Below are 55,714 nucleotides of genomic sequence, written 5' to 3' on the forward strand. Positions count from 1 at the left end.
GTGCAGCCTACGCCGCCGCGGCCCGGCGTTTCGGGACGATCGAGGCGGCGAGCTCCTTCGGCATCGTCTTCATCGTGATCGGCTTCGTCGCGGTAGGAATCCACAGCCTCTCCGGTCGCACGCGCAAGCGCGAAGCGGCCGGGCGCCGCGGCGCGGATCTAGCGACGATCGCCAGCGTGGCTGCGGTGTCGCTGTTGCCGGCCTTGCTGCGCGCTCCGTCTCTTCTGAAGGGAAAAGCGGGGCTGGCCGGCATCATTGGACCGGCGCTGGCGATACTGGCCTACGGAATCTACCGGGAGAACGTGAAGCCGGAGGACGAAAAGCCGATCGACTAAACACTTGTAGCCCAGTGAAATCGCTCCGGCAGCTTGCGGTCCGCCTTGAGCGAGCTTCCGGTATTGGACGATGTCTACGACGTGCGCGCACGATCGGCATCCATATGGTTTCAGTGCAATATTTTTGCACTCATACAGCATTTATTTCCGTTTGCCTTGTAGCGTCAGGAGGCGCAGTTTCGACCTCAAAAAGCTCGGACCTCGACTATGCAAGACGAAGCGGAAACGGAAACTGCTCAATACGCGTCGCCGCCGTGCTTCATGCACGAGCTGGCGCCTGAATTCCGGTTGGAGCCCGCTCGCTCTGACGCTTGGAGCGATGTCTCGAGGTGGAGAAAGGCGGAGCGCAAGCGACTGATCGACGAGCGCCTGGCGTTGGCGCCCGATGATCGAGAGGCCCGTTCCGCCCGCATCGCCAGTTCGCTCGACCAGACGATCGGCAGGTTCAGCGGCCGCATCGTTGGCACCTACTGGCCTTTTCGCGGCGAGCCCGACTTGCGCAACTGGGGGATCAGGGTCATAGAGCGCGGTGGGCGCATCGCGCTGCCTGTCGTCATTCAGAAAGGGTGGCCGCTCGAATACCGGATCTGGACGCCGGGTGATCCCCTCGAGCGCGGTATCTGGAACATCCTTGTCCCACGCCGCGGCCCCGCCGTTCAGCCGGATATCGTGATCGCGCCCGTCGTAGGCTTCGACGAGGCGCGGTATCGCCTGGGTCATGGCGGGGGCTTCTTCGACCGCACGCTGGCGATCATGCCGCGCAAGCCGCTGGTCATCGGAATCGGCTACGCGCAGAGCAGAATAAGGACCATTTATCCCCAGCCCCACGACATTCCAATGGATGTGATCGTTACGGACTGAGCGAGCGGCCCGCCAGGGATCGGGGCTGTCGGTGCCCTTCGCACTCTTTTCTGTCGTTGGCCCCTGAGGAAGCGACCCAAAACATATTGCAATGGAACCCATGATCATCTTCAATGGGATTGTGGGGTTTTTTAGTTTGGGCTTGGGTTAATCAATGACAGAATCGAAGAATCGTTTTGTCGGCATCACTGCCGACATCGTTGCTGCTTATGTTTCGTCCAATGCCGTGCCTGCGAGTGGTCTCACCGGCCTTATCGCAGCCGTGCATTCTTCGCTGAGATCGCTTGCGGAAGGTGGCGCTCCTGCCGCCGCGCCGCTCAAGCCGGCGGTTCCTATCAAAGCTTCCGTCACGCCCGATTTCATCGTGTGCCTCGAAGACGGCAAGAAGCTGAAGTCGCTGCGGCGCCATCTCAGGATGCGCTATGGACTTTCGCCGGAGCAATACCGTGCCAAATGGGGTTTGCCTGCCACCTATCCGATGGTGGCGCCCAATTACGGAGCCTATCGTTCTCAGCTTGCCAAGTCGACGGGGCTGGGTCGGAAGCCTACGACCGCGGGCCGGAAGGTTCGGGAACTGGCCCAGCCTGCGCCTTCGAAGGCGGCGCAGCCGAAGAGACGCGCCGCGGCGGCAGGATAAAAGGGCCGGACCGCCTTGGGGCAAGCGGCCCGGCCAAAGGCACTGTCCTTCGGCTTGCCGAAAGGGGGCCAGTGCAAGCTGACGTCGCAGGGCCGAGGCCCTGCATTCATTCTCATCGGCTCGGACCCGAAAGCCTTGGCGCTTTCGGGTCCGACGCCTGTCGGAAACACCCCCCGATGGTTTCCGACTTCATTCGAGCAGCGGAGCTGCCGTCGAAGCAGCGCGGCCGCTCCACCCTTATTTTCGCATCGGCCGCAGGCTCGTAGCCACTGACATCTCCGACGCGTGGGCTAGTTCACCCGGCAGGTGAAGGCGATCAGCCGGACGAGTTGCGAGGCCCGGATGCAGCCCGTCTTGGCCATGATCGTTCTCAGCGTCCGTCGCGCGTGGAGGGGCAGCATGCCGCGGTGCTCGCCGCGGGCCGAAACGCCCCATCCGATCAGTTCAACCAATCTTGTCTCGGTCATGTCGAGCCCGAAGGCTTCGGCGAACGCGGTCACTCGCGTAGGATCGGGAGCCGTGCCCGTCACCGAAATCTCGGCGACGACGATCCGCCCCGCCGGCCGCCAGCGGCGCAGGCCGCGTACCATCACCTCGCGGAACAACCCGATGGGGTTGTAGAGGGCGATAGTGATGACGTCGCCATGCTCCTCGATGGGCAGCATCAGGATATCGCGCTCCGTGTCGCCGGCCAGGAATTTGCGCAGCACCGTGTAGAATTGCGCGTTGTGCCGCTCGCTTTCGAACACGAGATGCCCTGCATTCACGCGAACATAGGGCAGGGAACGGAACAGCCGCAACGCACGCCAATTGGCGTAAGCGAGCTCGCCTGTTTCGCAGTCGATCGCAAAGGACGGTGCTCGCCAGTCAGGACAGATAAGTGCAAGGATCTGGCTTGCGTTCTCGGGGGAGGCGTCGGAATCGTATGTGGCCACCGCTCGTTTAAGCTCGCTGATTTCGAAATGGCAGGTCTTGTCCGCGCTGTTGCCGGCCAGCCGAGCGTTCACATCATATGTCCCGGTCGAGAGCGGCATTTCTTCGTTTCCCATGCCGACTTGCGGCCCCAGATAGCGAAGCGGACAGGTGTGGCGGAGTACGGGCACCCTCCCGCGGGAGGGTGAATGCCGGCAGGCAAGATTGCGCGAAGGTTCCATTTCGCCCCTTACCTCCACCCCTCCCGTCAAGACGAAAGGGCTGCCGGCTGCCCCGCCCATACTTCCGACGGTCCCCCCTAAGCAGGCATTCGTGGGCTTTCCCGCGAATGCCTGCTTAGGTTCCTTTGTGTGTCGCAGGTTCTTATCGCAAAAACCGTGGAACACTTTTACGGAACCTGCTCAGGAAACCGTGGGGACAAGCAGCCATGTCGGGCGTTACAGCGCCGTTACAGAAATTGTTTGTCCAAATGGACAACATTGCGATTTGCGCTCATAAGGAAGCCTGCCCCAAGGGGAAGGGGTAAGCAGCGCATCGCGTCGGGACTTTCGTATGATGGGTATGGGAAACGACGAAAGCGGTCGCTGCGGCGGCCGCCTGCCAGAGATCCTATAGATGCAGGCCGGGGCCGAGCCGCGGCTGGAGCTGTTCGGAATCGCCACGGCGCGGGCCGGAGGCGCGACCATCTATTTCCCCCAGAAGGGTTTCCAACTCATCGCGCTGGTTCTGCTCTCGCAACGCCCGGCGCTCTCGCGTCAGGCCGCGGCCTCGCTCTTGTGGGAGAACACCAGCGACCAGGATGCGCTGCGCAACCTGCGTCAGCTTCTGCTCAGGATAAGGCGTTCCTGGCCGCTGCCGGAAGCACTGGTGGAATCCGATGGGACCCTGCTCGAAGCCGGGCCGGGGTGCAGCCGCTCCGATCTTGCCGACCTGCTGGAATGCCTCGAAGGCGGGCGCCCGGCGGATGTCATGAAGGCCGCCGAGATCGCGAGGCGACCGCTGCTCCACGACTGCGGCAGCGTCAGCGAGGAATTCGCCGCCTGGCTCAATGCCGAACGCCAGACGCTGCAGGACAGGCTGTTCTCCGCACTGTCGGCGCTGCTGCTTGAACAGACGCGCTTCGGCGTGGCCGACGCCGTCGCATTGCGTGCCATCGAGGACTGCTTGCTGGCGCTCGACCCCGCCCGGGAACAGAGCTACCGGGCGCTGCTGGAAGCCTATGGACGCGCGGGCCATTTCGACGAGGCGAGAAGGATCTACGGCCGGCTGACGCAGACGCTGGAGGCGGAATACGGCTCCAAGCCGTCGAACGAGACGGCCCTGGTCGCGCGACGCATCTTCGCCGCGGCCTCAACGGAAAAGGAAGGGCCTCCTCCGGCAATCGAGGACCATGGCTATCCACGGATCGCCTTCCTGCTGCCGACCTTGACGTCGGATCCGGGCGGCGACAGGTTGGTCGAGACCCTGATCCAGGAGATCGCCAACGATATTTCGCGCTTCCGCACGTTCCGTGTGGTGGCTCCGCACTCCAGTTTCCAGGTCCATGCCGGCCAAGACATCGATTTCGGCCGGATCAAGGCGCAATACGCCGTATCCAGCACGCAGATTCCCGGCGCGCCGCTGCTCTCGTGCCGTCTCTTCCACGTGGCGAGCCGGGAGATCCTCTGGGCGGCCGAGATACCGGTGGCGGGAGAAAAGCTGGCGCTCGCCTTTCGCATGATCTCCTATCAAACCGCATCGTCGATGGTTGCCGCGATCGAGCGGAGCCGGTTGAACGAGAAACGTCGGCAACAGGATCCGCATGGCTATCTACGCTACCTGGAGGGACAGGTGGCCCTCAAGAATTGCGATCTGCCCAAGCTCAGGCGCGCGCGCGCCGTGTTCCGGGACGCAGCGAACATGGATCCGCGCTTCTGCGCCATACGGGCGCGTATCGCCCAGACCTACTGCCTGGAATGGCTGATGCTGGGCGGCAACGACCCGGATCTCCTGCGACGGGCCAAGGCGGAAGCAGCCCAGGCGATCGAGCTCGATACGGGCGCCGTTTCCGGCCACTGGATCAACGGGGTCGTGTCGCTTTACCAGCGCGATTTCGACCAGTGCGAAGAGAGTTTCATGCTGGCCGAGGCGCTCAGCCCATATAATGCGGATTTCCTGCTCCAGCATGCGGACGCGCTGACCCTGATGGGCGAGATCGACGCCGGTTGGGAGCGCTTCGAGCAGGCGATCCTTCTCAATCCGTTGCCCCCGGATCATTACTGGTGGGCCGGCGCCAGCATATTGCTGAGCAGGCGGGATTATCAGGGGGCTATCGACATGTGCGGACGCATGGAAAACGACGAGCCGGTCATTCGGCTCCTCACTGCCTGTCATGCCCTGGCCGGAAATGTGGAGGCTGCCCGATCCTACGGGCGCCGCGTCAAGGAGACTTATCCCGACGCGACGGCCGCCAGCTTGGCCGACATCCCGCCCTATAAGCGCGTCGTCGACAGGGAGCAGCTCTATGCAGGCTTCAGGTTGGCCGGAATAAGTTAATTAGTTCATTTTTAATGGGGAAAGGAGAGGAAAAATGGCAGATGCAAGGATGTACGTCATCGGTGACCGGGAGGAGGGGCTCATTCTGGTCAAGACCAATCCGTTGAAGTTGGTCACCATACCGAAGGCGCAGATCGAAACCTACGCGAAGGCCAATGGCAAGAGCTATGACGAGGTACTCGGGCTTCTGGCCGCCCGCACCCGCAAGGCGGTCAATCTCGGACAGTCCAACCCACCGCCTCTCCCGGACGACGACGCCTTCTTCGAATCGATCGGCTTCACAGTGCGGAACGGCGGTTCCGTCACCGAGGCCGAGTTCTGCTTCATCGCCGAGATCGACAATGCTCTCTACAGCTCGATCAGAGTGAGGATCGATCCGATCAAGACTGCCCTTCACAAGTTGAACACGGCTCAGCCGCCGGTCGAGGAAGTCGGGCTCGATCCTACGTCCACGACATCCGCACCTTGACGCAAGCAGCAGACCGGCAGGTTCCAGCCGACGCCACCGTTCGATCTCTCGGCATCACCCGCCTCGGCGATCTCACGGGACTGGACGTGATCGGCCTTCCTGTTTGGATGGCGACGCGGCCGAACTCGCGTTCGCTCTGCGTAAGCCTCGGCAAAGGACTCACGCACGAGGGCGCGCGCCTCGGAGCCGTCATGGAGGCGGCGGAAACGGCCATTGCCGAGGCGGCCGAGGCCGTCATCTCGTCCTATGGTTCCTATGCTGGATTGGCGGATCGCACCGGCGATTGCTTGCCCTTGGGGAGCATATTTGCGTGTCGATACGAGGCTTTCGATCCTGAACGCGAGCGCGGCTGGATCGAGGGGCGCTCCTGGGCAACGGGTAAGGCGGTCCTGGCGCCCTATGAACTTGTCGGGCTCGATATGCGTTCCGATGCGCCTTGGGACAGGAACGCCTTCCGGATCTCTTCCATCGGCCTCGCGGCGGCATTCGATCTCGAGACGGCGCGGCTCAACGCCTTGCTCGAGGTGATCGAGAACGACGCCGTCGCGCCCTTCGAGGAGTTCGGACTGTGCCGGGGTATCTATGCGCCGGCCTCGGCGGACCGGGAGGGAGACGACGCCCTGGGGCGCGCGTTGCGTCTGCTGGTGAAGGCTGGCGTCGATCCGGTCTTCCTCGATCTCACGCCGGACCATGGCGTGCCGGTGGCCGGCTGCTTCGTTCCGCGTCCCGCGAGCGCTGAGGAGGGGCCGGGTCTTGCCTATTCCGCCGGTTTCGCCTGCCGGCCGGACCCGGACCAGGCGCTGCTCGCCGCGCTTCTCGAAGCCGTTCAGTCGAGGCTCGGGCATATCGCCGGATCGCGCGACGACATAGAAGGCATCGATTACCGCCCGGTCTCAAAGCCGCCAGTCCGTGGCCCGGCGCACGATCTGGCCGCCTTCCGCAAGCGGCCGTCCGCGCCATCCGGCCCGGACAGCGCCGCCACGTTCCGGGTGCTGGCCGCAGTTCTGGCGCGAGCCGGCATATTGGACGTCTATGTGTTCGACCTGCCCCCCGCCGGTGAAATCCGTGTCGCCAAGGTGATCGCGCCCGGCCTGCGTTTCGCCGCACCCGACGGTGCAACGACGGCGACACCCGGTATGGCTGAGGCCGTTCTGCGGCGACTGCTGGAGGAGACGTGAAGCCAGTCGTGTTCGGCGGCCCGAGCCTTTTCGGGCTGCCCCCTGAATTGCTGATCGCCTTCGACCTGCGCGGCCCCGCGCGAGCCGGCGATCTTCTCCGGGCTGCGAGCGATGGCGCGCGCAACATCGCCTTGATCGACGGCCTTTTCGACCAGACGGCGTCCGTCTGGCACAAGGAGATTCTGTGGGCCCTAGCGCGTGGCGTGACGGTCGCGGGCGCCGCCAGCATGGGGGCGCTCAGGGCCTGCGAATGCGAGGCTTTCGGAATGATCGGGGTTGGCCGTGTCTTCGAGGACTACCGGGCGGGGCGCCGAGTCGCCGACGCCGATGTGGCACTTCTCCACGCGCCAGGCGAGCTCGGCTACCGACCGCTTACGGTCGCGCTGGTCGACGTCTCGGCGACGCTGGAACGGCTCTCCGGCGACGGTCTGGTGGAGAATGCGGAGGCGGCGCAGATTGGCGACTGCGCCGCCGCCCTGCATTTCAGCCGGCGTAGCTGGCGTTCGATCCTGGCCGGCACGGAGATCAAGGCCGACAGGAAGTCGGCCTTGTCGGCGCTGATCGCCGGCAAAGCCGTGTCGCAGAAGATGGCGGACGCGCGCCATCTCTTGGAGCTGATGAATGAGGGGCGGTTGCCCCGGGCGTCAGCGGTCCGGCCCTGGCGGCTCGCCGAAACGCCGTTCCTCGACCGGCTGCGCGCATCCGTCGGAGCCTGAGCGGATGCGCGGCTTCCTGCCCGATTGCGGCGGCGCGATCACTCGGCTTGCCGTCTCGGTGGTTCCCCAATGCTTCGCCGATCATGCCGCGGGCCGTGCCCTCCGTCACGCGCTGGAACGATTCATCCCGACACTGCCGGCCGAGCTGAGCCTGACGATGCTTGCCCGGGGGACGAGCTGCCGGGCGCTGGAGCGTTGGCTCGACGGTATCGTTGTCCGCTGCCGGATCGAGCATGTCGACGCCGACTTTCCGGGCGGCGACGACACTATGGCTCTGTGGACGCAGGATAGTTTCCTCGTCATGGATGCCGGCCAAACCTACCTTCAGCCGGCTTCGGAAAATGCCACGCCCCATGCGCGGTGGCTGAGCGCCGGGTTGGACAAAACAGTTCGCGCCAAGAGCTTTGCGCTCGCAGGCGGCAACATGCTGGTGGGACCCGCCTTCAAGCTGATCGGTTGTGAAAGCTTCCCCGACCAGCCGGCTCGGCGCGCGGCGATGATGGCCGCGCTTCTGCAACTCGACGACAGGCCGGTGTTCGAAGTCGGCTATCGCCTCGGCCAGGGCATGCCCTCGGACCCAGCGGCGTGGCACTACCGCATGCGCCAGTATGGCGGCCACATCGACCGTTCTGTCGCCGTGACGGGCCTGACGCGGGAGGGCAACCCGCTTCTCGTCGTCGCCAACGGCGTGCCCGGCCCCGGGGCGGACCCCGCCGGTTTCGGGCCAATCGGCGATCGCCTCGACCGCACGGCGCATGCGCTCTGGGCCCACGGCTTTGCCGTGCTCCGCAACGATGTTCCCTTCGTGCCGGTGCTCGGCGGACCGCAATTGCGGCCGCGTCTCTACAATAACGTGCTCGTCGAAAACGACGTGCGTCCCGGACGCACGAGGCCGCTGGTCTGGGTGCCGCAATTCGCCGAGGACGAACCGATCCTTGAAGAGTTCGACCGGTCCAACATGGCGCTGTGGGAAGGGCTCGGTTTCGAAGCTGTGGGCGCGTTCGGCTGGTCTGGGCTCGCCGCGCAGATGGGGGCGCTACGCTGCGCGACCAAGGTCCTGGCGCGCGGATCACCCGGCGCGACAGGCAAGGGGCTTCCGCAACCCCTTTCCTGATCAGGCGCCCTCGTCGGCGGGCACCAGGACGCGCAGCGATTTCGGGTGTATCTGGACGACCGTCTCGCGGCTCAGCGGCATCAGCTCGCCGTCGATGACGCATTTCGACTTCCGCGGCAGCGATAGCACCTCGACCGTCACTTCGCGGGCCTCGTGGATCTCCACCTGATCGTTGCTGCGCCACCGCCCGCGCAGCATGTTGAAGAAAAACTTGACGAGATGCAGCGGTTGTCGAGCCACGGTGATGTAGATGCCGAGCACGCCGCCTGCCGGATCGGCGGCGTAGGGCAGGCGATAGCCTTCACCGAACAGGTTGTTGGTGATGCCGAGGCCGGTCGTTTTGGTCAGGATCTCGGTCCCGTCCATCCGCAACGAGACGCGCATCGAGGGCGGGCGCATGATCGTGTGATAGGCGGCAGTGACCGAAGCTCGGATCTTGCCGAGCCGTGAGCCGAATTCCATCCGGTCGCGCAAGCCTACCATCTTGGCGTGCATGCCCAGCGAGAACTGGTGGACGAAAGGCCGTCCATTGGCGCTGGCCATATCGACCTCGCGGATCCTGCCGGTGGCAAAAGCCTGGACCGCGGCATCGAGTCCAAGCGGAATGCCAAGGCTCCGGGCGAACAGGTTCATCGTGCCGGCGGGCAGGATGGCGAGCGCTTTGTCACCGTTCTGGAGGATCGCGGCGGCGGCCGAGACCGAACCGTCGCCTCCGCCGATCATGACGACATCCGCCTTCTTCTCGGCGGCCGCCCTCGTCAGAGCAGTTTCGAGGCCGGAGCCCTCGACAACGTCGATGTGCAGCGTATGGCCAGCTTTTTCCAACACGTCCTGCATGCCGGCGCCGAAGGCGTCGAGATCAGTGGTGCGGAGCGTCCCGCCATCCCGATTTAGCACGGCAATGAAATGCATTGAGTCCCTGGCGACGCTTGTGCGGAAGCCTTGGCAACAGAACGTTGGCGTGCGTGCGGGAGTTCCTTGCGGCTTCCGCGATTCCGAGGCGGATGTCGAAGGCGAAGTTACGTCTTTCCCGCGACCAGAGGGGGAACCAGACACGCATATACGACGTTTGAAACATGTGATGCCGCGCCCGTTCTCCCTTGCGACAGTTCGAGCGGACGCGGCAGTGCAAGAGAACTCGCACAAGGAGAACGTATATGATCCGCAAACTCTTGGCCACAACCGCCGTCGCGACGCTCCTTGCGACGGGTGCCTATGCTCAGGACGCCACGCAACCCGCTCCCGCGCAGTCGCCAGCCGTCGATCCGGCGACGCCGGCAGCGCCGATGACGAAAGCCGATGGTAATCTGGCCACCAACCTGATCGGTGAAACCGTCTATAACGGCACCGGTGACGATGCCCAGAATATCGGCGACGTAAACGACCTCGTGATCGGCACGGACGGCAAGGTCGCGTCGATCGTGATCGGTGTGGGCGGTTTTCTCGGCATTGGAGAGAAGAACGTGGCCCTCGACTTTTCCGGTATCGACTGGGCGGAAAAGGAGGGCGATCGCTGGATCGTGGTGAACGCGACCAAGGAACAGCTGGAATCGATGCCGGCCTTCGACCGCAACGCATTCGGCCCGGCGAACACTGCTTCCGACACGACGGCTCCGGCCACCGACTCGACTGCCATGGCGCCTGCGACGCCACCGGCGGGAGACGACACGGCAACCACACCAACTCAGGACAGGGCAGCGCAGGCTCCGTCTGGCACCGGCACGGCGGCCGGCACCGATACCACCACCACCGGTGCAATCGACAGGTCGCAGCTCAAGGAAATGCCCGCTGGTGATATCAGGGCAGAAGAGTTGGTCGGAACGACGGTCTATGGCGCCGACGAATCCAATGTCGGCGAGATCGGCGATGTCGTTATGACCCAGGACGGCAAGATCGATGCAGTGATCATGGATGTCGGCGGGTTCCTTGGCGTCGGAGAGAAGGAAGTTGCCGTGGGCATGGACAATCTGGCGTTCATGACCGACGATAGCGGCAACAAATATCTCTACACCAACTTCACCAAGGACCAGCTCAATGCCGCACCGGCATACGACAAGAGCACCTGGGCGGAGAAACGCGACGAACAACGCCTGGTCATCACACGCTAGAACCGTCTCGGCAGACCAGGTGAAGCAGGGCCCGCGCGTCAGCGCGGGCCTTCGTTTAGATCAGGTCCGGCTCACCGTTCACTAATTCAGCACAGTTCATTCTGATTCTGGGCGCTTTCATTTACGATGCGACGGCCGACATATTGTTCAGCAAGTGAAGCCGGATTTGCCGGCGGAAGGAGAGCACCATGCTTGAACAGATCAAGGGCCTGCATCATGTCACATCGATGGCCAGGGATGCGCGGCAGAACAACGCGTTCTTCACCGGGAAGCTCGGTCTGCGCCGGGTGAAGAAGACGGTGAATTTCGATGCGCCCGATGTTTATCATCTCTATTACGCGGACGAGGTCGGTACGCCGGGGTCGGTGATGACTTACTTTCCCTTCCCGAATATCGGCAAAGGGCGCCCGGGCACCGGCGAGGTCGGCACGACCGTGTTCTCGATTCCGGAAGGCTCGCTCGCCTATTGGGAAAATCACCTCGCCGAACAGGGCGTGACCGGGCTGAAACGTGAAGAGCGTTTCGGGGAGAAACGGCTCGACTTCGATGGGCCGGACGGCGACAGCTTCGCCTTCGTCGAGGAGAGCGACGACACCCGCGTTCCCTGGGCGAAGGGCGGCGTAGCGGCCGACGAGGCGATCCGAGGCTTCCATTCCGTTTCGATGCGCTTGCGCGATGCGGGCGCCACCGCAGAGCTTCTCAAATTCATGAATTACGAGGAGATCGACAAACAGGGCGACATCAGGCGTTTTCGGGTCAAGAACGGCAACGGCGCGGATATCGTCGATGTCGAGACCTTGCCGGGCATGGCCTTGGCCGATCTGGGCGCGGGCTCGGTCCACCACGTCGCCTTCGCCGTCGAGAATCGCGAAAAGCAGCTCGAAGTGCGCAAGGCGCTTTTGGAGACCGGCTACCAGGTGACGCCGGTGATCGACAGGGACTATTTCTGGGCGATCTATTTTCGTACGCCGGGCGGCGTGCTCTTCGAGGTCGCTACGAACGAACCCGGCTTCGACAGGGACGAGGACACCGCGCATCTCGGCGAGGCGCTCAAGCTGCCGACACAGCATGCGCATCTGAGGCCTTATCTCGAGAAGCATCTGCAGCCCCTCGAGAACTGAGGACAAGACGATGTCGAACGAAGCTTACGTACATGCCGTGCTGCCCGGTTCGCCGGGCGGCCCGCTGCTCTTCCTCTTTCATGGCACTGGCGGCGACGAGCATCAGCTCGTCCCCCTCGCGCGGGATCTTCTGCCTGGCGCCACCATCATCTCGCCGCGCGGCGACGTTTCGGAGATGGGAGCGGCCCGCTTCTTCCGGCGTACGGGCGAGGGCGTCTACGACATGGACGACCTCGCCCGGGCGACGCGGAAGATGGCGGCGTTCCTGCGGGACCGGATCGAGGCGGAGAAGCCCTCGGCCGTGCTTGGTCTCGGCTATTCCAACGGCGCCAATATCCTGGCTTCCGTGCTCTTCGCCGAGCCAGCGCTGTTCGACGCGACCGTGCTCATGCATCCGCTGATCCCGTTCGAACCGAACGTGCGGGGCAGCCTTGCGGACAAGGCTGTGCTGGTGACAGCCGGCCGCCACGATCCGATCTGCCCTCCCAATATGACGGCGCGGCTCGAATCCTATTTGCGTGCCGAAGGTGCCGATGTCACAGTGGAGTGGCATGACGGCGGCCATGAAATCAGGCCCAGTGAAATCGATGCGGCGCGGCGCTTTCTCGACCGCTCCGCGAACAAGTCGAAGGTAGACGAATGACCGAGCCGGACATCCAGGTCGAGGACAGAGGGGCGAAGGGTCGCTATTTCGTGGCCGGGCCCGACGGCGCCGTTGCCGAGATGACCTTCACCAAAGCGGGCGAGCACCAGCTCATCATCGACCACACGGAAGTGCCGGATGCCTTTCGCGGTCAGGGTATCGGCCTTCGGCTGGTGACGCGCGCTGTCGAGGATGCGCGTGCCGCCGGCAAGAAGATCATTCCGCTCTGCCCCTTCGCGAACGCACAGTTCCACCGACACCCGGAATGGGCCGACGTGCTGAAGAAGTGATCGCCATGGAATTCCAGTTCGAAGAGACCGCCAAGGGCGGCCGCTACTTCATGGTGATGCCGAACGGCGATGAAGCGCGGCTGACCTTTGTCAAGGCCGGGCCCGGCCACATCATCGCCGATCATACCTTCGTGCCCGTGCCTTACCGCGGCGACGGTATCGCCGAGGCACTGGTCGAAAGGTTGGTGGCTGACGCGCGGGCCTCTGGGAACAAAATCACCCCGACCTGCTGGTTCGTCGCCGACGAGTTCAAGCGCAATCATCCGGCATGGGACGATGTGCTGACGAGGTAGCGCGAAGACACCTCATCCGACTTCGCGATGACCCCTCATCCGACCTCGCTTCGCGAGGCCGCCTTCTCCCACAAGGGGAGAAGAGGAGCTTTGCATAAGCGTTCCCGCCAATCGCAAACACAGGCGACTGGCATCGGCATTGCAGCCAGCCTTCCTTCTCCCCTTGTGGGAGAAGGTGGCCCGAAGGGCCGGATGAGGGGTCCTGGCGAGGCTGAGAGTGCGCCCACCCCCTCACTTCCCCCCAAACATCCCCTTGTATCTCTCTCGCAGCACGTTCTTCTGCACCTTGCCCATGGTGTTGCGCGGCAGTTCGTCGACGATGACGATACGGCGCGGCTGCTTGAAGCGAGCGAGGCGGTCGTGGATGCCGGCAAGCAGGGTCTCCGCATCGAGGTCAGCACCTTTCCTAGGCGTGACGACGCCCACCACGGCTTCGCCCAGGTCCGGGTGCGGCACGCCGATCACCGCCGATTCCAGCACGCCCGGCTCTCCATCGAGCAGCATCTCCACTTCCTTCGGATAGATATTGTAGCCGCCGGCGATGATGAGGTCCTTGGCGCGGCCGACGATCGTGACATAACCATCGGCGTCGACCTGGCCGAGATCGCCGGTGATGAAGAAGCCGTCCGGCCGGAATTCGGCGGCCGTCTTTTCCGGCATGTTCCAGTAGCCCTTGAAGACGTTGCGCCCCCTGACCTCGATCACGCCGATAGCGCCCGGTGTGACTTGTTCCCCGGTCTCGGGATCACAGACGCGCAGCTCCACACCGGGCAAGGGAAAGCCGACCGTTCCGGCACGGCGCTCGCCGTCGTACGGATTGGTGGTGTTCATGTTGGTCTCGGTCATACCGTAGCGTTCGAGAATGCGGTGGCCGGTGCGCCCTTCGAATTCGACGTGGGTCTCTGCGAGCAACGGCGCACTGCCGGAGACGAAGAGCCTGATGTGCGAAACCAACTCGCGCGTCAGGCGCTCGTCGGCGAGCAGGCGCGTGTAGAAGGTCGGCACCCCCATCATGGTCGTGGCCCGCGGCAATGCGGCCACGAGGTCGTCAATGTCGAGCGCGGGCAGGAAGATCATGGCGCCGCCGGCGAGCAGCGTCACGTTGCCGGCAACGAAGAGCCCGTGCGTATGGAAGATGGGCAAAGCATGGAGCAGCACGTCTTCCCTGGTGAAGCGCCAGGCTTCGACCAGGGCCTGGGCATTGGACAGGAGATTGTCTTGCGTGAGCATGGCGCCTTTGGAGCGGCCGGTGGTGCCGGACGTATAGAGGAAGGCAGCGAGATCGTCGGCTCCGCGTTCGACCGTGGGGAAATCGTCGGGCAGGTCGCGCGCGGCTTCCGCGAAGCTGCCCGAACCGTCGCCGTTCAGCGTGAGCAGCTTCGCTCCCGCCATCGCCGCGACCGGCGCGAGCGTCGCCTCCGAGCTGCCGTCGGCGATCAGCAGCGTGGCGCCGGAATCCGTGACGAAATAATCCACCTCGGCCGGTGTGTAGGCCGTGTTGAGCGGCAGGAAGACCGCGCCGGCCTGGACGCAGGCAGCATAGACGGCCAGCGCCTCCGGCGATTTCTTCGCCTGGAGAGCGACCCGGTCGCCGATGCCGACCCCGTTCGCTCGCAGCGCATGCGCAAAACGCGCCACCGTGGCAAGGAATTCGGCATGGCTGATCTCCCTGCCGTCCCTGAGGATCAGAAAAGTGCCGGCGCTTCCCGCATGCGGGCGGAACAGGGCGTCGTAAAGCGTGTTCGACATGGATAGGCGGTCTCCGGAGTCTGACAGCTCTTTCCACCATCCCGCCGCGACGTCGGCAAGCCTTCGTTTGCGCAAACCACCCGTCTTGCCTAAAACAGGCGAGGCAATCCAACCAGTCGACATCGAGCCCCATGACCGAGCTGATTCCCGTTTTCGACGGCCACAACGACGTGTTGCTTCGGCTTTATCAGTCCGGCGGAGTAAATTTCGAGAAACGATTTATCGAGGGCTGGCCGGGCGGTCACCTCGACCTGCCGCGGGCAAGGCAAGGCGGCTTTGCCGGCGGCATGTTCGCGATCTTTCCACCGCCGGTCGAAAAACCGGGCGCCGACCAGGATGCGCCGCCTTCGCTCGCCCGCGAGGCCGCACTGTCCTCCACGCTTGCCATGGCCTCGATCCTGCTGCGGCTGGAAAGATCGTCGGAAGGCGCTCTGGCGGTTTGCCGCAGTGCTGGAGAAATCCGCGCGGCGATGGAACGTGGCGCGCTGGCAGCCGTCTTCCATGTCGAAGGCGTTGAAGCGATCGATACGGATCTTGCGCTGCTCGACGTGCTCCATGCAGCGGGTCTGCGCTCCCTCGGCATCGTCTGGAGCCGGCCCAACGCCTTCGGTCACGGCGTGCCGTTCCGCTTTCCCTCGACGCCCGATATAGGCCCGGGCCTGACCGATGCCGGCAAGGCTTTGGTCCGTGCCTGCAATCGCCTCGGCATATTGGTCGACCTGTCGCATCTCAACGAAGCCGGTTTTCGCGATGTGGCGGCCATCACCGAAGCGCCGCTGGTCGCAACGCACTCCAACATTCATGCCATCTGCGAGCACTCCCGCAATCTGACAGCCTGGCAACTCGGCGCGATCCGCGAGAGCGGCGGCATGGTCGGTCTCAACTTCGCCGCCGGTTTCCTCCGGCCGGACGGGCGCATGAACGCCGATACCGGTCTCGATGTCATGGTGCGCCATCTCGATGCCATGCTTGAGGCGCTGGGCGAGGACGGCGTCGGCTTGGGTTCCGATTTCGACGGTGCAGTCATTCCTTCCGTCATCGGTGATGTGACCGGCCTGCCCCGGCTGCTCGGGGCGCTCGCCGATCGCGGCTATGGGCGCGAACTGATCGAGAAGATAGCCTGGCGCAACTGGCTGCGCGTGCTCGAGCTGACGATCGGCTGAGGAATGCGGCGGGACGCGATCGTCGTCGGCGCCGGATTTACCGGCCTTGCCGCTGCGCATGAACTGGTGACTGCCGGAATGAACATCTGCGTTCTGGAGGCACGGGACCGCGTCGGCGGCAGGGTAGAGGCATGCATCCTCGGGGACGGGCAGCGGATCGATACGGGCGGCCAATTCCTGTGCGAGGACATGCCTGAAGTCCTGGCGTTGGCCCGGCGCTTCGGCAAGACGCTGATCGAAACCCCGCTCGATGGTGAATTCGTCGTGCAACCGCCAACCACGGAAGCCGACGCCGAGAAAGTCTACGCCGCCTCGGTGGCGATCCGCGAGCGGATGCTTGCGATAGACCCGGCCGATCCGCACATTGCCGGCCTGACGGTCGCCGCCTGGCTCGATCGCCAGGACGACACCGCCGCGGCCAAGTCCGCTTTCCGTTCCGTGGTCGAGGGGCTGTGGTGCCAGGATGCCGACCGTATCCCGCTCTGGCACCTGATCGATAACGACCGCCGCGTCACCAACGAGATCACGGAACTCCAGTATTTCCTCGGCGAGACCATGCATTCGCTTGCTGGGGATATCGCGGCGGAGTTGGGGGAACGGGTCAGGCTCGGCTGCGCCGTCGAGCGAATAATGTATCGCCCGGAGCTTGTCAGCCTGAGGACGAGCGTCGGCCTTTTCGAGGCCCGGCAAGTCATCGTTGCGGTTCCGCCGGTAACCGCTTCTCGTATCGCCTATGATCCACCTTTGCCGGAACGGCTTGCGGCCAGTCTCGCGGTCTGGGAAAGCGGCGCGGTCATCAAGTGCTTTGTCCGCTATGACAGGCCCTTCTGGCGGAAACGGGGCTTGAGCGGGATGGTGATGTGGCGCGACCATCACGGGCTCTTCGCCTGCGAGACAAGCCGGGATGCCGGCCATGCCATGCTCGTTGTCTTCATGGGCGGACCACGTGCAGCCTATTGGGGCGAACTCGAGGAGGCAGGGTTCCGAGCCGAATTGCTGTCGCGGCTCGCGGCGGCACTCGGCCCGGAAGCGGCCATGCCGCTCGAGATTCTGCGCCGGGACTGGACGAAAGATCGCTGGAGCGGTGGCGGTTATGGCGACATGATCATGGACATGCAGGCGCACGATGCCGAAGCCGTACTGCGCGCCGGCCACCCGCCACTCCACTTCGCCTCGTCGGAGACGGCGCTCTCCTTCCCCGGCTATGTCGAAGGCGCGATCGTCGCGGGAAGGGAGGCAGCACGCCGGGTAGTAGAGTTGCTTTCGTCCACCGCGTCGTAGAGCATCACGCCATGCATGTCGGCAGCACGAAAGCTCGCAAAGCGAAGCCCCCTGTCCTCGAAGGCGCGGAACTCGCAGCCAAGGTGCTCGACTTCTGGCACAAGGTGGAGTTCTTCATCCCCTTCGACTTGCAAGGCCAGGTGCTCGACGATGCCGGCCCGGATCGGCCGGTCATCGAATTGACTCGCGCCGATCTTGCCGAGCTGGGTTCGGCGCCGCTGATCGACGCGCGCCCGATCAAGCTGGAGGCGGGGAAAGCTGTCCTCGGCTGCGACCTGTTCCTGAATTGCTTCGACAAGGCCGAAGTTGCGGCCTTGTCGCGCGATCTGGCGGGCGAATTACGCGCGGACAGCATCGCCGCGATCGACCAGCAGGAGCGCGGCGATACCGAAGGCCGCACCTGCTTCGCCAGGCTGTCGATGGATGCCGAAGGGCGCGTGGCCTTCGACGAGATTTCGGTTTCGACGGTGCCGTGGGCGATCGGACGCGTTCGCTCGTCCGGGCTTGCCGCGCTCGGTGTGGATGCCTTCACGGAAGCCAAGGCGCTGCTCCAGCAGGATCTGCGCGCCTACCGACAGCAGGAAACCGGACCAGCAAGCGAAGAGGCTGACCGAGGAGAGCCGATCTCCTGCGCGCGCGTGCTCGCGCTGCTCTCCCTTCTCGAAAAATGGGCCGGATATGTGCCGCGCGAGGCCGGCCTTGCCACGATTGTCCTGCGGTTGCGGATCGGCGCCGAGCGGAGAGACCGCCAGCGCCAAACCGGGGAATTGGTGCAGCCGGCGCCGCCGATGGAGGACGAGGCTGAAACCGAGGAGGAAGAGGAGGACCCGGATGCGGATGCTGACGATGTCCGCATCGACATATTGAACAGCTTCTATCTGACCGATCTCGAGCAGGCGTCGGCGTCGCTTGTGCAGGAGACGGCCGGGTGGGCGTTGCGCGCATACCTTGCTCCTGGACATGACATCGAAAGGATCGATGTGTTTTCCGCTGGAGGTCGAGTGCATCTGCGCGATCGTCTTCAGCCAGCCAATCTGCCACCCGGGCGCTGGCCGTCCGAACCGGATCAGGCCATGAGCCTGATGCAGCAATTCGCAATCAATACGGCTGTCGCCGAACTGGCCGAGCATGGGATCCTCGGCATCAACGGCCCTCCCGGTACGGGCAAGACGACGATGCTGCGCGACATGATCGCCCAGAACGTCGTGGCGCGCGCGGAGGTGCTGGCCGGCTTCTCGCGCGTGCGCGACGCCTTCGCCGGAGACACCAGGCAGGTCGGCTTCGAGGGCTCGTCCGAGAGCCGCGCCGTCCGTTCCCTGGTGCCGGCGCTGACCGGTTTCGAGATGGTCGTCGCTTCAAGCAACAATACCGCCGTCAACAACATCTCCCAGGACCTGCCCAAGTCGGGTGCGCTGGGCGGCAGCTTCCGCAAGACCGAAGCGGGAGAGCGGCCGGTCGCCTATCTCCAGGAGGTGGCCCACAAGATCGCGGCGCAGACGGCCAAGGGCCCCTATAGGGTACTTGACGCCGACCAGGAACCCTGGGGGCTGATCTCGGCCACACTCGGCAAGAGCGCCAACCGCAACGCTTTCGCGGAGCGTTTCAGCTTTTCGCCGCGCTTCGACGAAAAGCCGCCGACGAATTACGATCCGTCGCGCCACCACACAATCTGGGACTGGCGCAAGGCCTATGTAGGACCGAGCTTCGCGGAAGCGAGGAAGTCGTTCCTGGAACTGTCCGACAAGGTGCGAGGAACGATAAAGGGGATCGGCCGCGCCGCCGAGCTGCTGCGTTCCGCGCCGCTGGCCGAACTGGAGCGGGAGATCGGTGGCCTGGAAGGCAAACTGGTTGAAGCGGAACGAGAGGCCGACACGATCGAGACGCGCAGGGCGGCGGCGGTTGCGGCAAGGCAGGTTGTGGCAGATCGCATAGCCATAGCCCGCGAAGCCAACGCCCTCTTGAAGCAGGCTGCGCCGCCCTGGTGGGAACGGCTGGTCAGGCCGGCTGGCGCTCGCGAGCATGGCCGAAGGCTGGCGGAGGCGGCGGACGAGCTGCGCGCCTGCGCCCGCGAGAAGGCTGCCTGCGAGCGGACGCTGAAGAAGTTGACGGAGCAGGGCCGGGGTGTCGAGACGCGCCAAGAGGAGGCCCGTAAAGCGCTCGCCAAGAAGACGGCCGAGCGCGACGAGGTCGAGAAGAAGCTCGCGGATCTCCGAAGGCTGTATCCCGCCGCCGAACCCGACAGTCTCGACGAGCTCGAAGACGCGCGCTGGCAGACTTCCGGGCTATGGCACAGCCCGGACCTCAATCGCCTCCGCTCCGAGCTGTTCGCCGCGGCTTTGAACCTTCACGAGGCCTGGCTTGCCGAGGCCATGAAGAGGGCAGGTTACGCTTCGACAGTGCTCGCCGTCCGCGACCTCGTTCGGGGCAGGCAGCCGACGGATCCGGACGCCGTTCTCGGCCTCTGGCAGAACTTCTTCATGATCGTGCCCGTGGTTTCCAGCACCTTCGCTTCCTTCTCCCGCCAGTTCCGGGGCTTGCCGGCGGAAAGCCTGGGCTGGCTGTTCATCGATGAGGCCGGGCAGGCGGTGCCGCAGGCCGCCGTGGGAGCCCTGTGGCGCGCGAAGCGTGCCGTCGTTGTCGGCGATCCCTTGCAGATCGAGCCCGTCTTCACCGTGCCGGCAGCGCTCATCGAGGCGCTCGCCACGGCGACCACCGACGGCGACCTTTCCGCCTATATGCCGCACCGCGCGTCGGCACAGAACCTGGCCGATGCGGCGACCGCGGCCGGCACCGACGTGGAGATCGACGAATCTGGCACCCGCCAATGGATAGGCAGCCCGCTGCGCGTTCATCGTCGCTGCAACGACCCGATGTTCAGCATCGCCAACGACATTGCCTATGCCGGCACGATGGTCTACGACCCCGGTAAGTCGCGCCTGCCGCCCGAAGGCACGCTCGATCTCGGACCGTCCTCATGGGTCGATGTCGGCGGGCGGGTCGCAGGCCGACAGGTCGTGCCGCGACAGGTCGATCTGGTGGTCGAAGCGCTGGTTCGGCTAGCGGCCGCGCAGGGCTCCATGCCGCCTCTCTACGTCATTACGCCCTTCCGGCGCATCCGCGCCGCCCTGGTGGAGGCCATCGCCGCCGACAGCCGGCTCATAGGAGGCATTGGCCGGGCCGCACTTCGCGCCTGGTGCGGCACTCATATCGGGACGGTGCATACTTTTCAGGGCAAGGAGGACAGCATCGTCTGGATGGTGCTCGGCTGCGACGGCACGCGCAAGGGCGCCGTCGCCTGGGCGTCGTCGCGCCCCAATCTGCTCAACGTCGCGCTGACACGCGCGAAGCATCGTTTCTTCATGATCGGCGATGCCGAGCTGTGGGGGAGCCGCCGTCACTTCGACCGGGCAGGGCCGCGGGAACTGCCGAGGATCTCGGGAGAAGAGTTTCTGGCGAGGATGGATCGATAGCGGACTACCCTCATCCGACCTCGCTTCGCGAGCACCTCGACGCGCCAATCTCAACGCAGATTGAAGACCACCGGGACGGAGATCGGCATGGATGCCTTGGCGATCGCCGGGGGAGGCGCCGGCACCGGTGAGGCGCGCCGCAGCATGTCGAGGGCGGCCTTGTCGAATTCCGGGTTGCCCGATGAGCGGGTCACGCGGGAGGAGGTGACGCGACCGCTGGGATCTATCGTGAAGGCGACCTGAACGGTGCCTTCCTCGCCCTTTCTCTTCGGGCCGCTTGGGTAGCGCTTGTGGCGATTGAGCCAGGCGGAGACCCGTGCCTGCCAGCGAGCGGGACTCACGCGCGGCGAAGCAACGCCTTCGGTCCGCTGCGGTGCCGCCGCTTTGGGCGCCGGCTTGGCCTGCACGCTCGCCGCCGCGACAGGCTTGGTCGTGGGCTTCTTCTCCTTCCTGTGTTCCTTGGCTTTCTCGACCGGCTTTTTCTGCGGCTCGGGCTTTTCCTCGACAATGGGCCGGGGTTGCGGCAGCGGCACGGCCACTTCCGGAGTCTCCACCTCCACCACGTCGGGTACGACCTCTTCCAACGGCTCCTGCTCCATGAGAGGCTCGGCCTTGGCCACCTCCTCGGGCTGGATCTCCTCCACGATCGGTTCGGCTTGTTCCTTGACCGGTTCAGGTTCAGCCTCGGTCACTTTTTCCGGCTCGGCCTCGGCTATCTCCTCGACATTGTCCACCGGTTCTGCCTGCTCCGGCTGGACGTTGTCCGGAACGGTGGCTTCCATCTCGGTCGCCGGCGCAACCGGCAGGGGCGCAAGCTCAATCATAAGGGCAGGCGGCGGGCCCCCGCTCGTGTCGAGCGGGCGCATCGCCTGGAACGCATACGCGACCGCCAGATGCATGGCCAGCACGGCGACCCCTGCCGCGCTCCAAAGAGCGGCTTCGCGCCCGCTGATGCGCGAGAGCGACAGGCTGGGAGCCGCGGCGGCGACGCTCATGGCGCCGTTCCCGCCTGCGGCGCGGCCGGGTCGGTCGGTATATCGGTGGGAGCGGCCGTTTCGAGCCCGACCAGGGCGATCTTCAGGTAGCCGGCGCCGCGCAGGAGGTTCATCACCTCCATCAGTTCGCCATAGTCCACCGCCTTATCGGCACGCAGGAAGATACGGGTGTCCTTGTTGCCGCCGGTCTTGCCGTCGAGGATGGCGGCAAAGGAGGCCCGTTCCACCGTGTCGTTGCCCAGCGCCAAAGTGAGGTCGTCCTTCAGCGTGAGGAAGACGGGCTGCTCGGGTCGCGGCGCCGGCGTGGCGGTCGAGCCCGGCAGGTCGACATTGACGTCCACCGTGGCAAGCGGTGCCGCGACCATGAAGATGATCAGCAGCACAAGCATGACGTCGATGAAAGGCGTGACATTGATCTCGTGGTTTTCTTCGAGATCGTCGCCGAGATTCTCGCGGACCTTGCCGGCCATCTGAGCCCCCGCTATTCCGCGGCCAAGGGCTGGCGGCGTGCCGCGGGAGCGGTGCGGAAGTCGAGGTCGCGGCTCACCAGCCGTTCGACTCCGGCCGAGGCGTCGGCCAGGATTTGTCGGTAGCCGGTGATCGAGCGGGCGAAGACGTTGTAAATGACAACGGCGGGAATGGCCGCGACGAGGCCGATCGCGGTGGCGAGCAGTGCCTCGGCGATGCCGGGGGCGACGACGGCGAGGTTTGTGGTCTGCGCCTCGCTGATGCCGATGAAGGCGTTCATGATGCCCCAGACCGTGCCGAACAGGCCGACGAAGGGTGCGGTCGAACCGATCGTGGCCAGAACGCCGGTGCCGCGCGACATGCGCCGGCCGGCCGCCGCTTCGATGCGCTGAAGACGTGAGCCGACGCGTTCCTTGAGGCCGCCGCCCGCCATGGACGCACCTTCCGAGACGGCGACCTCTTCCAGCGCGGCGCGGACGAGAAGGGCTGCCGGGCCGCCGCTCTTGTCGAGCGAACGGGACGCATCGGCCAGGCTTTTCGCTTCGCCGATGGCGCGTGCCGCGCGCTGGGCGCGCATTCTGGCGCCAGCCAGTTCCAGCGACTTCGCCAGCCAGACGGTCCAGGTCACCAGCGAAGCGAAGGCGAGGCCGATCATCACGGCCTTCACGACAATGTCGGCCGCCATGAACATGCCCCAGGGCGACAGGTCGTGCGGCAAGAGGGATGCTGGAGCGGATGGCAGGCCCCCCGGGGCCGGCGCGGCCGGCTCATCGACAGGCGTGGCGCTGACAGCGGGATCGATCCGAGGCGCCGGCGCTCCGGCATCGGCGGGCGCGGACGGTTGGGCCGATACAGCCGGCACTGTCGCCGGCGCGAGTTGCGGCTCTACCTGGGCTTGCGCTTGAGCAAAGGTTGCGGCAGCCAGAAGCCCGGCCGAACCGATGAACGCACTTACTCTCGAAACCATCTTGTTCCTCCGGCCGCCGCTCGGGAACCCGGCGTCCGTTTCCGCTGTTAGCAAATGATCTCATCGTGCTTTAGGCCGCACGAAATGACGCGGCAAGCCTTTTCATGAGTTTTTTGGTCATGAATTTGGGCGGAATTTCGGACAAAGACCAAGGGTTGTGGAAAAAACTCCAGGCAAATCAAAAACAAAGCCAGCTCGGTTCCGCTCTGCCCTTGACCTTCCAGTAGCTGGAAGCCCTATTTCGGAGGGACATTGCAACGCAGGAAGCGACGATGTCCGACCACAAGCATCATGACCATTGCGACCGTGCGGATCGCGTCGTTCACGGCAACACGGGTTCCCGCCCGGACCATGACGGCGAGCTTCATGCCGTCTCGATCGTGCGGGATCCCGTCTGCGGCATGACCGTCGACGTGAAGGGAAAGCCGACTGCCCGGCACGAGGGCCACGACTATCACTTCTGCAGCGATTCGTGCCGGGAGAAGTTCCTCAAGGAGCCCGACGCCTATATCGAGGCGACCGACCCGGTCTGCGGCATGACAGTCGATCGCGCCAGCGCGCAGAATTTCCTCCGCCATGAGGGCAAAGGCCACTATTTCTGCTCGACAGCCTGCAAGGAGAAGTTCGAGGCCGATCCGCAAAAATATTTCGGCGACCGTCCCGCTCCCGCCGCCATGCCCAAGGGCACGCAATACACCTGCCCCATGCATCCCGAGATCGTGCGTGATGCGCCCGGCTCCTGTCCGATCTGCGGAATGGCGCTCGAGCCGATGGGCGTGCCCACCGGCGACGAGGGACCAAATCCCGAACTGGTCGATTTCACACGCCGATTCTGGGTGAGCGCGATCCTCTCCTTGCCGCTGCTCGTCATCACCATGGGCCCCATGCTGGGGCTCCCCGTGCGCGACTGGATCGGCGAGCGGCCTGCGGTCTGGCTCGAATTCGTCCTGGCCACGCCGGTGGTGTTGTGGGCGGCAATTCCCTTCTTCCGTCGGGGCTGGGATTCGATCCTCAACCGAAGCCCCAATATGTGGACGCTGATCTCGATCGGCGTCGGCGCGGCCTACGCATACAGCGTGATTGCGACGCTGTTCCCCGACATCTTCCCGCATTCCTTCCGCGGGCATGGAGGCTCCGTGCCGGTCTATTTCGAGGCGGCCGCGGTGATCGTGGCGCTCGTCTTTCTCGGTCAGGTGCTGGAACTCAGGGCGCGCGAACGGACGGGCTCGGCGATCCGCGCGCTGCTCGACCTCGCACCCAAGACGGCCCGCCGCATCGAGGCCGACGGGTCGGAAAAGGACGTGCCGCTCGACGACGTGACGGCGGGCGACCGGCTGCGCGTGCGGCCCGGCGACAGCATTCCCGTCGATGGCGTCGTCACGGAGGGCCGTTCCTCGGTCGACGAATCGATGATTACCGGCGAGCCCCTGCCTGTCGAGAAGACCGAGGGAGACACGCTCACCGGCGGCACGTTGAACAAGAACGGCACGCTGGTCATGACGGCCGAGCGTGTCGGCGCCGAGACGATGCTGTCCCAGATCGTCGACATGGTCGCCAAGGCCCAGCGCAGCCGCGCGCCGATCCAAGGCCTTGCCGATCGCGTCTCTTACTATTTCGTGCCGGCCGTTGTGTTGATTGCCATCGTTTCCTTCGTCGTCTGGGCGATCTTCGGGCCGGAGCCGAGCATGATCTTCGCCATCGTCTCGGCAGTGTCGGTGCTCATCATAGCCTGTCCCTGTGCGCTCGGCCTGGCGACGCCGATGTCGATCATGACGGCAACCGGGCGCGGCGCGCAGGCCGGCGTATTGATCAAGGACGCGGAGGCGCTGGAGCGTTTCGCCAAGGTCGATACCCTCATCGTCGACAAAACAGGCACTTTGACCGAAGGCAAGCCCAAGCTGACGGATGTCGTGGCGCTGGAAGGCTTTGACGAGACGGAACTGCTTGCGCTCGCCGCAGGCCTCGAAAAGGGCTCGGAACATCCGCTAGCCGAGGCGATCGTCGAGGGCGCCGAGCAGCGCGGCATCAAGATCGCCGATGCTCAGGGCTTCGAGGCCGTCACGGGTAAGGGTGTTTCAGGCACGGTCTCCGGTCGAGCGGTGGCCTTGGGCAATCTCGCCATGATGGAAGAACTGGGGCTCGATGCCAATATCGCGGCGGCGCAGGCGGATGCGTTGCGCGCGGAGGGCCGCACAGCGATGTTCGTCGCGCTCGACGGCAAGCTCGCGGGCATCGTGGCGGTCGCCGATCCGGTGAAGCCGACCACGGCAGAGGCGATCCGGGCGCTCCATGCAAGCGGCATGCGCATCATCATGGCGACGGGCGACAACGAGAAAACGGCGCGGGCTGTCGCGAGCAAGCTCGGCATCGACGAAATCAGGGCAGACATGCTGCCGGAAAGCAAGAAGGCGCTCATCGACGAACTTCATGCCGAAGGCGCCAGGGTTGCGATGGCGGGCGATGGCGTGAACGACGCGCCGGCGCTTGCCGCGGCCGATGTCGGCATCGCCATGGGCACCGGCGCGGACGTGGCGGTTGAGAGCGCGGGCATCACGCTGGTCAAAGGCGATCTCAACGGCATCGTGCGGGCGCGCAGGCTGGCCGAGGCGACGATCCGGAACATCAAGCAGAACCTCTTTTTCGCCTTCGTTTACAATGCCCTTGGCGTTCCCGTGGCCGCCGGCGTGCTCTATCCTGTCTTCGGCACGCTGCTCTCGCCGATGATCGCGGCCGCCGCCATGAGCCTGTCTTCGGTCTCGGTCGTGGGCAACGCGCTGCGGCTCAGGGGACTGAAGCTTTAGGCAGAACCGGGAGGACCTGTCCGCTCCGGCAGTCTTGTGCCGGAGCCTCAACCCAAGGAGACATCATGACCATGGCAAAATTCTTCGTCACGCTCCTCGCCGCCGCCTTCCTGGCTTTTGCCGCTGCACCGGCCGGCGCCCAGGACCACAGCACACATGGCGCGGCCGCCGAGCAGCCGGCCGGCGATGCGGCTGTCGAGGCTTACAAGGCGGCAATGGACAAGATGCACTCGGCCATGTCCGGCATGGAGTATAGCGGCGACGCCGATATCGATTTCGCCCGCGGCATGATCCCTCACCACCAGGCCGCGATCGACATGGCCAAAACGGTGCTCGAGCATGGCAAGGATCCGGAAATCCGCAAGCTTGCCGAAGAGGTGATCGCGGCGCAGGAGCGCGAGATCAAGCAGCTCGAGTCATGGCTGGAGAAGCACGCCAAGATGTAGCTCGACAGCTGTCTCGCTGCACTATCAATCGCCCGCGTCTGGCGCTCATGGTCGGGTTTCGATCCTCGAGTCCGTGGGCCATAATACCGGCGAATGAGATCGCCTACGGGAGCAACGCGGCATGAGCAATCATCTGAATTTCTATATCGACGGCCAGTGGGTGGTGCCGACCAATCCCGCCAGGCTGCCCATCATCGATCCGTCGAGCGAGGAGGCCTATACGGAGATCTCGGTGGGCTCGAAGGCCGATGTCGACAAGGCGGTCGCCGCCGCGCGCACTGCTTTCGAGAGCTTCTCGCGGACCTCCTATGGCGAGCGACTGGCGCTCTTGAAGCGCATGCTCGACGCCTATAACGACCGCTACGAAGACATCGCGCAGGCCGTCTCGCAGGAGATGGGCGCGCCTATCGAATGGGCGCGCGGTGCCCAGGCCTGGGCCGGCCAGGCGCATTTCGAGGCCACGATCAAGGCGCTCGAGACCTATGAGTTCAGCGAGCGCCGCGGCACCACCATGGTCGTGAAGGAACCGATCGGCGTCTGCGCGCTGATCACGCCCTGGAACTGGCCGCTCAACCAGATCGTCTGCAAGGTGGCGCCGGCGATCGCCGCGGGCTGCACCGTGGTGCTGAAGCCGAGCGAGATCGCGCCGATCAGCGGCATCGTCTTCGCCGAGGCCATGCATGCGGCGGGCGTGCCGAAAGGCGTCTTCAACATGGTGAACGGCACCGGCCCCGATGTCGGCCAGGTCATGGCCGGCCACCCCGACGTAGACATGGTCTCCTTTACCGGCTCCACCCGCGCCGGCATCATCGTCGCCAAGACGGCCGCCGATACGGTCAAGCGCGTCGCCCAGGAACTCGGCGGCAAGTCCGCCAACATCATCCTGCCCGACGCCGATTTCGAGACGGCCGTGGCCAAGGGTGTCGAGGGCTGCTTCGGCAACAGCGGCCAGTCCTGCGACGCGCCCACCCGCATGCTGGTGCCGGCCGGACGCCACGACGAGGCACTCGCCATCGCCAAGAAAGCCGCCGAGGCTCACAAGGTCGGCCACCCCCACGCGGCCGACACCAAGCTCGGCCCCGTCGTCAGCCAGGTTCAGTACGACAAGATCCAACGGCTCATCGAAGCCGGCATCGCCGAAGGCGCGACCCTGGTCACCGGCGGGCCGGGCCGGCCGGAAGGATTGAACCGGGGCTATTACGTGCGCCCGACCGTATTCGGGCATGTCACACCGGAGATGACGATCGCGCGGGAGGAGATCTTCGGCCCGGTGCTATCGGTCATGTCCTACAAGGACGAGGACGACGCCGTGCGCATCGCCAACGATACGGTTTATGGCCTCGCCGCCTATGTGCAGTCCAAGGATCTGGACCGCGCCCGCAAGGTGGCCGCGCGCCTGCGTGCCGGGCAGGTCAGCATCAACTATCCGGAATGGGACACGTTCGCGCCCTTCGGCGGCTACAAGCAGTCCGGCAACGGCCGCGAATATGCCGACTGGGGCATCCACGACTTCCTGGAGATCAAGGGAATTGTTGGGTACGGGGCGTAGAGGCGCCCGGGATCGCCGGTTCCGCGTAGGTGGCATTCCGGGGGCGCTTCAGTCGTGTCACTGACGATCTCCTGCACCGTCGGGCGACCGGCCGAGAGGTCACGGAATGGATCCACGGATCACCTCGCTTCGCTCGGGTCCGTGGATGACGAAGCTTCTACGGCGATGCCAGTCACAAACGTTGGCGATTGGGCAGGCCCTCAACGTATCGTCATCCACGGACCCGCAGGCGAGCGAAGCGAAGCCGGAGGTGATCCGTGGATCCATTCCGTGACGTAGCGGCCGGTCTCCCAACCGTGCAGTCGATCGGAACGGCAGGGCTCGACAGTCACTCGCTCGTCGCCAATAGCACCAAGGCATGCATCGTCTCGGTTGCTGGCACCGGGATGCCGGCCGCGCGGCCCCTGCGGATCGCCTCGCCGGCGATCGCCTCGATTTCGGTGGGCCGCCCCGCCAGCACATCCTGGAGCATGGACGGCTTGTGATCGACATGTGTGTCCAGCGCATGGTCGATCAGGCCACGCACGGATGCGGCGTCCGCCGCCACGCCGCAGGCATTGGCGGCGGAGACCACCTCGCCTGCGATCCGCAGGGCAAGCGCACGTGCTTCGGGCACGCGTCCGATCCGCCCGACTGTCGAGCGGGTGGTTGCCGCGATGGTGTTGAGCGCCGCGTTGAAGGCGACCTTTTCCCAGATCGAAACCTCGACCTTTGGGTCGGCGGCGGCGTCGATGCCGCCGGCGCGGAAAGTCTCGGCAATGCGGTCGAGGATCGGCGCCGCAGTGCCGTCGCTGGTCATGAAACGCAGCTTGCCTTCGCCGTGCGAAGCTACATGGCCCGGCCCGATCATGTCCGCCGGACAGGTTGTCATGCCGACAAGCACCCGCGATGCGGGAGCGAATTCGAGCAGGATCTCCTTGTTGCCGAGCCCGTTCTGCAGGCTGAGCAGCGTCGTGTCGGGCTCGATGAGATGCCGTACGCCATCGAGGGCGGCGCGGCTGTGCATCGTCTTGGTGAAGACGAGGATCAGGTCGAACGGCCCTCGTGCGGTCGCCGGCGTTTCCGCCGGCAGCCGCGCCGTTTCGCTGCCTCGATCGGTATCGAGGCGAAGGCCATCCCGCCTTATGGCCTCCAGATGAGCGGCGTTCACGTCGATGAGCGTGACCGCGGCGCCGCCCGCCCTGAGGCGGCCGCCGAAGAAGGATCCCATCGCGCCAGCGCCGAGGACGGCGATCCTGAACGGCGCTGCGCTCATTGCAGCAGTCTCGGCAGGAAGAGCGAGATCGCCGGGAAGGCGGCCAGGACGGCGACCCGCAGTATCTCGGAAGCGAAGAAGGGCATCACACCCTTGAACGTCTCGCGCATCGGGACGTCCGGCGACAGCGAGTTGATGATGAAGACGTTCAGCCCCACGGGTGGCGTTATCAGGCCGAGCTCCACGACGATCAGGATGATGATGCCGAACCAGATCTTCAGCTCGTTCGGGTCGAGGCCGAAATCGAGGCCGGCGACGACCGGCCAGAAGAAGGGCACGGTGAGGATCACCATCGACAGGCTGTCCATCAGGCAGCCCAGGACGAGGTAGAGGAGGATGATCAGCACCATGATCGTCATCGGCGAGAGGCCGCTGCCCTGCAGCAGTTCCGCCGCGGCCTGCGGCACCCCCGCGCGCGCCATGAAGATCTTCAGGAGTTCCGCGCCGAGCAGGATCAGGAAGATCATGCCGCTCGTGCGGGCCGTCTCGAGCAACGCGTCGCCGATGCCGGCGATGGTCAGCCGGCTTCTCACCAGGCCGTAGGCGACGACAAGGAAGACGCCGATGGCTGCCGCCGCGGTCGGATTGTAGATGCCGGCATAGATGCCGCCGATCACGATGCCGAAGACGACCATGACCGGGATGACCGCGATCGTCGCCGCCACGAGCTCCTCGCGTCCGACAGCCTTTCCCTCGGGGCCCGAGCCTGGCACCAGTCGGACATAGATCGCGACGGTGAGGATGAAGAGCAGCATCGCCAGGATGCCAGGGATCAGGGCCGCGGCGAACATGGTCACCACATTCGCCTCGACCATGATGGCGTAGACGATGAGCACGACCGAGGGCGGGATGAGGATGCCAAGCGTGCCGCCGGCGGCGATCGTGCCGGTGGCGAGCGCGGGCGAGTAGCGGTATCGCTTCAGTTCGGGAAGGGCCACCTGGCCCATGGTGGAAGCGGTTGCCGTCGACGAGCCGCAGACCGCGCCGAAGCCGCCGCAGGCGGCGACCGCGGCCATGGCCACCCCGCCCCGGAAGCGGCCGAGCCAGGCATTGGCGCCGCGGAAGAGGTCGCGCGAAAGGCCGCAGCGGGAGGCAAGCCCGCCCATGAGGATGAACATGGGCACGACGGAGAGGTCGTAGTTGGAGAACTGCGCGTAGGCCAGATCCTTCAACTGGTTCATGACGATCGTCGGTCCGGATTGCAGGCTGACGCCGACGACGCCGACGAGGATCATCGTGTAGGCGATGGGCACGCGCACTGCGATCAGCGCGAGGAGGGCGAGAAGACCGGCAATGCCGATAGCGAAGCTGTCGAACATGGCTTCTTACTCGTTGGGAACGGGATGGGGTGTCGGGCGGCCGGTGCGGAAGCCCTGCCATCCCTCGAACAGGGTGATCAATGCCGCCACGACGAGAAGCCCCAGCGAGAACAGGATCGGTGGGAAAGCGGTCCATAGCGGCAATTGCAGCACCGGTGTCGATTCGGGAAAGCGCATGTAGCTGAAGAGGCCGAGATACATCTGCCGCAGCAGCAGCATCGAGAATGCCAGCGCGAAGAGCGAGGAGAACGCCACCATGGCCGACTTCGCCCGTTCGCTCATGCCTTCGGTGAAGATGTCGACGGTCACATTCGAGCCGGTGAGCTGGCAATAGGGCAGAAACATGAAAATGGCGATGGCGATGAAGTGCTTGACCAACTCATGGTCCGCCGCGAACGGCTTGGCGAAGAAGAGGTTGGACAGGGCGGAGAAGGCGGTCATGATCGACAGCGCCAGGGTGATGATACCGCCGAGCAGCGCCCAATAGCGGATGACGGCGGCAAGCGCTGCGATCCAGCGCGGCCGGCCGGGTGGGGGAGGGGGCTCGTTGCCCCCCTCCGCCGGATGAACGGCAACGCTCACGACTTGCGCGCCGCGATCGCCTTCTTCGCCGCGTCGGCAAGCGCTGCCGGGTCGAAGCCGGCATTGCCACGCTCGGTGATCCAGCGGTCGACCACCGGCGCCAGCAGCTTGTTGAAGGCGTCCATCTCTGCTTCGGTCAGAACGATGTGCTCATTGCCGGCATCGACGGCCATCTTGATCCCGGCGTCGTCGGAGGCGCGCCAGATGTTCGCCACCTCGCGCAGCCAATCCTCGCCGCTGTGCTTGGCGAAGACCGCCTGGAGGTCTTCCGGCAGTTCTTCCCAACGGGCCTGGTTCATCGATACCTGGAACGTCGTCGTGCCGAACCGCGTCATGTTCGGGCCTTCGATTTGGTACTGGGTCGATTCCTGAAGCTGGAGCGCAGGAATGATCTCCCACGGGATCAGCGCGCCGTCGACGGCGTGGGTGCTCAGCGCTTGCGGCAGGTCCGGCACCGGCATGGTAACGGGCGTTGCGCCCATCGCCTCGACGACGGCGTTGCCGGTCGGTCCCGGCACACGGATCTTGCGGCCTTTGATGTCTTCGGGCGTACGAACGGCGATGTTGGCCGTATGCAGCGCCTGCCCGGCGTGAACGTGCATGAAGAGCACGTGAACCCCGTCATATTCCGGCGCGAGGTGGCTTTCGAAGAGATCGCGCATGGCAAGGTTGGTGGCAGCCATGTCGTTGACGTAGACTGTCGGCAGTTCGAAGATCTCCGAGCGCGGGAAGAGGCCCGGCGTATAGCCGTTGACCGTCCAGACGATGTCGACGACGCCGTCCACCACCTGGCGGAAAAGCTGGGCGGGCGATCCGCCGAGCGACATGGAGGGGTAGAGCTCGATCTTCACGCGGCCGCCCGAATCCTTCTCGATCGCTTCGGCCCAGGGCTGCAGCATCTTCGTGTGCGCTGGCGCCTTCGGACCCAGGAAATGGTGCAGCTTCAGCGTGAATTCAGGCGACTGCGCATAGGCGTTGCGCATGACGAACGGCGTGGCGACGACGGCGCCAGCCCCCTTGAGGAATTGCCTGCGTTTCAACATCCCTTTCTCCTTTGTTTGCCGCCGGCCGGCGGTTTGTGATCGTTATAGCCGTTCGAGGGCAGGCGCGCAGCGGAGCCCGGCAGCGCGCGTTGCGCGTCCGGAGTTTTCCATCCTGCGGTGGTGATGCAATGCCATGCCGCCGACCCTCCCCAGTCGACCCCATGCGCCGTCCAACGGGGGCACTAAGGGCCCTGGAACAACGGCGATATCGGCCGCCAAGCGACCTTCCTCCCCAAACTAGTTTGTAGTCAAACATTTTTTGGGCGACTGTTCAAGAGCTGCCGTGTCCTCGGGAGCGCGCCGGCCCTTCTCGTTCAATCCAACACAGAGTGAATGCGCTTGAGCAACCGGATCAGTTCGTCCTTGCGGTCGCCGACGATCTCGTCGAGCTCACGGTCATGTGCCGCCGCATGCTCGGCCAATGTGGCGAACTTCGTCTCTCCGAGGGGCGTCAGCGAGAGCGTGTAGCTGCGCTTGTCGCTTGCGACGGTTTCGCGAGCGATCAGTTTCAGTCGCTGGAGATCGCGCAGCACCGGCGTGAGCGTGGATTTGTCCCGGCCGCTGGCCCGGCTCAGAGCCATCGGCGTGATACCGGGATTCTCGTGGATGAGGCTCAGCATGGCGAACCAGCCCGGCCGCAGCTTCGCCTCGCCGGTATGGCGTTTGAAGGCCTTGAAGGAAGCGTTTTGGGCGAGACGAAGATGAAAGCCGATCATGCCGTCCAGCGTGCCGAACCTCGCTGGCTCGGTTTTTTCCGCCGCGGCTTTCCGGCCGGTGCGTTTTCCGAGCGTGTTGGCAGTCATGGAGGGCGCGTTCCGGCGAGATGATGTTCGTATTGCGAACATATTCCAGCAGACAGCGCCGGACAAGATTAGTTTTGGGGCAAACTATCTTCGACCCGCTCCGGCATCTCATCCAGGAGCGGGTCGGTCGCAAGGTCAATGTCCGACTTTGCCGCGCTTGGCCCGGTTGCGGCGCGCCAGCATGTTGAGGCCCTCCACCAGGGCGGAGAAGCCCATCGCCGCATAGATGTATCCCTTGGGCACGTGATAGCCCATGCCGTCGGCGATCAGCGTCATGCCGATCATCAGAAGGAAGCCCAGGGCCAGCATGACGATCGTCGGGTTCTTGCCGATAAAATTGGCGAGCGGCGTTGCCGCCAGCATCATCACCGAGACCGCCACGATGACCGCGATGTACATGATGGCGATCTCGTTGGTCATGCCGACGGCGGTGATGATGGAGTCGATCGAGAAGACGAGGTCGAGAAGGAGAATCTGAAAGATGGCGCCACCCAAGGTGAGCTTCAGCGTGCTCGACACCGCGGCCGCGTGATCGGCCGGGTCGACCGTGTGGTGGATCTCGGTCGTCGCTTTCCAGACCAGGAAAAGGCCGCCTGCAATGAGGATCAGGTCCCGCCACGAGAAGCCGTGGTCGAAAAGAGTGAAGACCGGCGTCGTGAGCTGCACGATAAAGGAAATGGTGGCGAGCAGGACGAGCCGCATGATCAACGCAGCGCCGATGCCGAGCCGCCTCGCGGGCACCTGCTGTTCCGGCGGCAGCTTGTTGGTCAGGATCGAGATGAAGATCAGATTGTCGATGCCGAGCACGACCTCGAGGACGACGAGCGTGATCAGCGCCACCCAGGCGGTGGGATCGCTGAGCCACACGAAATGCGGTGCCAGGAATTCGATCATCTGTTGGATGCCCGTCTAGCCAGAGGAAGGTCCTGGCAGAGTTAGGGCTTGTATGAATGGCCGTCAATCAGGCGGGGGTGGTGAAGGTGAGTGGGAGGCATCCGGCAGTCGGTGCTCCCTGTACTCACTGCCAGAACGAAGGCACAGCCTCCTCCAGCCTGGGCCCGAGGCGCAGTGGTGCGATCTCTTCGGCAAGGCCGGTGCGATCCGAGATGTCGACACCGACGCCGCAGATCGTCGCCGGTCCGCTCGCCGCCTCGAAGCGGCCTTTCGGCACTTTCGACAGGAATCGATTGAGCGGCTCCTCCTTGTCCATGCCAAGCGAGGAGTCGTAGTCGCCGCACATGCCGGCATCCGTTATGTAGGCGGTGCCGCCGTTGAGGATCTGGTGGTCGGCCGTGGGTTGATGCGTATGGGTGCCGACGACGAAGCTTACCCGTCCGTCTACGAAATGGGCGAAGCACATCTTTTCGCTGGTGGCCTCGGCGTGGAAGTCGATCACCACGGCGTCGGCCTGCTCTCCAAGCGGGCAGGCGGCCAGCTCGCGCTCGGCGGCCTGGAAGGGGTCGTCGAGGTCAGGCTGCATGAAGACGCGGCCCATGATGTTGGCCACCAGCACGCGCGCGCCGTTCTTTGCGATGAACAGGCCGGAGCCGCGCCCCGGTGTGCCCTTGGGGAAATTGACCGGTCTCAGGAACCGTTCCTCGCGTGGCGCGAAGACCAGAGCTTCGCGCTGATCCCAGACATGATTGCCGGTGGTCACGACATCGGCGCCGGCAGCCAGCGTCTCGCGGAAGATCTCCTCGGTGATGCCGAAACCGCCGGCGGCGTTCTCGCCGTTGACGATGACGAAGTCGAGGCGGAAGTCGGAGATCAGGCCGGGAAGCTTCTCCCATACCGTCGTGCGGCCTGTGCGTCCGACCATGTCGCCGAGGAAAAGAAGTCTCATTGGAGAACCACGCCATAACATTGCAGCACCGCCCGGGATGGCGATGCTGCGTCAGCAAACAATCTCTTCTAGCCAGCGGTGCCGAAACGATGCAAGCCGCTTTCGGTCAGGATTTCCGGAAGTTCCACGTCGTGAGGCTCGTCCGGGACGTGGTCGACCTGCTGGCAGTCGAAGGCGATGCCGATCAGTCGCGGCGCGCGGCCCTGTCTCTGGAGCTTTGCGATCGCCCGATCGTAATAGCCTGCGCCGTAGCCGATACGATGGCCGCGGCGATCGAAGGCGGCGAGCGGCACCAGCATCACGTCCGGGTCGAGCACTTCCGCTTCTTCGCCGGGACCCGACGTGCCGAAACCCATGTCGACCAGCGGTGCGCCGCGCACCAGCTCGCGAAAGACGATCGTCGTCTTGTCCAGGATGGCCGGCAGGCACAGCCGCCCGCCTTTCTCCATCAGGGCGAACATCAGCGGCCGCACATCCACTTCCGAGCGCATCGGCCAGAAGCCGGAGGCGATCGCGCCCGGCACGATGGGGATCGCCTGGCTCGCCGTCTCGGCCATGCCGAGCGAGGCCTCGATGCGCCAGGCCGGATCGAGGGCGTCGCGCCGCGCGAGCGCATCGCGTCGCAGGGTCTTCTTGAGGATCCGCGATTCGGTCATGGCGCGATCATGCCACGCGAGGGGGAGCGTTGTTCTGTCGGTCGTCTCGGCTCACAAAAACGCGATCCCTGCATCAACTTTGTGTCACCCTGGTTGTTTGAAGTCGTACAATAACGGCCTGGTCTGGCTTGTGCGAGAGCGGCACGCAGCTACCTTGGGCCGACGGGCGAGTGGTGTTTTGGCGCGTGGCTATCGAAAGGACAACATGATGAGCCGTATCCTCTTCGTATGTGCCGCGCTGATCGGCCTAGCCGGCTGCGCGGCAGCCGATCCGTCGTTTCGGCAGGACAACCTCGCATCGACTGTTCAGGGCCGGCAGTCCCCCGACTTTGACGACGGCATGGATCGCCCGCCGGCCAGGCAGAGACCGGGCACAAACGTCTGGGATACCGCCGACAGCGGGGGGCCGTCCGACGCATTCAGCTTCATCAAGGCGTGGAATCTGCCGCCATCGCATTGGGAAATCTATTCGGGCCGCTGACGAGTTCTCCGGCAGTCCCGCGAGCTTGGTGTCTTGCTCCGGGGTGGAATGCGCCCGTCTTCCCCACGCGCCGGCCGACCCGTTCCGGCCCATTTCTGTTTTGGAGTGGAGAAGTGGCGATCCAGGCGACCGGTGGAGAAGTCGATCCCGGGAACCTACAAAGTAGGTGGGCGCCGTGTGAAAGAACCCACGGGTCCAATCAGGGACAGCTCCCTTCGAGATCGATAAGGCCCCGGGGAAATGTTACTCCTGCCGAGAGGCCCAGAACGCCGTGACCAATATAGTAGAGCCGATCGAGCGGCGCCAGCGTCAGCCGAACGAATTCACCGCGTTAGCGGAGAAATTGCCGCAAGGACCGGTCTTGCGCGTGCAAGACCCTCTCCGTAGGGTTCGCGTGAGACAAAAAGCAGGAACCAAGGCATGCGATTTGAGGGAACGTCGGCCTATGTCGCCGACAAGGATCTGATGGTGGCCGTCAACGCGGCCATTGCGCTGGAGCGCCCGCTCCTCGTCAAGGGCGAGCCGGGAACCGGCAAGACGGAACTCGCCAAGCAGGTGGCGGCCGCGTTGGGGCTCGACCTCATCGAATGGCACATCAAGTCGACGACCAAGGCCCAGCAGGGGCTTTACGAATACGATGCCGTCTCGCGGCTGCGCGATTCCCAGCTCGGGGACGAGCGTTTCAACGATATCCACAACTACATCCGGCGCGGCAAGCTGTGGGATGCCTTCTCCTTCGACAAAAAGGTCGTTCTGCTCATCGACGAGATCGACAAGGCTGACATCGAGTTCCCCAACGATCTCCTCCAGGAACTCGACAAGATGGAGTTCCATGTCTACGAGACCGGCGAGACCGTCCGAGCCAAGGTCCGGCCGATCGTCATCATCACGTCGAATAACGAGAAGGAGCTGCCGGACGCGTTCCTCAGGCGCTGCTTCTTCCACTATATCCGTTTCCCCGATGTCGACACGCTGCACCGCATCGTCGACGTGCATTATCCCGGCATCAAGCAAAGCCTGGTGCGTGCCGCCCTGACGCAGTTCTTCGAAGTTCGAGAGGTGTCAGGCCTCAAGAAGAAGCCCTCCACCTCCGAAGCGCTCGACTGGATACGGCTGCTCGTGGCCGATGACATCCAGCCGGAGGATTTGCGCACCGACGCCAAGAATGCATTGCCCAAGCTGCACGGCGCGCTTCTGAAGAACGAGCAGGACGTGCATCTGTTCGAGCGCCTTGCCTTCATGGCGCGTCGTCAGCAGGGATAGGACAGGAGGTTTCCCGGTTCTGGACCGTTGCCGATGCGGGCATAAATGCGGCTAAGACGACGTGTTGGGGCGTCCTTTTGCGTGTCCAGATCGGGCCGCGCGGTGCCTTGAGGAAAATCGAGGAGATATCAATGTCCACAGTCACCGTTCGCCCGCTTCAGCAATCGGACCATGCCGAATGGCGTCGGCTCTGGACGGCCTATCTGACCTTCTACGAAACCAGGCTGCCCGAAGAGGTCTACGCCTCCACTTGGCAGCGGCTCTTCACCGACGGTGAGTTCGAGCCGAGGGGCTTCCTCGCTCTCCTGGATGGCAAGCCGGTCGGTCTTGTCCATTATCTCTACCACCGCAGTTGCTGGTCGCTTGTCAACAATTGCTACCTGCAGGATCTCTTTGCCGATTCGCATATCCGCGGCAAAGGGGTGGGCGCCGCGCTGATCGCGGCGGTCAAGGACGAGGCGGCGAAGATCGGCGTCAAGAACGTCTACTGGATGACGCACGAGACGAATGCGACGGCGAGGAGGCTCTATGATCACGTGGCGCGGCGTACTGGTTTCATCGAATACGATCTGCTGTAGGATGGATACTGACAAGCGCTCCTTCGGTGGTTCTGCCTGATGTTCATCCCCTTCTTCCTCGAGCTCAAGGCCGCGCGGGTCCCGGTCTCGCTGCGCGAATACCTCACCCTGCTCGAGGGTCTGGAGGCCGACCTCGTCACCTATGACGTCGAGGGTTTCTACTATCTTGCGCGCTCGGCGTTGGTGAAGGACGAGCGGCATATCGATCGTTTCGACCAGGTGTTCTCCCACGTCTTCAAAGGCCTCGGGGCCGTGTCGGGGGAGGGGGCCGTCAATGTCGCCGACATCCCCGAGGAGTGGCTGCGCCGCCTCGCCGAAAAGCATCTCACGGAGGAGGAGAAGCGACTGGTCGAGGCGCTGGGCGGCTTCGAGAAACTGATGGAGACGTTGAAGAAGAGGCTGGAGGAACAGAAAGGGCGTCATCAGGGCGGCTCGAAATGGATCGGCACGGCCGGAACCTCGCCCTTCGGCGCCTATGGCTACAATCCCGAAGGGATCCGCATCGGCCAACATGAAAGCCGACATCGTCGCGCCGTGAAGGTGTGGGACAAGCGCGAGTTCCGGAACTTCGACGACACGATCGAGCTCGGCACGCGCAATATCAAGGTCGCACTGAAGAGGTTGCGCCGCTGGGTCCGCGAAGGCGCAGAGGAGGAGCTCGACCTGCCCGGCACCATCCATGCCACGGCCGAGCATGGCTATCTCGACGTCAAGACACGGCCCGAACGGCGCAACGCCGTAAAGCTCCTGATGTTCTTCGACGTCGGCGGCTCGATGGACGACCATATAAGGATTGTCGAGGAACTGTTCTCGGCGGCTCGCGCGGAGTTCCGGCAACTCGAATATTTCTATTTCCATAATTGCCTGTACGAGGGCGTATGGAAGGATAATCGCCGTCGGCACAGCGAGGTTATCCCGACCTACGACGTGCTCCACAAATATGGCCACGACTACAAGGTCGTTTTTGTCGGCGACGCCTCGATGAGCCCTTATGAGATCGCTTATGCCGGCGGTTCCGTCGAGCACTGGAACGCCGAGGCGGGCATCGTTTGGCTCAGCCGCGTGCTCGCGCAGTGGCCGAACGCCGTCTGGCTCAACCCGGTGCGCGAGCAGCACTGGGGCTACACCCATTCGATCGGCATGATCCGCGACGCCTTTGCAGGCCGCATGTATCCGCTGACGCTGGCGGGCCTAGAGGCCGCGACGAAGGAATTGTCGCGCAAGCACTGAGCATTGCCTGCACGGCACCCGCTTTCGCGGCCGGCTGCGCGACCCTACATTGGCATCGACATCAGAATCGGAGAAACCGCCGATGGAAGACCATCTTTATCCCGTCACCCGCACCGAGGCCGAGTGGCGCGCATTGCTGACCCCGGAACAATACGCCGTGATGCGCCAGCATGGTACCGAGCGTCCGGGAAGTTGCGCCCTTCTTCATGAAAAGCGCGCAGGCGCCTTCAAATGCGCCGGCTGCGATCAGCCCCTGTTCGAATCCAAGCTCAAATTCGAAAGCGGCACCGGCTGGCCAAGTTTCAACGATCCGGTGCCGGGCTCCGTGGAAACCACGACCGACCGGAGCTACGGCATGGTACGCACCGAGGTTCATTGCTCGCGCTGCGGCAGCCATCTCGGCCACGTCTTTGAGGATGGTCCGCCGCCGACCCATCTGCGTTATTGCATCAACGGAGTGGCGCTCAACTTCGAACCGGCGGAAAGTTGATCGAAGCAAATCAGAAGTTGAGCGCATCAAACCTCCGGCGCGAACTTCTGCCCCCCTTTGTTGCTGCGATAATCGACATACGAGTGTGATCTATATGTGACAGTCAGCGCAGACCTTTTGGGTTATAAGCTTAGTCAAGGGCGTGAGCGGGTTTATGGGGTTCCTTGGCAGATTATTGACTCAGGAGGTCACAGTGCGCTCAAAAATTCTTCTAACGGCATCGACGTTCTTGCTGCTTGCGGCTGGCGGTGCAATGGCGGCGGATGTTGTGGAAGCGCCGCCACCGGCCCCAGTTGCCGAAGTTCCGATCTTCACCTGGACGGGACCTTATCTCGGTATCCAGGGCGGGTATGCGTGGGGCGATGCCAGCTTGACCGATCCTGACATTCTCACGAATGGCGAGGATTTCAATGGCGGCATGCTGGGCGGCTTCATCGGCTACAACTGGCAGGCCGGCAACAACTTCGTCCTCGGCGCGGAAGCGGACATCAACGCCCTCTGGAACGATCAGACCTACGATTTCGGCGGTGTCGATCTCGATGTCGGCAGCGACTATCTGGCTTCTATCCGCGGCCGTGTGGGCTATGCCTGGGATCGTGCGTTGATCTTCGGAACGGGCGGTGTGGCATTCACCAACCTGTCCGCCGATGCGACTATTGCCGGTCCTCTAGGCGTCCCGCTCGACATCAGCGCCAGTGAAGACTTCACGGGCTGGACCATCGGTGCGGGCGTGGACTACGCCTTCACCGACAACTGGTTCGGCCGCCTGGAGTACCGCTACTACGACTTCGGCGACAAGGATCTCTTCGACAACACCAACTTCGATCTCCACTTCAACACTGTGACGGTGGGTGTCGCCTACAAGTGGTGATTTGAGCTTTGGGCCCGGGCGCAAGTTTCGGGCCCAGAACATACGGAGAAGGGGGAGGCGGCTTCAGCCGCTCGAAAAGCAGGCATGAGGGTGCACCCTCTGCCTGCTTTTTCGTTTTGCCGGATCGGAGAGTTCAGATCGCGATCGCCAGCAGGAGCCAGGCGGCCGCTCCAAGCTGGGGAAGCCAGGCCGAGGACGGCGTGGCTTTCTCGGCTGTGCGCCACACCGCCAGGAAGAGGAAGAAATTGTAAGGCAAGGCCGCCAGATGCACTGCGAGCGCGGCCGCTGCCGACCCCTTCATTGCCAGCACGACGAGAGCGGCAACCGTCGTCGCTATGTTGATGGCCGTGCCGACGACCACCATGTCCCACCAGAACAGCCGCGACAGCGGAATATTGCCGTGCCAGCGGGCGGCGAAGAAGCCTCGCGGTGTCTGATCCGATAGTTCGCTCGAAACGCCGTCGTTCATCGGGGCTGCATTATCGCACTTCGGATGACCGGCACCAAAGCACCGGTCTTGCCGGTCGGTGTACCGCATCGGCAATGGAATCGTAATGGCTTTTCTGGAGCCTCATGTTCGGCTACGGAAGGCCTGCGAAACAAGACGGCCGAACATTAATTTAGTCATCCGCCCTGCACGTTCGCATGGGACCAGTGCTGCTAATTACGGAAGAGCTTGGCCTGTTCGATCTCTCGTGCCTCAGCTTCATAGTCGTCTGCCATTCCTCTCAGTGTCTTGACCGTTTCGTCGTCGCTGATCCCGTTGGCCAAACGGCGGCACCGATTTGCTTGCGTTCGAAGGGCATCGATCTGCCGAGTGGTAGCGATATCGACAAAGATGTTTATCGCTCCTGCAAACTCTCCATTGTGAAAGATTGGCGTTGGAAAGGGAGTGAAGGCAACGCGCGTTCCGTCCGGACGCTCCGCAACCGCCGATACTCCCCGGACGGGCTGCCGGTGAGTTATTGCAAGAGCCATCGGGCAACTTTCATGGGGGAGATGTTGGCCCTCCAGAGTGTAAAGTTTCCAGGTGACGCACCAATGGTCCCGCCCGGGTTCGGGAAGACGGCCCGCGAAGTCGACACAGGCCTTGTTGAAGTGCGTCACCACTCCTTTGGTGCTGGTGAGGTAGACCGGAGCAGAAATCGCCTCAATGACAGGCTGGACCCTGTCGTCCAGGCTTGGGATCGAGCTGACGATGGCCGACAAGGTTTCCTCAGCCGTGGCCAGGGATACGAGCATGGATTTCCCCACCTCTGAGTAAACTTCGTTCAATGCGCAACTCGAACATTTGTTCCTCGCCTGCGGGAGTTCCTTGCTGGAAGTGGAACTGAAATGGGGTGATGGAGTTGGATGAAAGAAATACCGCCAATGAGCGTCGTAACGATCATAATGGTGCGCTGGTATTGAGATCTTCGGGAGGGAAAGAGGGATCCGCAAGATGGCCAAGCAGTTCGAGATCGGCGATCATGTAAGCTGGAATTCCGAAGCCGGTCGGGTGTCGGGAACCATTGTCGCGATCCATACCAGAGACTTCAACTACAAGGGGCATGTCCGTCACGCTTCCGAAGACGATCCTCAATACGAAATCAAAAGCGACAAGACCGACCATATCGCCGCGCACAAGGGCAGCGCCCTTGATCACATCCAAGGGTAAGCGGAGCGCGTGAAGCTGCCGTTCTTCACAATCGGCCATTCCAGCCGGAGCCTGGAAGAGTTCGTTGAACTGCTGAACGACGTGGGCACCGAACTTGTCGCCGACGTTAGAAAAGTCCCGAAATCCATGGCGAACCCACAGTTCGCCATGGATACGCTTCCTGACGCCCTGGCGGCCTTCGATATTTCCTATGAGCATATCGCAGCCCTCGGCGGCCTTCGCGGAAGGACACGAAGCGTAGGGTCGGAGATCAATGGTTTATGGAAAAACGAGAGCTTCCATAACTACGCCGATTATGCGCTCTCGCTGCAGTTTCACGCGGGATTCGAGCATCTGCTGGATGAGGGACGCCATCGGCGTTGCGTGATCATGTGCGCGGAAGCCGTATGGTGGCGATGTCACCGCCGCATCGTCGCCGACTATCTGATCGCGTCGGGGGAAACCGTTTTCCATATCATGGGGCAGGGCCGCCTGGAGCCCGCGCGCCTTACTCCGGGCGCTGTCGTTCGAGCCGGCAGTATGGTCGTCTATCCCGCCACGAATCGATCGGACGGGTAAGATCGGTCAAACCTGTAGTCGGCCATGCCCTTGGCGTCGCACGATACAGCTGCAGCACCGGACCGATTCCAATCCGATGCTGTGGGATTTGCTTTCCCAGTATTTCTACCGATAAACGATAGCCGCTGGGCGCCTTATCGAGGGTCAGGCCATGCCGAGCGCCGACATATAGAGATCGAGTATCGATTCCTCTTCCTCCCGCTCGGCCTGGTCCTTCTTGCGCAGCCGGACGATCGTGCGGATGGCCTTCGTGTCGAAGCCGGTGCCCTTTGCCTCGGCATAGACGTCCTTGATATCGTCTGCGATCGTCTTTTTCTCCTCCTCCAGCCGCTCGATGCGTTCGATGAAGGCCCGAAGCTGGCCGGCGGCCACGGTCTGGCTGGATTCGGTGATTTCGTCTGCCATGCATGTCTCCTGGAAGTGGGCGGCGACTCGGGGTCGCGAAAGATCGGCGTTTCGATTGCCCGATGGGGGAGGGAGGGTCAAGACAAAGAAGGAGCGAATAGCAGGTAGCGAATAAAGAAGGCCTTGCGCCTGAACGCTCGTGCAGCGCTATATTCGTTCACCGGCTCATCGATCGGTGACGATCTTCACCTTGTCCCCGGCCGAGACTGTGGCGCCGGGACCCAACGCATTGAGGACACGGAAGAGCTCCAGCTTACGGTCGACGCCGACCATCGAGGCGGCGAGCGAACCGACCGTGTCGCCCGGGCGCACTGTCACGAGACGGATGCGCAATGGCTTGAGCGCCGCCTTCTCGGCTGCCGTGAGCACCTTGAAGCTGCCGCTGACCGAGCGGGCAACGCCGTCGAGCGTCGTGCTGGCGGCGGGCGCGGCGGTGAGCAGCCGGTAGACCTGGCCGCCGTCGCCGGGGCGGATAACCACGACGTCGAACTGCCAGCCGCCGGCCCGTGCCTTTGCTGCCGCCGCGTCGTTGCCGTTGATCGAGACGGCGCGGATGCTGCTGGGGTCCAGGCCGGCAACCCAGCCGCTCCTGAGATAGTCGACCAGTGGCACCTTTGGATCGAGTGCCACGCCGTCGAAGCGCACGGCTGTCTCTCCAGGGCCGGTGGCAGTCACGGCGGCGGCGGAATTGTCGATGACGAAACCTGTGGGAACCGAGAAGGAGATACCGAGCCGCGGGTGCAGGAAGGTGTTGCCACGGACGAAGCCTTCGTCGGGCGTATCGCCGAACATCAGGCCGTCTATGCCCGCCAGGAAGGAATCGCGGTCGCGCGCGCCGGTGCCGCCGGGCGTGCCGAACTGGCGGGCGTGACGCTGGGCAAGTTCGATGCGCTGCGGCGCGTTGGGGTGGCTGGCCAGGAAGTCGAGGCTGGCGTCGGCCGCGCCGGTCACGCTGCGCAGGTCGCTATAGGCGGCCATGGATTGCAGGAAACGTGCCGCCGCGAAGGGGTCGTAGCCGGAGCGCGAGCTGTGCCGGATGCCGATCGCGTCGGCCTCCAGTTCCTGGTTGCGCGAGAATTGTGCCAGTCTGAGCTTCCCGCGCACGAGCGCCGCCTTGGCCGCCTGGCTGTCGCCCAGCACGTCGGAGACCACCTTGGTGGCCAGGACCTCCTCGGCTTCCTTCTGCTGGCGCTGCAGTCCGTGATTGGCCGTCACATGGCCCATCTCATGGGCGATGACGGCGGCGAGCTCGGCAGAGTCATTGGCCAGAGCCAGGAGGCCGCGTGTCACGTAGAGATAGCCGCCGGGCAGCGCGAAGGCATTGACGTTTGGCGAATTCAGAATGGTGATGCGGTAGGTCTGCGATGGGTTATCGGATTCGGCCGTAAGATTGCCGACGACCTTCGCGACCATGCGCTCCAACTTGGGATCGGAGTATTCGCCGCCATAGGTGGCCAGGATGCGCGGATGCTGGCCCTTGGCGAGTTCCGCCAGCCGGTCGTTGCGCGACACGGTATCGACGGTGACCGGATTGTTGGAGGGCTGGAAGGCATTCTCGCTCAGCCCGCCGCCGGGCGAGAGCATGCAGCCCGACAATGCCGTCATCGTCGCGACGGCGGCAACCATGCGCATCTGGCGCAGGCTCTGCGGCACGGGACGGGTAAAGTGCAAGGCTGCTTTCATCCTTTCGATTGGTCGGCCCCCAACACGACGCGGTCAGCCTTCATGGAGCTAAGCCACAGTCTTCGCGAATATACAAGAATACGCTCGCACCATGCAGGGTTCCATGACGGCCAATTATGTCGTCTTCCGGGCGGCTATTCGGATTACCGCCTCATTTACTTCCACCGACATAGCGTTGGAAGGCTGCCGGACCAGTTCCTTCAAAGAATTCGGCGGCATCGCCTTCGGCCGAGACCTGCCCGTTTTCGATGAAGACCACGCGCTCGGCGATGCGTCGTGCGTCCTCGGGATGGTGGCTGACGAGGAACACGGTCGGGCGGCGCTCGGCGTGGAGCTCGGCCAGGAGATCGAGCATTTCGGTCCGCAAAGCCGGCCCAAGCGATGCGAAAGGCTCGTCGAGCAGTAGAACCGGTCGATCCCGTACCAGCGCGCGAGCCAGTGCGACCCGCTGACGTTCGCCCCCGGACAGTTCGCGGGGCAAGCGCTTCTCCTTGCCGGCGAGGCCCGTGCGGGTGAGAGCCTCCGTCACTGCTGCCTGGTCGGTAGCGGAAAGCCTGAGCGACGGCGAGATGCCGAGGCCGACATTCTTCTCGACCGAAAGGTGCGCGAAGAGATTGTTCTCCTGAAAGACCATCGATACCGGCCGCTCGGCCGGCGGCAGCCGGGTGACGTCCCGGCCTGCGATCAGGACTTGCCCGAAAGACGGTATCTCGAAACCCGCGATAAGGTTGAGCAGTGTCGACTTGCCCGATCCGCTCGGACCCATGACGGCGACGATCGTACCGGCGGGAGCCGCCAGGTCGAAGGTCATCTCCGCCTCGCCATAGCTGAAGCGGAGCTTTTCGAGCACCACGGCTGCGCCGCCTTTCATGTGCGTTCCCTTCCTAAGCAGGCTGCGTGGCTTTGCCCACGCTTCACCTGCTTATCTTTTCTTGCCGCAGGTTTTTGTCGGAAAACCGTGGAACACTTTTTCCGAGACCTGCTAGCCGGTCGGCTGCGAGCATCAATGCCAGGCAGATCAAGCCGAGCAGCAGAGCGAGGCCTGCAGCGTCCGCCGTGCGATAGCTGCCCAGCCGCTGGAAGAGCAGGTAGGGCAGGGTCTGGACGGCGTCGCTGCCGAAAAGTGCGATGACGCCGAGATCACCGAGCGATAGTGCCATGGCGAAGGCGAAGGCGGTGGCAAGCGGCCGCCGCAGCACCGGCAGTTCCACCAGTCTCAGACGGTTCCAACCGGACAGGCCGAGCTGCGCGCATAGCTTTTCGTGACGCGCGCTCGCTGCGTCATGGGCGGGCCGGATGGCGCGCAGCGCGAAAGGCATCGCCATCACGGCGTTGACGGCCACGACCATGACCGGCGCGAACAGGAAGACGTCGCCGGCATGGCGCAGCAGAATGAACCAGCCGGCGCCGACGACGATCGGCGGGACAACCAGAACGAAGCCGGCGCCGGTGCCGGTCAGGAGCTCGAACAGGGAAGGGGCGCCTCCGTGACGGCGCAGTTGCAGCGCCCGTCGCGATGCCGTGAGCGCATAGGAGAGTGCGACCGAGAGAAGCGCTGCGAAGAAGGCGAGAACGAGGCTGGTGATCACGGCTCCGTGGACCGCCGGCTCCATGGCGAGACGGGCGAGGTCGGCGCGCAGGCCGGAGGCGACCGTCGCGGCCATGGGCCCGACGACGAAGAGTGTCGCAAGGAGGATCAGAGTCGCATTGAGCGCGGCTTCGCCGCGCCCGGGGCTCAGGAAACGACGCCTTGTCACCGTCATGTTCACCTCGCCCGTCACATCCGTGCCGAGCCGGGCGAGAAGGGCGACGACGGCCACTGTCAGCACTATCTGCAGAAAGGTCAGCGCCACGGCCCGCGCCGGATCGAAGTCGAAACGCAGGGTTTGATAGATCGCCACCTCCAGCGTCGTTGCGCGGGGACCTCCGCCGAGCGTGAGCACCAATGTGAAGGAAGTGATGCAGAGCATGAAGACAAGACCGGCGACACCGGGCAGGGTGGCGCGCAATGCCGGCCACTCGATCAGCCGGAAACTGGGGCGCGCGCCCATGCCGAGCTGGCTCGCCAGACGCCAGTGGTCGGCCGGGACCGCGTTCAGGGCCTCCAGGAAAAGCCGCGTGGCGAGCGGCAGGTTGAAGAAGACATGCGCGACGAGGATGCCGGAAATTCCGTAGATGCCCGGCCAATCCCCGCTCCCGAAGATCGACAGCAGGCCGGCAAAATAGCCGGCGCGACCAAGAAGGGCGAGGATGCCCAACGCAGCCACGATCGCCGGCAGGCCGAGAGGCACGGCAAACAGGCCGATGAGCCACCGTCTGCCGGGAAAATCGGGATGCCGCGAAAGCGCGCGGGCGACGAACAGGGCCGGCACGACGGAGAGCACCGTGGAGAGCAGCGCCTGCCACAGAGTGAAGCGGGCAACCCGCAAAAGATAAGGATCGAAAGCCGCGACGGCTCCCGACAAGTCGCCCGCGCCTTGCAGGATCAGTCCAGCGAAGGCGCCGCCGATCAGAAGGCCGATGGCGCCGAGCGCCACGCCACCGGCAAGGATGCGCGTATCGGCCTGCATCACGGGATGAATCCCCGCTCTACGTTGCCCCCCTCTGTCCTGCCGGACATTTCCCCCACGAGGGGGGAGATCGGCTGACATCCAGCTTTTCGCCAAGCTTGGCGAAAGCCCAATCTCCGCTCTTGAGGGCTACCGAGTTCACACTTCTCGGGCGGCAGGGAAGGGATCGGATGATGGCTGCTGTCACTACCGTTTGGCCACTTCGTTCTGCACCGTTGGGTGGGTTTCCGAGACGTAACGGAATGGATCCTCGGGTCACGTCGCCATCGCTTCGCTCGGCGCCGGCCCGAGGATGACGAAGCCTCTATGGCGACGCCAATCCCCAACGTCGGCGATTTGCGGCCGGCCTTCAACGCAGTCGTCATTCTCGGGCGGGAGCCCGCGCCAGCGGGCGAGCTGACCCGAGGATCCATTCCGTTCCATTGCGGCCGGCCGCCCGGCGGTGCAGAACGAGGCAGCCAAACGCAAGTGACAGGGGCCACCGTCCGTACCGTCCAAGATGTGTGAATGTCGTAGCCCTCACAAGGGGGAGATCGGCAGGCATCCGGTTTCTCGCCAAGCTGGATGAAGGCGCAATCTCCCCTCTTGAGAAGGAGATGTCCGGCAGGACAGGGGGAGGTGTCGGGACGAAAGCACGTTGGAGACGAATTCTACCTGCTCATCGCCGCTAGCCATTCGTCGATCCAGGCCTTTCGGTTGCGCGCCACATCGTCAGCATCGATCTGCAGCGTCTTGCTGGGTTGCACCAGCCCGGCGAAGGCTGGATTGAGCGGCTTTTCGAGCTTGCCGGCCGGCAGCATCCAGTTGGTTTCAGGAATTACGTCCTGGAAAGCGGGGCCGGTCATGAAGGCGAGGAAGCGCTGAGACAGTGGATTTTTCGCCCCCGTCCTGGTCATGCCCGCCACCTCGACCTGCAGGTAGTGGCCCTCGGCGAAGGATGCCGCGCGGTAGCGGTCGCTGCCGTCCGCGATGATGTGGTAGGCGGGCGAGGTCGTATAGGAAAGCACCATCGGCGCCTCGCCATTGGTGAACAGCCCATATGCCTCGCTCCAGCCGGGCGTCACGGTCAGCACACGTTCGCGCAGTTTGCTCCAGGCCTCGGCGGATTTGTCGCCATAGACCGACTTCATCCAGAGCAGCAGGCCGAGGCCGGGGGTCGAGGTGCGCGGATCCTGGATGACGATCTTCTGCACGGGATCGCCCTCTACCAGCTCCTTGAGGCTAGCGGGCGGATTGGCGACCTTCTGGCTGTCGTAGATGACGGCGAAATAGCCATAGTCGAAGGGCACGAACATGTCGTCCTGCCAGCCGCCTGGCACCACGACATTCCCGAGGTCGATATCGTGCGGGGCAAACAGGCCGGTGGCCCGGGCCTCGGAGGTGAGGTTGGTGTCCAGGCCGAGCACGAGATCGGCCCTGGTCGCTTCGCCTTCGAGCCGCACGCGGTTGAGCAACGCCACGCCGTCGGCGGCCGAGACGAATTGCAGGTCGCAGCCACATTCCGCCTCGAAGGCTTTCTCCACCTTGGGGCCGGGCCCCCATTCGGCGGTGAAGCTCTCATAGGTGTAGACGGTGAGCTTGCCCTCGGCGGCCGCGGTGCCGGCAAGCGGCAGCAGCGCTGCGGCGAGCAGAGACAGGAACTTCACGCGCATCGGCGCCTCCATGGTGTCGAAGCGGATCGAGGCGTCGTTGTCGCGTACGCATCTAATCCCTCCGCCGGTACAAGCCGGATCAGGTTCGGCGGGTTGGCGGGCCTCTGACCCTAGCCTCTCAGCCGGCCCGCGATCCGCGGCCGGCACCCCGTTAGAGCGCCTAGACACATAGAGCCGGTGATGAGCGAGAGCAAGCGGCGGGGTGAATGATGAATGGTGAAATGGTGAATGGAAAGGGTTCGGGCGGTGCCCGACCATTCACCATTCACCGCCCGTCACGCCTTCCCCTTTTCCCTCGCCCCTGATAGAGGGCGGCATCATGAGCCGCTTCACCATCCTGCTCGGGGGGGATCTCGTCCGCACGCCACGCCTTGCCTCGCAGGCGGCCGGCACGCGTGTCATCGCGGCGGATTCCGGCATCAGGCACGCCGATACGCTTGGTATCGCCCCGGAACTCTGGGTGGGCGACTTCGATTCCGTCTCCGAGGCGATGGCCGCAACTTATCCGGAGACGCCCCGCGAGGTCTTCCCGGTCATTAAGGACAAGACCGACGGCGAACTGGCCGTCGAAGCCGCGCTCGCGCGCGGCGCGACGTCGCTGCTGCTGGGAGGCGCTTTCGGCGGCCCTCGTGCCGATCACGCGCATCTGCACCTGACGCTCGCCCTGCGTCTTGCCGAAGCGGGGATCAAGGTCACGCTCACCAGCGGTCTGCAGGAAGGCCGTGCGCTGCTGCCGGGATGGTCGCGCTTCGACTATCATCCCGGCACGCTGTTCAGCATCCTGGCCTTCAGCGACCTGACCGGTCTCAGCGTGACCGGCGCGCGCTGGCCGCTCGACCGCGTCACCGTGCCTTTCGGCTCGTCCCTCACCATTTCCAACGAGGTCACCCGGGAGTTGGCGATCGAGCTCGGCTCGGGCCGGGCTCTCGTACTCGCCCACCCCTATCCAGACCGGTCCCTTTTCTAGATCAACATGGCGCCACCACTCCTTCGTCTCGACCGAATCAAGCTGACCTTCGGCGGCACGCCGCTGCTGGACGGCGCCGCGCTGTCGGCTTCGGCGGGCGACAAAATCGCTCTGGTCGGGCGCAACGGCTCGGGCAAGTCGACTTTGCTCAAGATCGCCGCCGGGATGGTCGAACCGCAGGACGGCGAGGTCTTCCGTCAGCCCACGGCGACGGTTCGCTACCTTCCCCAGACCCCGGACATGGACGGCTTCGCGACGGTCCGCGCCTATGTCGAGGCAGGGCTGGGGCCAGCCGACGACCTGCATCGCGTCACCTATCTGCTCGACCATCTCGGCCTCACCGGCGACGAGCGGCCGGACGATCTTTCAGGCGGCGAGGCGCGCCGGGCGGCACTTGCCAAGGTGATGGCGCCGGAGCCCGACATATTGCTGCTCGACGAGCCCACCAACCATCTCGACCTGCAAGTGATCGAATGGCTGGAAGACGAACTCGTCCGCTCTTCCTCCGCCCTCGTCGTCATCTCGCATGACAGGCGCTTTCTGGAGCGCGTGTCGCGGGCGACCGTATGGCTGGACCGTGGGCAGACGCGCCGGCTCGACAAGGGCTTCGGCCATTTCGAGGAATGGCGCGACACGATCCTCGAGGAGGAGGAGCGCGAGCAGCACAAGCTTGGTCGGCAGATCGTGCGGGAGGAGCATTGGCTGCGTTACGGCGTTACGGCGCGGCGCAAGCGCAACATGCGCCGGCTCGGCGAATTGCAGGCCATGCGACAGCGGTTCCGCACCCATCGCGGGCCGGAGGGGCTCGCCAACATGGTGGCGAGCGAGGCAGCCGAATCCGGCAAGCTCGTCATCGAGGCGAAGAACATCACCAAGAGTTTCGGCGATCTCGTCGTGGTGCGGGATTTCTCGACACGAATCCAGCGCGGCGACCGCGTCGGCCTGGTCGGCCCGAATGGGGCGGGCAAGACCACGCTGCTCAAGATGCTGACGGGCGTGCTGGCACCCGATAGTGGCATGGTACGGCTCGGCACCAATCTGGAGATCGCGACGCTCGACCAGAAGCGCGAGGCCGTCGACCCCGAGGAGACCCTGGCGCATTATCTCACCGACGGCCGCGGCGAGACCGTCGTGGTGAATGGCGAGGAACGCCACGTCGTCTCCTGGATGAAGGACTTCCTGTTCAAGCCGGAGCAGGCGCGCACGCCGGTGCGCGAGCTCTCCGGCGGCGAGCGTGCCCGCCTGATCCTGGCGCGCGTCCTGGCGCGGCCGGCCAACCTGTTGGTGCTCGACGAGCCGACCAACGATCTCGACATGGAGACGCTGGAGCTCTTGCAGGAACTGGTCGCTGGTTATCCCGGCACGGTGATCCTGGTCAGCCACGACCGTGACTTTCTCGACCGGACGGTCACCAGCACCATCGCTCCCGACGGCAACGGCCGCTGGATCGAATATGCCGGCGGCTACAGCGACATGCTCGCCCAGCGCGGCGGGACGAGACTCGACGACCGCAAGGCCGCGCGCGGGAAAGCCGCCGCTGGCATCGCGCCGACCGCGCCCAAGGACGAGCCTGCCAGGGGCCCGGCCAGGAAACTCTCCTACAAGCAGAAATTCGCGCTGGAAACCCTGCCGAAGAAAATGGAGGAGGCTTCCGCGACGATCGCTAAGCTCGAAGCCAAGCTCGCCGATCCTGCTCTCTTTACGAAGGACCCCGATGCATTCAATAAGACAGCGGCCATCCTCGACAAGGAACGGGCCGCGCTAAGCGCCATGGAAGAAGAATGGCTGGAACTCGAAATGCTGCGCGAGGCGATCGAGGGGACCTAGACCATCTCCGTTACCACGCGTCACACCAGGCAATCAGTCCAGCTTCACGCCTTCCTGACGGCGAGCCGCGCGGCCAGTGCTTCCATGCGATCGGCCAAGCCGCTCAGCGCGCCGGTAAGCGCCTGGTCGTTCTTGTCGGCCTTGATGAGGGCGTCGTCGCGTGTCTTGCGGAGCGTGACGATCTCGGTCTCCATGCCCTTCATGCGCTTCTGCAGTTCGGACAACTCGTCCATCACCATGATGCCGGCCATAACGGTCAGGCGCTGGTCGCCGATCTCGCCGAAGGAATCCTTGAGATGCGAGACGTAGCGGTCGAAGTTCTGGGCAAGCCCCATTAGGTGCTCTTCCTGGCCTTCGTCGCAGGCCATCCGATACTGCTTGCCGTCGATGGTCACCGTTACTTGCGGCATGGCGTCACCTGTCGAGCACCGCGCGGATCGTCTCCATGGCCGTCACGAGACGCCGCGAGACTTCCTTGTTGGCTTCCTCCAGCCGTTCGGCGCGCGCCTCGGAATTGTCGAGCTCCTGCGCCAAGCGCGAGCGGTCGGCGTTCATGCGCTGCACTTCGGCCTCGGCTTCGGCATAGTCCTGATCCTGATCCAGGCGCAGTGCAACGGCATTCTCCAGGGCCTCGATCGCCTTGCCGAGCCGTCCAATGACCTCCCTGAGTGTCGCTTCTCCGGTCATGGCTCCCGTTCCAAGCCCGCCCAGCTTTTCGAATCGCACGCGTTCCAACGCGTTAACGGCAAAAGTTTAGGCGTGGCACGAAGCGGGCGTCAATAAACCCAAGGCAGCTATCCCCTCCTTAGTGCTGAACAGTCAGATGGTGCGTGGCCGAAGTCCCCGCTTACGAGGCATTTCACCATTCACAAGACCCGCCCGTTTGTTGACTCCGCGCGACCAACTGCTATGTGTCCCCAGCCTTTGCGAGCGGCAGGCGAATGCCCCCTAAACCCAGGATCTGCGAGCGATCATGAGCAACCGCGAAAAACACGACCGGATGGCGAATGCCATTCGTTTCCTCTCCATGGATGCCGTCGAGAAGGCCAATTCCGGCCATCCCGGCCTGCCGATGGGGGCGGCCGACGTCGCCACGGTGCTGTTCACGCGTTTCCTCAAATACGATCCGAAGAACCCTCACTGGCCCGACCGCGACCGCTTCGTGCTGTCGGCCGGGCACGGTTCGATGCTGCTCTATTCGCTGCTCTACCTGACCGGCTACGAGGATATCACGATCGACGAGATCAAGAATTTCCGCCAGCTCGGCTCGCGCACGGCCGGCCATCCCGAATACGGCCATGCCGGCGGCATCGAGACGACGACCGGGCCGCTCGGCCAGGGGCTGGCGAATTCGGTCGGCATGGCGCTTGCCGAACGCATCCTCAACGCCACGTTCGGCGACGACCTCGTCGACCACCACACCTATGTGCTGGCAGGTGACGGCTGTCTCATGGAAGGCATCTCCCAGGAAGCGATCGCGCTGGCCGGCCATCTCAAGCTCTCGAAGCTGACGGTGATCTGGGATAACAACAACATCTCGATCGACGGGCCCGTGTCGCTTTCCGACTCCACCGATCAATTGATGCGTTTCGAAGCTTCCGGCTGGAAGACCATCGCCTGCGACGGCCATGACCCGGAAGCCATCGCCGATGCGCTGGAGGTGGCGCGCAACTCCGACCGCCCGACGCTGATCGCGGCCAAGACGACCATCGGTTTCGGCGCGCCCACCAAGGCAGGCACCAACAAGGCGCATGGCTCGCCGCTCGGCGCCGAGGAGATCGCCGGCGCGCGCAAGGCGCTCGGCTGGGATGCGAAGCCCTTCGAGGTGCCGTCCGACATCCTGGACGCCTGGCGGCTCGCCGGCTTGAATGCCGGGAAGCATCGCGCTGCCTGGGAGAAGCGTCTGGCCGACGCCGGTGCCGAACTGCGGGCCGAGTTCGAGCGGCGCATGCGCGGCGAATTGCCAGGCAACTTCGACCAGGCGATCTCCGACTACAAGAAGAAGCTTGCCGAGGACAAGCCGAAGGTCGCCACCCGCAAATCGTCGGAGATGGCTCTCGAGGTGATCAACGGCATCGTGCCTGAGACGATCGGCGGCTCGGCCGATCTCACCGGCTCCAACAACACCAAGACGACCCAGACCAAGCCAATCGCGGCGGGCGAATACGGGAATCGTTACGTCTATTACGGCATCCGCGAGCACGGCATGGCGGCGGCCATGAACGGCATGACGCTACATGGCGGCATCATCCCCTATGGCGGGACCTTCCTGTGCTTCTCCGACTATGCAAGGCCGGCCATGCGGCTCGCCTCGCTCATGGGCATCCGCTCGATCTTCGTCATGACCCACGACTCCATCGGTCTGGGCGAAGACGGTCCGACGCACCAGCCGGTCGAGCATCTGGCCGCATTGCGCGCCATCCCGAACCACATCGTGTTCCGCCCCGCCGACGCGATGGAGGCGGCGGAATGCTGGCAGATCGCGCTCGAAACCCGGAACACGCCTTCGACGCTGGCGCTGACGCGCCAGAACCTGCCGGCGCTGCGCACCGACTATACGGAAGAGAATCTGTGCCGTTACGGTGCCTATGAACTGGCGCGGGCCGACGGCGAGGCGGTCGTCACCATCTTTGCAACCGGCTCGGAAGTCGAGATCGCGCTCGCCGCGCGCACGGCCCTCCAGGCGCACGGCCATCCGACGCGCGTCGTTTCGGTTCCTGCCTTCGAGCTGTTCGAGGAGCAGAGCGCCGGCTACAAGGCCGCCATCATCGGCGACGCGCCGGTCCGCGTCGCGATCGAAGCCGGTCTGCGCCAGGGCTGGGATCGTTTCATCGGCACAGACGGCATCTTCATCGGCATGACCGGCTTCGGCGCGAGCGCCCCGATCGAGCAGCTCTATCCGCATTTCGGCATCACGGCCGAGGCGACGGTGAAGGCTGTCGAGGCGCGGCTGCACGCGAAGGCGTAAGCCCAACGGACTGGATGGACGCGCCGACGATTGAGGTTGGCCTGGATGTACCGACATTCAGGCCCTCTGGCATGACCCAAGCTGCGTCGTTTTAGCATCTTTTCGGTCTGAACCGATTTGAGCGGAGCGGGCGTCTGGATTCTTCCGGCGCCCGCCGCTAAGAAGCGGCGGGCGCCGCCCTTATTGCTTCAAGCTCCCCGGGAGAATGTCATGACCGTCAGAGTTGCCATCAACGGATTTGGCCGTATCGGCCGCAATATCGTCCGCGCGATCTATGAATCCGGCCGCAAGGACATCGACGTGGTGGCCGTCAACGATCTAGGCCCGGTTGAGACCAACGCCCACCTGCTGCGCTTCGACAGCGTGCACGGCAAGTTCCCTCGCGAGGTCGAGGTCAACGGTGACCAGATTTCCATCGGGACCGACAAGTTCAAGGTGACGGCGATCAAGGATCCCGCGCAGCTTCCGTGGAAGGAATTGGGCGTCGACATCGCTCTGGAATGCACCGGCATCTTCACCGCGCGCGAGAAAGCGGCCGCCCATCTGACGGCCGGCGCCAAGCGCGTCATCGTCTCGGCCCCGTCCGAGGGCGCCGACTTGACCGTGGTCTACGGCATCAACCATGACAAGCTGAACAAGGACCACGTCGTCATCTCCAACGCGTCCTGCACCACCAACTGCCTGGCGCCGCTCGCTGCCGTCCTTCATGAGACGGTCGGCATCGAGAAGGGAATGATGACCACCATCCATTCCTACACGGGCGACCAGCCTACCCTCGACACGATGCACAAGGATCTCTACCGTGCCCGTGCCGCGGCAGTCTCGCAGATCCCGACCTCTACGGGCGCGGCCAAGGCGATCGGCCTCGTCCTGCCGGAACTCAAGGGCAAG

General features: G+C 64.2%; 54 protein-coding genes, 1 other RNA gene and 1 riboswitch (2 of these 56 only partly in view). Of the genes, 31 read left to right on the forward strand and 24 right to left on the reverse strand.

Features of this window, described 5'->3' with window-relative positions:
* From ACCO56_RS24115 to ACCO56_RS24125, 3 genes are all read left to right on the forward strand, one after another.
* Nucleotides 1-335 carry the 3' portion of a hypothetical protein gene (locus tag ACCO56_RS24115; protein ID WP_433643427.1) on the forward strand. It extends 130 nt beyond the left edge of the window, so the window shows 335 of its 465 coding nt (coding positions 131-465); the start codon falls outside the window, past its left edge; it ends in the stop codon at nt 333-335.
* Nucleotides 336-542: 207 nt separating this feature from the next.
* A complete protein-coding gene (locus ACCO56_RS24120; protein ID WP_433643428.1) occupies nt 543-1,196 on the forward strand; it encodes a 5-formyltetrahydrofolate cyclo-ligase in 654 nt (217 codons plus the stop codon).
* A 154-nt stretch (nt 1,197-1,350) separates the two neighbouring features.
* Complete coding sequence (locus ACCO56_RS24125; protein ID WP_433643429.1) at nt 1,351-1,833, forward strand: MucR family transcriptional regulator; 483 nt, start codon at nt 1,351-1,353, stop codon at nt 1,831-1,833.
* A 290-nt stretch (nt 1,834-2,123) separates the two neighbouring features.
* Here the strand turns inward: ACCO56_RS24125 and ACCO56_RS24130 are convergent, their stop codons facing one another.
* A complete protein-coding gene (locus ACCO56_RS24130) occupies nt 2,124-2,867 on the reverse strand; it encodes a hypothetical protein (RefSeq protein ID WP_433643430.1) in 744 nt (247 codons plus the stop codon).
* Nucleotides 2,868-3,381: 514 nt separating this feature from the next.
* On the opposite strand from ACCO56_RS24130, the gene ACCO56_RS24135 reads away from it, so the two are divergent.
* From ACCO56_RS24135 to ACCO56_RS24155, 5 genes are read left to right on the forward strand one after another with little or no spacing between them, the layout of a single operon-like run.
* A complete protein-coding gene (locus ACCO56_RS24135) occupies nt 3,382-5,301 on the forward strand; it encodes a BTAD domain-containing putative transcriptional regulator (RefSeq protein ID WP_433643431.1) in 1,920 nt (639 codons plus the stop codon).
* Nucleotides 5,302-5,335: 34 nt separating this feature from the next.
* Entirely contained in the window at nt 5,336-5,770 is a 435-nt protein-coding gene (locus tag ACCO56_RS24140) for a hypothetical protein (RefSeq protein WP_433643432.1), read from the forward strand.
* Nucleotides 5,767-6,948, forward strand: a complete 1,182-nt coding sequence (locus ACCO56_RS24145) for a YcaO-like family protein (protein WP_433643433.1) — start codon at nt 5,767-5,769, stop codon at nt 6,946-6,948. The genes ACCO56_RS24140 and ACCO56_RS24145 overlap by 4 nt, the downstream gene beginning before the upstream one ends.
* Nucleotides 6,945-7,664, forward strand: a complete 720-nt coding sequence (locus ACCO56_RS24150) for a TfuA-like protein (protein ID WP_433643434.1) — start codon at nt 6,945-6,947, stop codon at nt 7,662-7,664. Before ACCO56_RS24145 ends, ACCO56_RS24150 begins: the two co-directional genes overlap by 4 nt.
* A gap of 4 nt (nt 7,665-7,668) precedes the next feature.
* On the forward strand, nt 7,669-8,778 hold the full coding sequence (locus tag ACCO56_RS24155; protein ID WP_433643435.1) for a hypothetical protein: 1,110 nt from the start codon (nt 7,669-7,671) through the stop codon (nt 8,776-8,778).
* On the opposite strand, the gene ACCO56_RS24160 is transcribed toward ACCO56_RS24155, so the two are convergent.
* Nucleotides 8,779-9,690 carry a diacylglycerol/lipid kinase family protein gene (locus tag ACCO56_RS24160; protein ID WP_433643436.1) on the reverse strand — a complete coding sequence of 304 codons (912 nt, stop codon included), beginning with the start codon at nt 9,688-9,690 and terminating at the stop codon, nt 8,779-8,781. It abuts the gene before it with no gap.
* 245 nt (nt 9,691-9,935) lie between these two features.
* Between ACCO56_RS24160 and ACCO56_RS24165 the strand changes: the two genes are divergently transcribed.
* From ACCO56_RS24165 to ACCO56_RS24185, 5 genes are all read left to right on the forward strand, one after another.
* Nucleotides 9,936-10,886 carry a PRC-barrel domain-containing protein gene (locus ACCO56_RS24165; protein WP_433643437.1) on the forward strand — a complete coding sequence of 317 codons (951 nt, stop codon included), beginning with the start codon at nt 9,936-9,938 and terminating at the stop codon, nt 10,884-10,886.
* Nucleotides 10,887-11,074: 188 nt separating this feature from the next.
* On the forward strand, nt 11,075-12,007 hold the full coding sequence (locus tag ACCO56_RS24170; protein ID WP_433643438.1) for a VOC family protein: 933 nt from the start codon (nt 11,075-11,077) through the stop codon (nt 12,005-12,007).
* A gap of 10 nt (nt 12,008-12,017) precedes the next feature.
* Entirely contained in the window at nt 12,018-12,650 is a 633-nt protein-coding gene (locus ACCO56_RS24175; protein WP_433643439.1) for an alpha/beta hydrolase, read from the forward strand.
* Nucleotides 12,647-12,940 carry a GNAT family N-acetyltransferase gene (locus ACCO56_RS24180; RefSeq protein WP_433643440.1) on the forward strand — a complete coding sequence of 98 codons (294 nt, stop codon included), beginning with the start codon at nt 12,647-12,649 and terminating at the stop codon, nt 12,938-12,940. The genes ACCO56_RS24175 and ACCO56_RS24180 overlap by 4 nt, the downstream gene beginning before the upstream one ends.
* Complete coding sequence (locus tag ACCO56_RS24185; RefSeq protein WP_433643441.1) at nt 12,916-13,233, forward strand: GNAT family N-acetyltransferase; 318 nt, start codon at nt 12,916-12,918, stop codon at nt 13,231-13,233. Before ACCO56_RS24180 ends, ACCO56_RS24185 begins: the two co-directional genes overlap by 25 nt.
* Nucleotides 13,234-13,464: 231 nt before the next feature.
* Here the strand turns inward: ACCO56_RS24185 and ACCO56_RS24190 are convergent, their stop codons facing one another.
* The gene (locus tag ACCO56_RS24190; RefSeq protein WP_433643442.1) at nt 13,465-14,982 is read right to left on the reverse strand and encodes a malonate--CoA ligase; all 1,518 of its coding nucleotides are present in this window, start codon (nt 14,980-14,982) and stop codon (nt 13,465-13,467) included.
* Between the two features lie 131 nt (nt 14,983-15,113).
* Between ACCO56_RS24190 and ACCO56_RS24195 the strand changes: the two genes are divergently transcribed.
* Genes ACCO56_RS24195 through ACCO56_RS24205 form a run of 3 tightly spaced genes read left to right on the forward strand, consistent with a single transcriptional unit; the run spans nt 15,114 to nt 20,896 of the window.
* Complete coding sequence (locus ACCO56_RS24195) at nt 15,114-16,145, forward strand: dipeptidase (protein ID WP_433643443.1); 1,032 nt, start codon at nt 15,114-15,116, stop codon at nt 16,143-16,145.
* A gap of 3 nt (nt 16,146-16,148) precedes the next feature.
* Entirely contained in the window at nt 16,149-17,426 is a 1,278-nt protein-coding gene (locus tag ACCO56_RS24200; protein WP_433643444.1) for a flavin monoamine oxidase family protein, read from the forward strand.
* A gap of 11 nt (nt 17,427-17,437) precedes the next feature.
* Nucleotides 17,438-20,896 (forward strand): DEAD/DEAH box helicase, encoded by a 3,459-nt coding sequence (locus ACCO56_RS24205; RefSeq protein ID WP_433643445.1) that lies wholly within the window; start codon nt 17,438-17,440, stop codon nt 20,894-20,896.
* A gap of 50 nt (nt 20,897-20,946) precedes the next feature.
* Here the strand turns inward: ACCO56_RS24205 and ACCO56_RS24210 are convergent, their stop codons facing one another.
* The 3 genes from ACCO56_RS24210 to exbB are packed head-to-tail and all read right to left on the reverse strand — an operon-like array spanning nt 20,947 to nt 23,326.
* A complete protein-coding gene (locus ACCO56_RS24210; RefSeq protein WP_433643446.1) occupies nt 20,947-21,891 on the reverse strand; it encodes a TonB family protein in 945 nt (314 codons plus the stop codon).
* Nucleotides 21,888-22,361 carry a TonB system transport protein ExbD gene (gene exbD / locus ACCO56_RS24215; RefSeq protein ID WP_433643447.1) on the reverse strand — a complete coding sequence of 158 codons (474 nt, stop codon included), beginning with the start codon at nt 22,359-22,361 and terminating at the stop codon, nt 21,888-21,890. Before exbD ends, ACCO56_RS24210 begins: the two co-directional genes overlap by 4 nt.
* A gap of 11 nt (nt 22,362-22,372) precedes the next feature.
* The gene (gene exbB / locus ACCO56_RS24220; protein WP_433643448.1) at nt 22,373-23,326 is read right to left on the reverse strand and encodes a tonB-system energizer ExbB; all 954 of its coding nucleotides are present in this window, start codon (nt 23,324-23,326) and stop codon (nt 22,373-22,375) included.
* A gap of 272 nt (nt 23,327-23,598) precedes the next feature.
* Between exbB and ACCO56_RS24225 the strand changes: the two genes are divergently transcribed.
* From ACCO56_RS24225 to ACCO56_RS24235, 3 genes are all read left to right on the forward strand, one after another.
* Nucleotides 23,599-26,127 (forward strand): heavy metal translocating P-type ATPase, encoded by a 2,529-nt coding sequence (locus ACCO56_RS24225; RefSeq protein ID WP_433643449.1) that lies wholly within the window; start codon nt 23,599-23,601, stop codon nt 26,125-26,127.
* A 65-nt stretch (nt 26,128-26,192) separates the two neighbouring features.
* Nucleotides 26,193-26,573 carry a CopM family metallochaperone gene (copM, locus tag ACCO56_RS24230; RefSeq protein WP_433643450.1) on the forward strand — a complete coding sequence of 127 codons (381 nt, stop codon included), beginning with the start codon at nt 26,193-26,195 and terminating at the stop codon, nt 26,571-26,573.
* Nucleotides 26,574-26,694: 121 nt separating this feature from the next.
* On the forward strand, nt 26,695-28,122 hold the full coding sequence (locus tag ACCO56_RS24235) for an aldehyde dehydrogenase family protein (protein WP_433643451.1): 1,428 nt from the start codon (nt 26,695-26,697) through the stop codon (nt 28,120-28,122).
* Nucleotides 28,123-28,450: 328 nt separating this feature from the next.
* Here ACCO56_RS24235 and ACCO56_RS24240 read toward each other — a convergent pair whose 3' ends face one another.
* From ACCO56_RS24240 to ACCO56_RS24275, 8 genes are all read right to left on the reverse strand, one after another.
* Nucleotides 28,451-29,377: a ketopantoate reductase family protein gene (locus ACCO56_RS24240; RefSeq protein ID WP_433643452.1), complete on the reverse strand. Its 927-nt coding sequence runs from the start codon at nt 29,375-29,377 to the stop codon at nt 28,451-28,453.
* Nucleotides 29,374-30,696: a TRAP transporter large permease gene (locus ACCO56_RS24245; RefSeq protein ID WP_433643453.1), complete on the reverse strand. Its 1,323-nt coding sequence runs from the start codon at nt 30,694-30,696 to the stop codon at nt 29,374-29,376. Before ACCO56_RS24245 ends, ACCO56_RS24240 begins: the two co-directional genes overlap by 4 nt.
* A 6-nt stretch (nt 30,697-30,702) precedes the next feature.
* A complete protein-coding gene (locus ACCO56_RS24250) occupies nt 30,703-31,278 on the reverse strand; it encodes a TRAP transporter small permease (RefSeq protein WP_433643454.1) in 576 nt (191 codons plus the stop codon).
* Nucleotides 31,275-32,321, reverse strand: a complete 1,047-nt coding sequence (locus tag ACCO56_RS24255; protein WP_433643455.1) for a TRAP transporter substrate-binding protein — start codon at nt 32,319-32,321, stop codon at nt 31,275-31,277. The genes ACCO56_RS24250 and ACCO56_RS24255 overlap by 4 nt, the downstream gene beginning before the upstream one ends.
* A 314-nt stretch (nt 32,322-32,635) precedes the next feature.
* Nucleotides 32,636-33,124 carry a MarR family winged helix-turn-helix transcriptional regulator gene (locus ACCO56_RS24260; protein ID WP_433643456.1) on the reverse strand — a complete coding sequence of 163 codons (489 nt, stop codon included), beginning with the start codon at nt 33,122-33,124 and terminating at the stop codon, nt 32,636-32,638.
* Between the two features lie 135 nt (nt 33,125-33,259).
* On the reverse strand, nt 33,260-34,018 hold the full coding sequence (locus tag ACCO56_RS24265) for a TerC family protein (protein ID WP_433643457.1): 759 nt from the start codon (nt 34,016-34,018) through the stop codon (nt 33,260-33,262).
* Nucleotides 34,019-34,142: 124 nt separating this feature from the next.
* Entirely contained in the window at nt 34,143-34,967 is an 825-nt protein-coding gene (locus ACCO56_RS24270; RefSeq protein WP_433643458.1) for a TIGR00282 family metallophosphoesterase, read from the reverse strand.
* 68 nt (nt 34,968-35,035) lie between these two features.
* The gene (locus tag ACCO56_RS24275; RefSeq protein ID WP_433643459.1) at nt 35,036-35,623 is read right to left on the reverse strand and encodes a 5-formyltetrahydrofolate cyclo-ligase; all 588 of its coding nucleotides are present in this window, start codon (nt 35,621-35,623) and stop codon (nt 35,036-35,038) included.
* Between the two features lie 205 nt (nt 35,624-35,828).
* On the opposite strand from ACCO56_RS24275, the gene ACCO56_RS24280 reads away from it, so the two are divergent.
* Nucleotides 35,829-36,104, forward strand: a complete 276-nt coding sequence (locus tag ACCO56_RS24280; RefSeq protein ID WP_433643460.1) for a hypothetical protein — start codon at nt 35,829-35,831, stop codon at nt 36,102-36,104.
* Nucleotides 36,105-36,218: 114 nt separating this feature from the next.
* Here the strand turns inward: ACCO56_RS24280 and ssrS are convergent.
* A non-coding RNA gene (gene ssrS, locus ACCO56_RS24285) (6S RNA) lies at nt 36,219-36,375 on the reverse strand.
* A 149-nt stretch (nt 36,376-36,524) separates the two neighbouring features.
* On the opposite strand from ssrS, the gene ACCO56_RS24290 reads away from it, so the two are divergent.
* The 5 genes from ACCO56_RS24290 (at nt 36,525) to ACCO56_RS24310 (ending at nt 40,536) form a co-directional block, all read left to right on the forward strand.
* Entirely contained in the window at nt 36,525-37,367 is an 843-nt protein-coding gene (locus ACCO56_RS24290) for an AAA family ATPase (protein WP_433643461.1), read from the forward strand.
* 131 nt (nt 37,368-37,498) lie between these two features.
* The gene (locus tag ACCO56_RS24295) at nt 37,499-37,945 is read left to right on the forward strand and encodes an N-acetyltransferase family protein (protein ID WP_433643462.1); all 447 of its coding nucleotides are present in this window, start codon (nt 37,499-37,501) and stop codon (nt 37,943-37,945) included.
* 39 nt (nt 37,946-37,984) lie between these two features.
* Nucleotides 37,985-39,175 (forward strand): vWA domain-containing protein, encoded by a 1,191-nt coding sequence (locus ACCO56_RS24300; RefSeq protein WP_433643463.1) that lies wholly within the window; start codon nt 37,985-37,987, stop codon nt 39,173-39,175.
* An 82-nt stretch (nt 39,176-39,257) separates the two neighbouring features.
* A complete protein-coding gene (gene msrB, locus ACCO56_RS24305) occupies nt 39,258-39,665 on the forward strand; it encodes a peptide-methionine (R)-S-oxide reductase MsrB (RefSeq protein WP_433643464.1) in 408 nt (135 codons plus the stop codon).
* Nucleotides 39,666-39,858: 193 nt separating this feature from the next.
* A complete protein-coding gene (locus ACCO56_RS24310) occupies nt 39,859-40,536 on the forward strand; it encodes an outer membrane protein (RefSeq protein WP_433643465.1) in 678 nt (225 codons plus the stop codon).
* Nucleotides 40,537-40,669: 133 nt separating this feature from the next.
* On the opposite strand, the gene ACCO56_RS24315 is transcribed toward ACCO56_RS24310, so the two are convergent.
* Nucleotides 40,670-41,005 (reverse strand): hypothetical protein, encoded by a 336-nt coding sequence (locus ACCO56_RS24315; RefSeq protein ID WP_433643466.1) that lies wholly within the window; start codon nt 41,003-41,005, stop codon nt 40,670-40,672.
* A gap of 191 nt (nt 41,006-41,196) precedes the next feature.
* Complete coding sequence (locus tag ACCO56_RS24320; protein WP_433643467.1) at nt 41,197-41,778, reverse strand: hypothetical protein; 582 nt, start codon at nt 41,776-41,778, stop codon at nt 41,197-41,199.
* Between the two features lie 199 nt (nt 41,779-41,977).
* Here ACCO56_RS24320 and ACCO56_RS24325 point away from each other — a divergent pair, with 199 nt between their 5' ends.
* Nucleotides 41,978-42,193, forward strand: coding sequence for a DUF2945 domain-containing protein (locus ACCO56_RS24325; RefSeq protein ID WP_433643468.1), 216 nt, complete (start codon nt 41,978-41,980; stop codon nt 42,191-42,193).
* 9 nt (nt 42,194-42,202) lie between these two features.
* Nucleotides 42,203-42,751, forward strand: coding sequence for a DUF488 domain-containing protein (locus tag ACCO56_RS24330; protein WP_433643469.1), 549 nt, complete (start codon nt 42,203-42,205; stop codon nt 42,749-42,751).
* A gap of 144 nt (nt 42,752-42,895) precedes the next feature.
* Here the strand turns inward: ACCO56_RS24330 and ACCO56_RS24335 are convergent, their stop codons facing one another.
* The 5 genes from ACCO56_RS24335 to thiB all read right to left on the reverse strand — a co-directional run bounded on the left by ACCO56_RS24335 (nt 42,896) and on the right by thiB (nt 49,061).
* Nucleotides 42,896-43,156: a DUF2312 domain-containing protein gene (locus tag ACCO56_RS24335; RefSeq protein WP_433643470.1), complete on the reverse strand. Its 261-nt coding sequence runs from the start codon at nt 43,154-43,156 to the stop codon at nt 42,896-42,898.
* A gap of 165 nt (nt 43,157-43,321) precedes the next feature.
* Nucleotides 43,322-44,761 carry a M48 family metalloprotease gene (locus tag ACCO56_RS24340; RefSeq protein WP_433643577.1) on the reverse strand — a complete coding sequence of 480 codons (1,440 nt, stop codon included), beginning with the start codon at nt 44,759-44,761 and terminating at the stop codon, nt 43,322-43,324.
* Nucleotides 44,762-44,990: 229 nt separating this feature from the next.
* A complete protein-coding gene (gene thiQ / locus ACCO56_RS24345; RefSeq protein ID WP_433643471.1) occupies nt 44,991-45,710 on the reverse strand; it encodes a thiamine ABC transporter ATP-binding protein in 720 nt (239 codons plus the stop codon).
* 43 nt (nt 45,711-45,753) lie between these two features.
* On the reverse strand, nt 45,754-47,409 hold the full coding sequence (gene thiP, locus ACCO56_RS24350; protein ID WP_433643578.1) for a thiamine/thiamine pyrophosphate ABC transporter permease: 1,656 nt from the start codon (nt 47,407-47,409) through the stop codon (nt 45,754-45,756).
* Nucleotides 47,410-48,059: 650 nt separating this feature from the next.
* Nucleotides 48,060-49,061, reverse strand: a complete 1,002-nt coding sequence (gene thiB / locus ACCO56_RS24355; RefSeq protein WP_433643472.1) for a thiamine ABC transporter substrate binding subunit — start codon at nt 49,059-49,061, stop codon at nt 48,060-48,062.
* Between the two features lie 39 nt (nt 49,062-49,100).
* A riboswitch (TPP riboswitch) is annotated at nt 49,101-49,222 on the reverse strand.
* Between the two features lie 158 nt (nt 49,223-49,380).
* Between thiB and ACCO56_RS24360 the strand changes: the two genes are divergently transcribed.
* Nucleotides 49,381-50,028, forward strand: a complete 648-nt coding sequence (locus ACCO56_RS24360; protein ID WP_433643473.1) for a thiamine diphosphokinase — start codon at nt 49,381-49,383, stop codon at nt 50,026-50,028.
* Between the two features lie 6 nt (nt 50,029-50,034).
* A complete protein-coding gene (locus ACCO56_RS24365; RefSeq protein WP_433643474.1) occupies nt 50,035-51,855 on the forward strand; it encodes an ABC-F family ATP-binding cassette domain-containing protein in 1,821 nt (606 codons plus the stop codon).
* A gap of 44 nt (nt 51,856-51,899) precedes the next feature.
* Here the strand turns inward: ACCO56_RS24365 and ACCO56_RS24370 are convergent, their stop codons facing one another.
* Both ACCO56_RS24370 and ACCO56_RS24375 read right to left on the reverse strand, forming a co-directional pair.
* Nucleotides 51,900-52,265, reverse strand: a complete 366-nt coding sequence (locus ACCO56_RS24370) for a cell division protein ZapA (RefSeq protein WP_433643475.1) — start codon at nt 52,263-52,265, stop codon at nt 51,900-51,902.
* Nucleotides 52,266-52,269: 4 nt separating this feature from the next.
* Nucleotides 52,270-52,542, reverse strand: coding sequence for a DUF4164 domain-containing protein (locus tag ACCO56_RS24375; protein WP_433643476.1), 273 nt, complete (start codon nt 52,540-52,542; stop codon nt 52,270-52,272).
* A 274-nt stretch (nt 52,543-52,816) separates the two neighbouring features.
* On the opposite strand from ACCO56_RS24375, the gene tkt reads away from it, so the two are divergent.
* On the forward strand, nt 52,817-54,823 hold the full coding sequence (gene tkt / locus ACCO56_RS24380; RefSeq protein WP_433643579.1) for a transketolase: 2,007 nt from the start codon (nt 52,817-52,819) through the stop codon (nt 54,821-54,823).
* 210 nt (nt 54,824-55,033) lie between these two features.
* Nucleotides 55,034-55,714, forward strand: partial view of a type I glyceraldehyde-3-phosphate dehydrogenase gene (gap, locus tag ACCO56_RS24385; RefSeq protein WP_433643477.1) — the 5' portion only. Its footprint extends 330 nt past the window's final position; 681 of the gene's 1,011 nt are visible here — the first part of the coding sequence; its start codon is at nt 55,034-55,036; its stop codon lies off the right edge, out of view.

Source organism: Mesorhizobium sp. 1B3, assembly GCF_050958605.1.
Taxonomy (GTDB): Bacteria; Pseudomonadota; Alphaproteobacteria; order Rhizobiales; family Rhizobiaceae.

Excerpts from the sequence above, each read along its gene's own strand:
- ACCO56_RS24375 (WP_433643476.1), bottom strand. The coding sequence starts at position 52,542 with ATGACCGGAGAAGCGACACTCAGGGAGGTCATTGGACGGCTCGGCAAG.
- ACCO56_RS24265 (WP_433643457.1), bottom strand. The coding sequence starts at position 34,018 with ATGATCGAATTCCTGGCACCGCATTTCGTGTGGCTCAGCGATCCCACC.
- ACCO56_RS24240 (WP_433643452.1), bottom strand. The coding sequence starts at position 29,377 with ATGAGCGCAGCGCCGTTCAGGATCGCCGTCCTCGGCGCTGGCGCGATG.
- ACCO56_RS24130 (WP_433643430.1), bottom strand. The coding sequence starts at position 2,867 with ATGCCGCTCTCGACCGGGACATATGATGTGAACGCTCGGCTGGCCGGC.
- ACCO56_RS24135 (WP_433643431.1), top strand. The coding sequence starts at position 3,382 with ATGCAGGCCGGGGCCGAGCCGCGGCTGGAGCTGTTCGGAATCGCCACG.
- ACCO56_RS24370 (WP_433643475.1), bottom strand. The coding sequence starts at position 52,265 with ATGCCGCAAGTAACGGTGACCATCGACGGCAAGCAGTATCGGATGGCC.
- copM (WP_433643450.1), top strand. The coding sequence starts at position 26,193 with ATGACCATGGCAAAATTCTTCGTCACGCTCCTCGCCGCCGCCTTCCTG.
- ACCO56_RS24275 (WP_433643459.1), bottom strand. The coding sequence starts at position 35,623 with ATGACCGAATCGCGGATCCTCAAGAAGACCCTGCGACGCGATGCGCTC.
- ACCO56_RS24180 (WP_433643440.1), top strand. The coding sequence starts at position 12,647 with ATGACCGAGCCGGACATCCAGGTCGAGGACAGAGGGGCGAAGGGTCGC.
- ACCO56_RS24195 (WP_433643443.1), top strand. The coding sequence starts at position 15,114 with ATGACCGAGCTGATTCCCGTTTTCGACGGCCACAACGACGTGTTGCTT.
- ACCO56_RS24280 (WP_433643460.1), top strand. The coding sequence starts at position 35,829 with ATGATGAGCCGTATCCTCTTCGTATGTGCCGCGCTGATCGGCCTAGCC.
- thiP (WP_433643578.1), bottom strand. The coding sequence starts at position 47,409 with ATGCAGGCCGATACGCGCATCCTTGCCGGTGGCGTGGCGCTCGGCGCC.
- ACCO56_RS24160 (WP_433643436.1), bottom strand. The coding sequence starts at position 9,690 with ATGCATTTCATTGCCGTGCTAAATCGGGATGGCGGGACGCTCCGCACC.
- thiB (WP_433643472.1), bottom strand. The coding sequence starts at position 49,061 with ATGCGCGTGAAGTTCCTGTCTCTGCTCGCCGCAGCGCTGCTGCCGCTT.
- ACCO56_RS24185 (WP_433643441.1), top strand. The coding sequence starts at position 12,916 with ATGGGCCGACGTGCTGAAGAAGTGATCGCCATGGAATTCCAGTTCGAA.
- ACCO56_RS24260 (WP_433643456.1), bottom strand. The coding sequence starts at position 33,124 with ATGACTGCCAACACGCTCGGAAAACGCACCGGCCGGAAAGCCGCGGCG.
- ACCO56_RS24200 (WP_433643444.1), top strand. The coding sequence starts at position 16,149 with ATGCGGCGGGACGCGATCGTCGTCGGCGCCGGATTTACCGGCCTTGCC.
- ACCO56_RS24340 (WP_433643577.1), bottom strand. The coding sequence starts at position 44,761 with ATGACGGCATTGTCGGGCTGCATGCTCTCGCCCGGCGGCGGGCTGAGC.
- ACCO56_RS24155 (WP_433643435.1), top strand. The coding sequence starts at position 7,669 with ATGCGCGGCTTCCTGCCCGATTGCGGCGGCGCGATCACTCGGCTTGCC.
- ACCO56_RS24320 (WP_433643467.1), bottom strand. The coding sequence starts at position 41,778 with ATGCTCGTATCCCTGGCCACGGCTGAGGAAACCTTGTCGGCCATCGTC.
- msrB (WP_433643464.1), top strand. The coding sequence starts at position 39,258 with ATGGAAGACCATCTTTATCCCGTCACCCGCACCGAGGCCGAGTGGCGC.
- ACCO56_RS24365 (WP_433643474.1), top strand. The coding sequence starts at position 50,035 with ATGGCGCCACCACTCCTTCGTCTCGACCGAATCAAGCTGACCTTCGGC.
- ACCO56_RS24300 (WP_433643463.1), top strand. The coding sequence starts at position 37,985 with ATGTTCATCCCCTTCTTCCTCGAGCTCAAGGCCGCGCGGGTCCCGGTC.
- ACCO56_RS24325 (WP_433643468.1), top strand. The coding sequence starts at position 41,978 with ATGGCCAAGCAGTTCGAGATCGGCGATCATGTAAGCTGGAATTCCGAA.
- ACCO56_RS24290 (WP_433643461.1), top strand. The coding sequence starts at position 36,525 with ATGCGATTTGAGGGAACGTCGGCCTATGTCGCCGACAAGGATCTGATG.
- ACCO56_RS24175 (WP_433643439.1), top strand. The coding sequence starts at position 12,018 with ATGTCGAACGAAGCTTACGTACATGCCGTGCTGCCCGGTTCGCCGGGC.
- ACCO56_RS24245 (WP_433643453.1), bottom strand. The coding sequence starts at position 30,696 with ATGTTCGACAGCTTCGCTATCGGCATTGCCGGTCTTCTCGCCCTCCTC.
- ACCO56_RS24170 (WP_433643438.1), top strand. The coding sequence starts at position 11,075 with ATGCTTGAACAGATCAAGGGCCTGCATCATGTCACATCGATGGCCAGG.
- ACCO56_RS24335 (WP_433643470.1), bottom strand. The coding sequence starts at position 43,156 with ATGGCAGACGAAATCACCGAATCCAGCCAGACCGTGGCCGCCGGCCAG.
- exbD (WP_433643447.1), bottom strand. The coding sequence starts at position 22,361 with ATGGCCGGCAAGGTCCGCGAGAATCTCGGCGACGATCTCGAAGAAAAC.
- ACCO56_RS24125 (WP_433643429.1), top strand. The coding sequence starts at position 1,351 with ATGACAGAATCGAAGAATCGTTTTGTCGGCATCACTGCCGACATCGTT.
- ACCO56_RS24205 (WP_433643445.1), top strand. The coding sequence starts at position 17,438 with ATGCATGTCGGCAGCACGAAAGCTCGCAAAGCGAAGCCCCCTGTCCTC.
- ACCO56_RS24225 (WP_433643449.1), top strand. The coding sequence starts at position 23,599 with ATGTCCGACCACAAGCATCATGACCATTGCGACCGTGCGGATCGCGTC.
- thiQ (WP_433643471.1), bottom strand. The coding sequence starts at position 45,710 with ATGAAAGGCGGCGCAGCCGTGGTGCTCGAAAAGCTCCGCTTCAGCTAT.
- ACCO56_RS24210 (WP_433643446.1), bottom strand. The coding sequence starts at position 21,891 with ATGAGCGTCGCCGCCGCGGCTCCCAGCCTGTCGCTCTCGCGCATCAGC.
- ACCO56_RS24235 (WP_433643451.1), top strand. The coding sequence starts at position 26,695 with ATGAGCAATCATCTGAATTTCTATATCGACGGCCAGTGGGTGGTGCCG.
- ACCO56_RS24140 (WP_433643432.1), top strand. The coding sequence starts at position 5,336 with ATGGCAGATGCAAGGATGTACGTCATCGGTGACCGGGAGGAGGGGCTC.
- ACCO56_RS24165 (WP_433643437.1), top strand. The coding sequence starts at position 9,936 with ATGATCCGCAAACTCTTGGCCACAACCGCCGTCGCGACGCTCCTTGCG.
- ACCO56_RS24360 (WP_433643473.1), top strand. The coding sequence starts at position 49,381 with ATGAGCCGCTTCACCATCCTGCTCGGGGGGGATCTCGTCCGCACGCCA.
- ACCO56_RS24270 (WP_433643458.1), bottom strand. The coding sequence starts at position 34,967 with ATGAGACTTCTTTTCCTCGGCGACATGGTCGGACGCACAGGCCGCACG.
- ACCO56_RS24190 (WP_433643442.1), bottom strand. The coding sequence starts at position 14,982 with ATGTCGAACACGCTTTACGACGCCCTGTTCCGCCCGCATGCGGGAAGC.
- exbB (WP_433643448.1), bottom strand. The coding sequence starts at position 23,326 with ATGGTTTCGAGAGTAAGTGCGTTCATCGGTTCGGCCGGGCTTCTGGCT.
- ACCO56_RS24295 (WP_433643462.1), top strand. The coding sequence starts at position 37,499 with ATGTCCACAGTCACCGTTCGCCCGCTTCAGCAATCGGACCATGCCGAA.
- ACCO56_RS24315 (WP_433643466.1), bottom strand. The coding sequence starts at position 41,005 with ATGAACGACGGCGTTTCGAGCGAACTATCGGATCAGACACCGCGAGGC.
- ACCO56_RS24255 (WP_433643455.1), bottom strand. The coding sequence starts at position 32,321 with ATGTTGAAACGCAGGCAATTCCTCAAGGGGGCTGGCGCCGTCGTCGCC.
- ACCO56_RS24120 (WP_433643428.1), top strand. The coding sequence starts at position 543 with ATGCAAGACGAAGCGGAAACGGAAACTGCTCAATACGCGTCGCCGCCG.